General features: G+C 61.8%; 49 protein-coding genes, 2 tRNA genes and 1 riboswitch (2 of these 52 cut by a window edge). Of the genes, 28 read left to right on the forward strand and 23 right to left on the reverse strand.

Annotated elements, in window-relative coordinates; all coding sequences use genetic code 11:
- The 5 genes in view from HNO79_RS03260 to HNO79_RS03280 are tightly spaced (at most 30 nt apart) and all read left to right on the forward strand, a layout consistent with a single transcriptional unit that may run on beyond the window.
- Nucleotides 1–81, forward strand: the 3' portion of a protein-coding gene (locus tag HNO79_RS03260) for an ATP synthase subunit C family protein (protein ID WP_003616715.1). 144 nt of this gene lie to the left of the window's left edge; only the last 81 of its 225 coding nucleotides appear in the window; its start codon lies beyond the left edge, outside the window; the stop codon is at nt 79–81.
- A gap of 16 nt (nt 82–97) precedes the next feature.
- A complete protein-coding gene (locus tag HNO79_RS03265) occupies nt 98–712 on the forward strand; it encodes a F0F1 ATP synthase subunit B family protein (RefSeq protein WP_048856062.1) in 615 nt (204 codons plus the stop codon).
- 30 nt (nt 713–742) lie between these two features.
- Nucleotides 743–1,237, forward strand: coding sequence for a F0F1 ATP synthase subunit B family protein (locus HNO79_RS03270; protein WP_010513680.1), 495 nt, complete (start codon nt 743–745; stop codon nt 1,235–1,237).
- A gap of 21 nt (nt 1,238–1,258) precedes the next feature.
- Nucleotides 1,259–2,008: a glycosyltransferase family 2 protein gene (locus HNO79_RS03275; RefSeq protein ID WP_010513681.1), complete on the forward strand. Its 750-nt coding sequence runs from the start codon at nt 1,259–1,261 to the stop codon at nt 2,006–2,008.
- Between the two features lie 13 nt (nt 2,009–2,021).
- Entirely contained in the window at nt 2,022–3,689 is a 1,668-nt protein-coding gene (locus HNO79_RS03280; RefSeq protein ID WP_214164694.1) for an ArnT family glycosyltransferase, read from the forward strand.
- Between the two features lie 131 nt (nt 3,690–3,820).
- Here HNO79_RS03280 and HNO79_RS03285 read toward each other — a convergent pair whose 3' ends face one another.
- From HNO79_RS03285 to HNO79_RS03295, 3 genes are all read right to left on the reverse strand, one after another.
- Nucleotides 3,821–4,909, reverse strand: a complete 1,089-nt coding sequence (locus tag HNO79_RS03285; protein WP_214164695.1) for an oxidoreductase — start codon at nt 4,907–4,909, stop codon at nt 3,821–3,823.
- A gap of 209 nt (nt 4,910–5,118) precedes the next feature.
- Nucleotides 5,119–6,885, reverse strand: coding sequence for a porin family protein (locus HNO79_RS03290; RefSeq protein WP_029329348.1), 1,767 nt, complete (start codon nt 6,883–6,885; stop codon nt 5,119–5,121).
- Between the two features lie 445 nt (nt 6,886–7,330).
- Nucleotides 7,331–7,603, reverse strand: coding sequence for a hypothetical protein (locus HNO79_RS03295; RefSeq protein WP_214164696.1), 273 nt, complete (start codon nt 7,601–7,603; stop codon nt 7,331–7,333).
- Between the two features lie 94 nt (nt 7,604–7,697).
- Here HNO79_RS03295 and HNO79_RS03300 point away from each other — a divergent pair, with 94 nt between their 5' ends.
- Nucleotides 7,698–8,213, forward strand: coding sequence for a DUF2721 domain-containing protein (locus HNO79_RS03300; RefSeq protein WP_029329349.1), 516 nt, complete (start codon nt 7,698–7,700; stop codon nt 8,211–8,213).
- Between the two features lie 101 nt (nt 8,214–8,314).
- Here the strand turns inward: HNO79_RS03300 and HNO79_RS03305 are convergent, their stop codons facing one another.
- From HNO79_RS03305 to HNO79_RS03320, 4 genes are all read right to left on the reverse strand, one after another.
- Complete coding sequence (locus tag HNO79_RS03305; RefSeq protein ID WP_048856056.1) at nt 8,315–9,529, reverse strand: cytochrome b; 1,215 nt, start codon at nt 9,527–9,529, stop codon at nt 8,315–8,317.
- A gap of 192 nt (nt 9,530–9,721) precedes the next feature.
- Nucleotides 9,722–9,798, reverse strand: a tRNA-Arg gene (locus tag HNO79_RS03310).
- A 70-nt stretch (nt 9,799–9,868) separates the two neighbouring features.
- Nucleotides 9,869–13,162, reverse strand: coding sequence for an efflux RND transporter permease subunit (locus HNO79_RS03315; protein ID WP_214164697.1), 3,294 nt, complete (start codon nt 13,160–13,162; stop codon nt 9,869–9,871).
- A gap of 63 nt (nt 13,163–13,225) precedes the next feature.
- Nucleotides 13,226–14,059 (reverse strand): SDR family NAD(P)-dependent oxidoreductase, encoded by an 834-nt coding sequence (locus tag HNO79_RS03320; protein ID WP_214164698.1) that lies wholly within the window; start codon nt 14,057–14,059, stop codon nt 13,226–13,228.
- Nucleotides 14,060–14,149: 90 nt separating this feature from the next.
- Between HNO79_RS03320 and gmk the strand changes: the two genes are divergently transcribed.
- From gmk to HNO79_RS03355, 7 genes are all read left to right on the forward strand, one after another.
- A complete protein-coding gene (gene gmk / locus HNO79_RS03325) occupies nt 14,150–14,812 on the forward strand; it encodes a guanylate kinase (protein WP_042658798.1) in 663 nt (220 codons plus the stop codon).
- Nucleotides 14,813–14,954: 142 nt separating this feature from the next.
- On the forward strand, nt 14,955–16,193 hold the full coding sequence (locus tag HNO79_RS03330) for a multidrug effflux MFS transporter (protein ID WP_214164699.1): 1,239 nt from the start codon (nt 14,955–14,957) through the stop codon (nt 16,191–16,193).
- Nucleotides 16,194–16,323: 130 nt separating this feature from the next.
- Nucleotides 16,324–17,109: an MlaE family ABC transporter permease gene (locus HNO79_RS03335; RefSeq protein ID WP_010513695.1), complete on the forward strand. Its 786-nt coding sequence runs from the start codon at nt 16,324–16,326 to the stop codon at nt 17,107–17,109.
- Nucleotides 17,106–17,903: an ABC transporter ATP-binding protein gene (locus HNO79_RS03340; RefSeq protein WP_214164700.1), complete on the forward strand. Its 798-nt coding sequence runs from the start codon at nt 17,106–17,108 to the stop codon at nt 17,901–17,903. The genes HNO79_RS03335 and HNO79_RS03340 overlap by 4 nt, the downstream gene beginning before the upstream one ends.
- Before the next feature lie 188 nt (nt 17,904–18,091).
- Entirely contained in the window at nt 18,092–19,498 is a 1,407-nt protein-coding gene (radA, locus tag HNO79_RS03345) for a DNA repair protein RadA (protein ID WP_010513698.1), read from the forward strand.
- Nucleotides 19,495–20,121, forward strand: coding sequence for an IMPACT family protein (locus HNO79_RS03350; RefSeq protein ID WP_010513700.1), 627 nt, complete (start codon nt 19,495–19,497; stop codon nt 20,119–20,121). Before radA ends, HNO79_RS03350 begins: the two co-directional genes overlap by 4 nt.
- Before the next feature lie 58 nt (nt 20,122–20,179).
- Nucleotides 20,180–20,416: a DUF3297 family protein gene (locus tag HNO79_RS03355; RefSeq protein ID WP_010513701.1), complete on the forward strand. Its 237-nt coding sequence runs from the start codon at nt 20,180–20,182 to the stop codon at nt 20,414–20,416.
- A gap of 157 nt (nt 20,417–20,573) precedes the next feature.
- Here HNO79_RS03355 and HNO79_RS03360 read toward each other — a convergent pair whose 3' ends face one another.
- The 7 genes from HNO79_RS03360 to HNO79_RS03390 all read right to left on the reverse strand — a co-directional run bounded on the left by HNO79_RS03360 (nt 20,574) and on the right by HNO79_RS03390 (nt 29,115).
- Entirely contained in the window at nt 20,574–23,168 is a 2,595-nt protein-coding gene (locus HNO79_RS03360; protein WP_214164701.1) for an MMPL family transporter, read from the reverse strand.
- Nucleotides 23,169–23,309: 141 nt separating this feature from the next.
- Nucleotides 23,310–24,320, reverse strand: a complete 1,011-nt coding sequence (locus tag HNO79_RS03365) for a lysylphosphatidylglycerol synthase domain-containing protein (RefSeq protein ID WP_048856052.1) — start codon at nt 24,318–24,320, stop codon at nt 23,310–23,312.
- Nucleotides 24,321–24,399: 79 nt separating this feature from the next.
- Nucleotides 24,400–24,885, reverse strand: a complete 486-nt coding sequence (ribH, locus tag HNO79_RS03370) for a 6,7-dimethyl-8-ribityllumazine synthase (RefSeq protein WP_048856051.1) — start codon at nt 24,883–24,885, stop codon at nt 24,400–24,402.
- 66 nt (nt 24,886–24,951) lie between these two features.
- Nucleotides 24,952–26,202 carry a 3,4-dihydroxy-2-butanone-4-phosphate synthase gene (ribB, locus tag HNO79_RS03375; RefSeq protein ID WP_214164721.1) on the reverse strand — a complete coding sequence of 417 codons (1,251 nt, stop codon included), beginning with the start codon at nt 26,200–26,202 and terminating at the stop codon, nt 24,952–24,954.
- The gene (locus tag HNO79_RS03380) at nt 26,202–26,819 is read right to left on the reverse strand and encodes a riboflavin synthase (protein WP_214164702.1); all 618 of its coding nucleotides are present in this window, start codon (nt 26,817–26,819) and stop codon (nt 26,202–26,204) included. The genes ribB and HNO79_RS03380 overlap by 1 nt, the downstream gene beginning before the upstream one ends.
- A gap of 2 nt (nt 26,820–26,821) precedes the next feature.
- Nucleotides 26,822–27,826: a bifunctional diaminohydroxyphosphoribosylaminopyrimidine deaminase/5-amino-6-(5-phosphoribosylamino)uracil reductase RibD gene (gene ribD, locus HNO79_RS03385; protein WP_214164703.1), complete on the reverse strand. Its 1,005-nt coding sequence runs from the start codon at nt 27,824–27,826 to the stop codon at nt 26,822–26,824.
- A 129-nt stretch (nt 27,827–27,955) separates the two neighbouring features.
- Nucleotides 27,956–28,118, reverse strand: a riboswitch (FMN riboswitch).
- A gap of 106 nt (nt 28,119–28,224) precedes the next feature.
- Entirely contained in the window at nt 28,225–29,115 is an 891-nt protein-coding gene (locus HNO79_RS03390; RefSeq protein WP_200410182.1) for an MIP/aquaporin family protein, read from the reverse strand.
- Nucleotides 29,116–29,413: 298 nt separating this feature from the next.
- Between HNO79_RS03390 and HNO79_RS03395 the strand changes: the two genes are divergently transcribed.
- Nucleotides 29,414–31,294: a hypothetical protein gene (locus HNO79_RS03395; protein ID WP_010513709.1), complete on the forward strand. Its 1,881-nt coding sequence runs from the start codon at nt 29,414–29,416 to the stop codon at nt 31,292–31,294.
- Here HNO79_RS03395 and HNO79_RS03400 read toward each other — a convergent pair.
- On the reverse strand, nt 31,266–31,793 hold the full coding sequence (locus HNO79_RS03400) for a hypothetical protein (protein ID WP_042658790.1): 528 nt from the start codon (nt 31,791–31,793) through the stop codon (nt 31,266–31,268). The two genes, HNO79_RS03395 and HNO79_RS03400, sit on opposite strands and share 29 nt — an antisense overlap.
- A 291-nt stretch (nt 31,794–32,084) precedes the next feature.
- Here HNO79_RS03400 and HNO79_RS03405 point away from each other — a divergent pair, with 291 nt between their 5' ends.
- Entirely contained in the window at nt 32,085–32,312 is a 228-nt protein-coding gene (locus HNO79_RS03405; protein WP_010513711.1) for a DUF3126 family protein, read from the forward strand.
- Between the two features lie 48 nt (nt 32,313–32,360).
- On the opposite strand, the gene HNO79_RS03410 is transcribed toward HNO79_RS03405, so the two are convergent.
- Nucleotides 32,361–32,984, reverse strand: a complete 624-nt coding sequence (locus HNO79_RS03410; RefSeq protein ID WP_010513713.1) for a DUF2939 domain-containing protein — start codon at nt 32,982–32,984, stop codon at nt 32,361–32,363.
- Nucleotides 32,985–33,182: 198 nt separating this feature from the next.
- Here HNO79_RS03410 and HNO79_RS03415 point away from each other — a divergent pair, with 198 nt between their 5' ends.
- The 4 genes from HNO79_RS03415 to pyk are packed head-to-tail and all read left to right on the forward strand — an operon-like array spanning nt 33,183 to nt 36,867.
- Nucleotides 33,183–34,007: a HesA/MoeB/ThiF family protein gene (locus tag HNO79_RS03415; RefSeq protein WP_048856045.1), complete on the forward strand. Its 825-nt coding sequence runs from the start codon at nt 33,183–33,185 to the stop codon at nt 34,005–34,007.
- Nucleotides 34,004–34,390 carry a DsrE family protein gene (locus tag HNO79_RS03420; RefSeq protein ID WP_200410180.1) on the forward strand — a complete coding sequence of 129 codons (387 nt, stop codon included), beginning with the start codon at nt 34,004–34,006 and terminating at the stop codon, nt 34,388–34,390. Before HNO79_RS03415 ends, HNO79_RS03420 begins: the two co-directional genes overlap by 4 nt.
- 15 nt (nt 34,391–34,405) lie before the next feature.
- Entirely contained in the window at nt 34,406–35,398 is a 993-nt protein-coding gene (locus HNO79_RS03425) for an SH3 domain-containing protein (RefSeq protein ID WP_214164704.1), read from the forward strand.
- A 29-nt stretch (nt 35,399–35,427) separates the two neighbouring features.
- On the forward strand, nt 35,428–36,867 hold the full coding sequence (gene pyk / locus HNO79_RS03430) for a pyruvate kinase (RefSeq protein WP_244987407.1): 1,440 nt from the start codon (nt 35,428–35,430) through the stop codon (nt 36,865–36,867).
- An 85-nt stretch (nt 36,868–36,952) separates the two neighbouring features.
- Here the strand turns inward: pyk and HNO79_RS03435 are convergent, their stop codons facing one another.
- Nucleotides 36,953–37,855 carry a prephenate dehydrogenase/arogenate dehydrogenase family protein gene (locus HNO79_RS03435; protein WP_214164706.1) on the reverse strand — a complete coding sequence of 301 codons (903 nt, stop codon included), beginning with the start codon at nt 37,853–37,855 and terminating at the stop codon, nt 36,953–36,955.
- 46 nt (nt 37,856–37,901) lie between these two features.
- A complete protein-coding gene (locus HNO79_RS03440) occupies nt 37,902–38,978 on the reverse strand; it encodes a lysylphosphatidylglycerol synthase domain-containing protein (RefSeq protein ID WP_010513720.1) in 1,077 nt (358 codons plus the stop codon).
- A 194-nt stretch (nt 38,979–39,172) separates the two neighbouring features.
- Between HNO79_RS03440 and hpnA the strand changes: the two genes are divergently transcribed.
- From hpnA to HNO79_RS03485, 9 genes are all read left to right on the forward strand, one after another.
- The gene (hpnA, locus tag HNO79_RS03445) at nt 39,173–40,168 is read left to right on the forward strand and encodes a hopanoid-associated sugar epimerase (protein WP_010513721.1); all 996 of its coding nucleotides are present in this window, start codon (nt 39,173–39,175) and stop codon (nt 40,166–40,168) included.
- 10 nt (nt 40,169–40,178) lie between these two features.
- A complete protein-coding gene (locus tag HNO79_RS03450; RefSeq protein ID WP_048856041.1) occupies nt 40,179–41,411 on the forward strand; it encodes a glycosyltransferase in 1,233 nt (410 codons plus the stop codon).
- The gene (gene hpnC / locus HNO79_RS03455; RefSeq protein ID WP_010513723.1) at nt 41,408–42,271 is read left to right on the forward strand and encodes a squalene synthase HpnC; all 864 of its coding nucleotides are present in this window, start codon (nt 41,408–41,410) and stop codon (nt 42,269–42,271) included. Before HNO79_RS03450 ends, hpnC begins: the two co-directional genes overlap by 4 nt.
- A gap of 82 nt (nt 42,272–42,353) precedes the next feature.
- The gene (hpnD, locus tag HNO79_RS03460) at nt 42,354–43,235 is read left to right on the forward strand and encodes a presqualene diphosphate synthase HpnD (protein ID WP_214164707.1); all 882 of its coding nucleotides are present in this window, start codon (nt 42,354–42,356) and stop codon (nt 43,233–43,235) included.
- 3 nt (nt 43,236–43,238) lie between these two features.
- On the forward strand, nt 43,239–44,555 hold the full coding sequence (gene hpnE / locus HNO79_RS03465; protein WP_214164708.1) for a hydroxysqualene dehydroxylase HpnE: 1,317 nt from the start codon (nt 43,239–43,241) through the stop codon (nt 44,553–44,555).
- A 49-nt stretch (nt 44,556–44,604) separates the two neighbouring features.
- Nucleotides 44,605–46,638: a squalene--hopene cyclase gene (shc, locus tag HNO79_RS03470; protein ID WP_242405382.1), complete on the forward strand. Its 2,034-nt coding sequence runs from the start codon at nt 44,605–44,607 to the stop codon at nt 46,636–46,638.
- Nucleotides 46,639–46,653: 15 nt separating this feature from the next.
- Nucleotides 46,654–47,334 carry a phosphorylase family protein gene (locus HNO79_RS03475; RefSeq protein ID WP_029329355.1) on the forward strand — a complete coding sequence of 227 codons (681 nt, stop codon included), beginning with the start codon at nt 46,654–46,656 and terminating at the stop codon, nt 47,332–47,334.
- 322 nt (nt 47,335–47,656) lie between these two features.
- Complete coding sequence (locus HNO79_RS03480) at nt 47,657–48,868, forward strand: acetate/propionate family kinase (protein WP_214164709.1); 1,212 nt, start codon at nt 47,657–47,659, stop codon at nt 48,866–48,868.
- A 42-nt stretch (nt 48,869–48,910) separates the two neighbouring features.
- Nucleotides 48,911–51,280, forward strand: coding sequence for a phosphoketolase family protein (locus tag HNO79_RS03485; protein WP_214164710.1), 2,370 nt, complete (start codon nt 48,911–48,913; stop codon nt 51,278–51,280).
- A 246-nt stretch (nt 51,281–51,526) separates the two neighbouring features.
- On the opposite strand, the gene HNO79_RS03490 is transcribed toward HNO79_RS03485, so the two are convergent.
- The 5 genes from HNO79_RS03490 to HNO79_RS03510 form a co-directional block, all read right to left on the reverse strand.
- Nucleotides 51,527–52,690 carry a L,D-transpeptidase gene (locus HNO79_RS03490; protein WP_214176802.1) on the reverse strand — a complete coding sequence of 388 codons (1,164 nt, stop codon included), beginning with the start codon at nt 52,688–52,690 and terminating at the stop codon, nt 51,527–51,529.
- A gap of 254 nt (nt 52,691–52,944) precedes the next feature.
- Nucleotides 52,945–53,946 carry a glycosyltransferase family 2 protein gene (locus HNO79_RS03495; protein ID WP_214165798.1) on the reverse strand — a complete coding sequence of 334 codons (1,002 nt, stop codon included), beginning with the start codon at nt 53,944–53,946 and terminating at the stop codon, nt 52,945–52,947.
- Between the two features lie 283 nt (nt 53,947–54,229).
- Nucleotides 54,230–55,945, reverse strand: coding sequence for a hypothetical protein (locus tag HNO79_RS03500; RefSeq protein WP_214165799.1), 1,716 nt, complete (start codon nt 55,943–55,945; stop codon nt 54,230–54,232).
- A gap of 857 nt (nt 55,946–56,802) precedes the next feature.
- Nucleotides 56,803–56,890, reverse strand: a tRNA-Leu gene (locus HNO79_RS03505).
- 379 nt (nt 56,891–57,269) lie between these two features.
- Nucleotides 57,270–57,671, reverse strand: the end of a protein-coding gene (locus HNO79_RS03510) for an efflux transporter outer membrane subunit (protein ID WP_048856848.1). 1,119 nt of this gene lie beyond the right edge of the window; 402 of the gene's 1,521 nt are visible here — the last part of the coding sequence; its start codon lies beyond the right edge, outside the window; its stop codon occupies nt 57,270–57,272.

Below are 57,671 nucleotides of genomic sequence, written 5' to 3' on the forward strand. Positions count from 1 at the left end.
CTCGGCATGCTGGGCTTCGCCCTGACGGAAGCCGTCGCCCTGTATGCGCTTCTGATCGCGTTCCTGATCCTGTTCGTCTGATACGCTGGAGGCGAACATGGCGCGCGCCGTGATGTATGACAACATCCGAAGGGCGGGGACTCTCTTGGCCTCGTCCGCGCTGGCTCTGCCGCTGATGGCCATGGTTGCCCCTGGCGCGCGCGCCGAGGGCATGCCCCAGCTTGATTTCGGTAATCCCTATGTCATCGGACAGGTGATATGGGGCGCTGGCATTTTCCTGGTCCTGTACTTTCTGCTGAGCCGTTCGGCCCTGCCGAAGGTGGAAAAGGTCCTGTCGCTGCGTCGTCAGACGATTGAGACGGATCTCGGGATTGCGCACAAGGCCAAGACCCGCGCTGATGAAGCAGTGGCCGACCTGCATGAAGCCCGCCGCAAGGCGCTGGCGGATGCACAGGCCAATGTGGACAAGGTTGTCGAGGAGGCACGTCTTGCCGCCGCCCGGCAGACCGAGGAAATGAACGCGCGTCTGGCGACGGAAATCCAGGATGCCGAAACCCGCATTGCACAGGCACGCGGGCAGGCACTGGCATCCGTGCGCGAGATTTCGACAACGACGGCGGAAACGCTGATCCATCAGTTATCCGGCATTGCCGCCCCGGCCGATTTCGTGACGGCAAAGGTCGGTTCTGCTGCGGCAGCACGTGGTCTCTGACGCGCTGCCCAAGACAGACAGGTCATAATCATGTTTCATGATCCCCGTTTCTGGTCGGCTGTTGCCTTTGTCCTGTTCTTTGTCCTGTTCGGGCGTTCGCTGTGGAAACCCCTGGTGAGCGCACTGGACGGACGGGCAGAGCGCATCCGCGCGGAGCTTGATGAAGCGGCGCGTCTGCGCCGTGAGGCCGAACAGATGCTTGAGGATGCGACGCGGGACCGGGAAGCGGCTCTGGCCGAGGCCAAGGAACTGGTCGAACATTCCCTGCGTGAAGCTGCCAATATTGCAGTCAAGGCCCGTCAGGACGCCGAGGACATCGCAGCCCGCCGTGAACAGATGGCCAAGGACCGGATTGCATCGGCGGAACGTTCCGCCCTGCGTGAAGTCCGCGAAACGGCTATTGATATCGCCATTCAGGCCACGCGGGAAACGCTGGCCGCAAGCCTGCCCGCTGATACGGACGGCAAGATTATCGACAAGTCCATCGGTGACCTGCCGGCGGCCCTGTCACAGCGTGCTGCCTGATCACCGTTGGTGACAACCGGCATGACAGGGAATGGGGTGGAAGATCGCCCCGTTGTCTCCATAATCGCGGCTGTTCTGAACGAGGGGCCGAATATCCGTCCCCTGTGTCAGGAAATTGCCGCTGTCCTGGGTCAGTTGCCCCGTGCTGAAGTCATCTTTGTCGATGACGGTAGTACGGATGATACCGTGGCGGAACTTGAGGCCGTAAGGCGCGACGGTATCCTGCCCGATCTGCGTATCCTTGGCCATGATACGGTTTACGGAAAGTCGGCCGGCCTGCGTACCGGCGTTGAAGCCGCACGGGGTGAGTGGGTTATCCTGCTGGATGGCGATGGGCAGGACAATCCTGCCGATTTCATACCCATGCTGGATATATGCCGCACGACAGAGGGGCGTGCTCCACTGGTCGTGGGTGTGAGGACCAAGCGGCGTGATACCATGTCACGCAGGCTGGCATCGCGTTTTGCAAATGCCCTGCGCAGCCGTCTGCTGAATGATGGCTGCCCCGATACGGGGGCATCGCTGAAAGCGTTCCGGCGTGAGGATTTCCTTGCGCTGCCGCAGTTTGAGGGACTGCACCGTTTCCTGCCCTCCCTTATGGGCAGGCGGGGGGTGCCGCTGGCCTGTTATTCGGTTCATCATCGCAACCGGCTGCATGGAACGTCCAAATATACCAACCTTAATCGGGCTATTGTCGGCATTCGGGACATACTGGGTGTCATGTGGCTGAACAACCGCGCCAGGATACCGAAACGCGTTACTGAACGCTGAAGGGACCGTGCCCATGACGCGCCTGACATTGCGCCACTATATCCTTGTGGCGCTGTCCGTGTTTGTCCTGTTCCTGCCGGGGCGTGCATCGCTTCCTCCGCTCGATCGTGATGAGCCGCGTTATATGGAAGCCACGGCCCAGATGCTGTACAGCGGCAATTATGTCGATGTCCGGTTTCTGGATCAGCCCCGCTATCTCCAGCCTGCTGGCATATACTGGCTTGAAGCCACTGCCGTGCGCCTGACGGGCATGGACGACAGGCATGCGGTCTGGCCCTACCGTATTCCCTCCCTTCTGGCGGTAACCGGTTCCGCCGTTCTGACGGCGTGGATCGGGGCTGCCCTGTTCGGGCCGATGTGCGGCCTGCTGGCTGCGGGGCTGCTGGCTGTCTCGGTGCTGATGACGGCCGAAGGGCGCATGGCCACCATTGATACGACCCTGCTGCTGTTTGTGCTGCTGGCGCAATGCGGTTTGCTGCGCGCATATCTGGATCGGGAACGTGACCTGGCCACTCCGCTTGCCGCAGCCCTGCTGTACTGGATCGCGCTGGGCTGCGGGCTGATGCTGAAGGGGCCGGTCATCCTGATCCCCGGATTTGGCACGCCACTTGCGCTGGCGTTGGTGGAACGACGCATTGACTGGTGGAAACGGCTGCGTCCGGCATGGGGCTGGCTGGTCATGCTGGCCATCGTACTGCCGTGGTGCATCGCCATCGGGGTCATCAGTCACGGGGACTTCTTTTCGCGGGCAGTCGGGCGCAATTTCCTTGGCAAGGTCGCCAGCGGACAAGAAACGCATGGCCTGCCGCCGGGCTATCATCTGGTGGTGTTCGCCATTGCGTTCTGGCCGGGGGCGATTTTTGCTGCCATGGGGCTGCCTTTTGTATGGGAACGCCGGTTTCAGCCGCACGTGCGCTACCTGCTGTGCTGGATCGTGCCGCACTGGCTGGTGTTTGAGGCCATTGCGACCAAGCTGCCGCATTACGTGCTGCCTACCTATCCGGCCATTGCCATACTGACGGCGGCGGCGATTGTGTCTTTTCCCACCGATTGGGAATGGCCACGGGCAATATGGGCGCGCAGCCTTCTTGCGGCCTATGGGCTGATCTGGTTTACGGTCGGGTCGGTTCTGGCGTTTGCGGGACCGGTGCTGCTGTGGCGTATGGAAGGAATGGTGTCCCCTGCCGCCATGCTGGTACCTGCGGGCGCGCTGCCGCTGCTGGTCCTGTCCGGTTACCTGATCCTGCACCGGCAGGCATTGCATGCGGCCATGGCGGCGATAGCTGCGGCCGTCATCATCCATGTCGGTCTTTTTACAACCGTCATTCCCCGGTTGCAGACCATATGGCTCAGCCCCCGCCTTGCGGCGATGGTGGACGCGCATCGTCCCTGTGCCCGGACCATCGTGGCCTCGACTTCGGATTCGGAACCCAGCCTTGTCTTCCTGCTGGGGCAGGATACGCGGCTGGTCAATGCTACGGCTGCGGCGGACTTCCTGCAGCAGAACCAGAAATGCGGCATGGCGCTGGTGGGTGCACAGGATCTGGCGGCATTTAGCGCCCGCATCATGGAAAACGGTCTGGACGTGCACGAACTGGGGCAGCAGACGGGACTGAATTATTCAACCGGCAAGCATCTGGAAATCGGGTTATATGCTGTCGTTCCACCGGCAGCGCCTTAAGCACCGTTTCGGAATGACCCGGTGATAAAAGTTTCTGGGTGCCCCCTTTTTTCAAAAGGGCGGCATTCTCTGAACCTTTTTGAAAAAAGCTTCACCAAAGACTTCTTTGTATTTTATGGATAGTTATTGAGTCAGTTCTGCCATGACTGGTGCCAGTCGTCTTTTTCCTGTTCCGTCAGGGGGAGAGGAAGCGCCATCCGGCGCTGGCTGGAATCCACGCAGGTTTCCATTACCGCCATCAGGGCCACGGCCTGTATGGGGGGCACGGGATTAAGCCCCCGGCCCATGATTGCATCGCGTAGCATGGCGTAATAGATCCGGTAATCACCCGGCGGGGTGGGAAATGCGCGCGGTGTTTCGCTGCCGTCGAAGACGAGCAGGTCATCAGGGTCTTCCCCCCAACCCTGATCACCGGGGCGCATGCCGGACCGAAGCTGATTTTCCTGCTGATCGGTCCTGCGTTTGAGCACCGTGCCGCGTGTACCATGCACGACAAAGCGTGGACCGCTCCATGCCGAGAGCAGGCTGCAATGCAGGCTGACCCGCCTTTCCCCATATGTCAGCAGCACCTGCGCCCAGTCATTGCCGCGTGCATCATCGCGCTGGCGGGCCAGACTGGCCTGTACATGATCCGGCAGGCCAAACAGTTGCAGGGCCTGATCAGCCATGTGCGGGCCCAGGTCGAACCACAGGCCGCACCCGGCTTCATCCGTCTCGCGCCAGCGTTCACGCACCTGCGGACGGAAACGGTCCATGCGCGATTCCAGTTCGGTCATCCGCCCGATCTGCCCGTTGGAGATCAGGGTACGGATGCCCAGAAAATCGCTGTCCCATCGTCGGTTCTGGAAAACGGACAGGAACCGGCCCTGTTCACGCGCAACCTGCGCCACCATACGCGCCTGCGCCAGTGTGGTGGTAAACGGCTTGTCCACCACCACATGCAGTCCGGCGCGTAACGCTGTGATGGCAAGGTCGGCGTGGGTGGTGTTTGGGCTGGCGATCACCACCATGTCCAGATCCGGCAGGGCAAACAGGGCATCGGGTGTCGCCGTGACCGTGACCTCCGGCCAGTCGCGCAGCACCGTCTCCGGTTGTCCTGAACTGATGGCGACAAGCCTGAGTCCCGGTATTGCGGCGATCAGGGGGGCGTGAAAGGTGCGGCCGGCAAAACCGTAGCCGATGAGGCCTACCCGTAATGGCCAGTGTGATGGTGTGGACATCCGCTTCCCTTTCGCTGGTGTGCGCAGGGGCCAGTATCAGGCACGTGCGGTATCCCGGCAATCGGGGCGGGACGCTGTAGAATAAAAGTTTCCGGGGGTCACCTTTTTTCAAAAATGCGGCGCATCCTGAAGCGTTTGGAAAAAAGCTTCACCAGAAACGTTAAAGGACAGGGACCATGGCGAGGGCCATCACGCGGTCCCCACCAGTGTCAGAACAGCAGGATCATACCGCCGGATGCGCTGTTGTCGCTTTCCTTGTACGGCCCATGGGCGGCCGAACTGGTATGGGCATATTCCGCCACGAGGTTCAGCCAGTCGGTCATCTTGTAATAGGCCGCGCCTACTTCGGATTCATTGCGGCGGACCAGATCGGGATCGTTCTCGCCCGGGGCCTGGTACAGGTTACTGACACCATAGCTTCCGACCAGTTTGAACTTCTTGGTGAAGTTATACATCATCTGGACATAGTAGCCTTCCGATGCACGCTTGCGCCCGTTGCTGGCAACACCGTCAAAGAACAGGCCGGTCGTGCCCAGGCCGCTGCCGCGATAGTAGTAGCCCACGAACTGTGCCGGTCCGTAGGTCAGCTTCGTGCCGATTTCGCCCGCTTCCGCCGTGACCCCGTGTTTTTCACCCGGTACAACCGGCACGGCCGTGCTAGTTAGCGTAGAAAGCGTATGGGGAGCCCCATCGATCAGAACAGAGGAACTCGCCATCGTCATCTCGTTGCGGCTCAGGTCCTGCTGGTGCTGGGTCAGGAAGCTGGCCCAGATGCGGGCACTCAATCCACCGATCTTGAAGTCATAGGTCACCTTGCCCTGGATCATGGGCGAACTGTGCTGGGTGGAACTGGCCGAATAGGCATTGCCATTGGCATCATCACCCGAGAAATCGAACTCATCCAGCGGCTGCAGGATGCCGATCGTGCCCTGGAAACCCTTGATCGTGGGCGACTGGTAGGAAATCTGCGGAATCCAGTCGGCATACACATAACCGACGCCGATACGGCCAAGCGACGTATTGCCCGGGGCCGAGTTGCTGCCAGTGGAGCCGACACTCAGCAGGGTCGCATCATCAAGGATCGCGTCACCGCCAAAGATGCCAAGATCACGACCAATCTTGAACGTGCCCCATTTCTTGTTGCCCGCCGTCACGTACACCTGACGAAAATCGATGCCGGCGGTGCCAAGGCCCACCGGACTGCCGCCGGTATTGGCGTTGAAGGCGCCGTTCTTGGCATTGTCGATGCCCGGATACATGCCCATGACGGCAGCAAGGTCAATGCCGTTCTGCGTGGTCTTGAGCTTGAGGATCAGGCCTGCCGGCAGCAGGCCGTTGCGCAGCGCCGAGGAATCGAATCCGCTCGATCCGGTCGAGACGCCGCCTGCGACCGGCATGCCGCCAGCCGGGCTGTTATAGGTATAGAACCCGTTGATGAAGCCCGACAGGTTGATGTCGATCGGGCCTGCCTTGAAGGTCAGGCCTTTCCCGGCCTCGTATTTTTCCATGCGCACGAATGACAGGCCGCCGCCAAGGCCCATGGAATGCTGGGCGGCCAGCCATGTGGATTCAGCCGACGCGGCGCTGGCCTGCGCACTGGCTGCCGCCTGCTGCGCCTGCGCCAGAACATAGTCGGGGTCCATGCCACCGCCGCCAATGCCGATCTGGCCGGGGGGCTCGACCTGCTGGCCCAGCGCGGTCCGCATCTGGGTATGGGTGGATGTTGAAGCCGCCGTATGACGTGTGGGCATGTATTGCGGCGCGCGGCTGGAGGCAGCTGCCGCCTCGTGCACGTGCTGCATGTGATGGGCCAGCAGCCCCCTGTACTCGCCCTGTGTCAGGCTGCCCTTGGCCTTCAGGATATCGAGGAGTTCGCTATAATCGTCAGCCCGCGCATCTTCGGGAAAGGCGAGGGATGCGCTTCCGCTTGCCATTACAACTACCGCGCCAATACGCGCCAATTTTCCTGCCGACATAGTATTAAACTCCCTGTCCGCATTCCTGTTGTATAAAACCCCGCGGGTCAATGGCCCCCATCAGGTCCGGCAGGCCCGGTCCGGGGACATGACAGTCCTGTAATGACATAGGGATTTTTCCCCGCATACGGGGCGGTGGCGCAGGGGAGTGGCATCTATCCAGATGGATTCGTTGCCCAATCTTCCTTTTTTTTCATACAATGTTCAAAATATGGTCAGTCGGGAACACATGTGCGTTTTCTGACCGGATGCGTACGATATCGCAGTACGGAAGGGCAGGGAAACGGAAGAACGAAGCGGTTTCGTAACATTCTCCACGATCCATCAAACAATCGTGTGCGCATGTTTTTTCTGCCCTGTGACCAGTAAAAAAATACACAGGTACGTTACGGGCAGTCAGGAATACAGAATATCCAATCACGAAGCTGTGTTTGTATTCTATTGGTTAATTATTGACTGTATCCTGTTTGCCCATCGCCGCATTCACGACCGTGCGGGCCTGCCGCCATGCGGCTTCCAGCGCATCGACCATCATTTCGTGGGGGGCGGTCCAGTCCTGCGCTTCGTGTCCGGGCATGGTCAGGCGCGCGCGCCACTGTCCCGTTCCCGCCGAGGAGGGCTGGCGGTCAATGTTCACCACCCAGTCCGTCGGTATGCGTGTCAGTACCCGTGCCAGCCGTTTTTCCGGTGTCAGCGGTGTGGCGTAATTATGTGACATGGGATCCTCCTTAACTGTGGATAAGATGGGCTGTGCCCCTTGACGCAGGCGGGGATAACCTCAAAAAACGCAGGCTTTGCGCGTAACCAAGGATATGCCTGCCGTGTCTGCCTTCCCCGGCCTTGTTCCCGATGCATCCGTCGATGGCGTGGCCCATCTGATCCAGACCGCCCTGACACCCGTTTTCATGCTGTCGGGTATCGGAACGCTGCTGAACATGTTCAACACGCGACTGGCCCGTGTCAGTGATCATATCGAGACGGTACGTGACAAGCTGGAAAATGCGGATGACAAGGGCGGCGAAAGTGCGGGGCTGCTGTTACGCCGACTGACGCATCTGCATTACCGTACCCTGCTGCTGGATGCCTCCATCCTGTTTGCGGGTGTGGGTGGGGCGTCGGCCTGTGGTTCGGCCTTTGCCCTGTTCATGGGCAGCGTCCGGGATTCGGCCATTGCGTGGTGGCTGGTGCTTATGTTTGGCAATGCGCTGGTGTGCACCGTCATTGCGCTGGCCATGTTCCTTGGGGATAGCCTTGTCGCGTGGCACGGCCTGCGGGTTACGACCTTCCTGCCGCACAAGAAGGACATGATGAACAACATCGTGGACTGACGCGATGTCCGGATGCTGTTCCAAAGTCATTTATCGGTAAATGGCAGAAGTGTCCGGATGTCGTTTTTTTTAAAAGCATCACCAGACTCGGCTTTGGTTTTTCAGCCTTCGGCCTGCTGCCCTTCGCGCCGCGCGCATAGCGGCAGCAGCACAAGGAAGTAGCCGAAATAGTACAGTGCCGCGATCCGGCCTGCGATCATCCAGCCCCCTTCGGCATGATGTCGCCCCACCAGCCCCATCAGCACGAATGATATGACCAGCCCCACCATGCCGATCCGGCAGGCCGGGCGGAAACGTGCCGAGCGGATGGGCGAACGGTCCAGCCAGGGCACCGCGAACAGGACCAGGATCGACCCCGCCGCTGCCAGCAGGCCACCGAACTTGGACGGCACGGATTGCAGCAGGCCGTAGAACGGCAGGAAATACCATTCCGGTTCAATATCGGCAGGTGTGTGCATGGGGTTGGCGGGACGGTAATTTTCCGGTTCCGACAGCAGGTCCGGCCACAGGAAGGCCAGCGCCACGAAAACCAGCGCGAACAGCACGAGACCCGTCAGGTCCTTGGTGGTGTAATAAGGGTGGAAGGGCACGGTCTGGCGTTCGGGCACCGGCCTGCCATCGGGGTTGTTTGGCCCGCTGACATGCAGCGCCGCCACATGAATGGCGACGACAGCCACGATGGCAAACGCCATGAGGAAATGCAGCACGAAAAAGCGGTGGATGAAAATATCCCCCAGATGGTCACTGCCTTCCATGACGTGTTCCAGCGTGCCGCCAATGACCGGCACGGCACCAACCGCCTTGCCCGCGACATCCGCCCCCCAGTACGACATCTGTCCCCATGGCAGCACATAACCCGCGAACGCCGTGACCATGACCATAAGCAGCAGGCCCAGCCCGCTCAGCCACAGGATTTCGCGCGGCTGCTTGTATGACCCGTAATATAGCCCGCGGAACAGGTGGATATACAGGGCGGCCATGAACAGGCTGGCCCCCGTCATGTGCATCGCGCGCAGCATCCACCCACCCGGCAACTGGCGTTCGATCATTTCCACCGACATGAACGCCCCGGCGGAGGTCGGGGTATAGTTCATGGCCAGAAAAATGCCCGTCGCCAGCATCAGCACCAGCACGGCGGTCAGGATTGCCCCGAAATTCCACAGCGCATTCAGGTTTTTCGGCATGCGGAAATCAATATATTCCTGCCGAAAGCCGCTAATGACCGGAAGCCTGCGGTCAATCCAGCCCACGATACCGCCAGGACCTGCGGATGGCGCATGGGGGGGAATGTTTTCGGGAAGGCTGGGCCCGCTCATTCTTGTTTCCTGAATTCAGCGAATGGAAAAATCAGGAAACGGTGTAGCAGCCACAGGGGCGGCAGGCACCTCATCTTTTGAACCGGACATGATTTCATGGCGCCATAGTCCTGCACCATGCAGCAGGACATGCAGACAGGCACAGACCAAACAGGCAGCGCCACAACAGACATATACTGATTGTAAGGAAAGTGGCGCACCCGAAAGGACTCGAACCTCTAACCCCCAGATTCGTAGTCTGGTGCTCTATCCAGTTGAGCTACGGGTGCGCTGTGAGGCGGCTTTTAACTGACCCCGTCGCACCCCGCAACCCCTTTTTTCGATTATCGAAAGATTTTTTTATTTCGTCCTGCGCGCAAGCAGCCGGGCGGCGGTGCGCCGGGTCCATATGCGGATGTGTTCCATGTACAGGTAGATGACCGGCGTGGTGTAGAGGGTCAGCAGCTGGCTCATCATCAGCCCCCCCACCACCGTAATGCCCAGCGGGCGACGCATTTCTACCCCGTAGCCGCCATTTGTAATCAGTGGCACGGCGCCCAGTGCCGCCGCCAGGGTGGTCATCAGGATCGGGCGGAAGCGCTGGATGCAGGCGTCCCGTATGGCCTGCTGCGGAGGCAGCCCGCGGTCGCGTTCCGCATGCAGCGCGAAATCCACGATCAGGATGGCATTCTTCTTGACGATCCCCACCAGCAGGATCATCCCGATCATGGTGATCAGGGAAAACTCCTGCCCCAGCGCCCATAGCGCCAGCACCGCCCCGACCCCGGCAGATGGCAGGGTGGACATGATGGTCAGCGGGTGAATGTAGCTTTCATACAGGATGCCCAGCGTCACATAGATCGTGACAAGGGCGGCGATGAAGATCAGCACCTCGTTTATGATGGCGGACTGGAACTGTGCCGCCTGCCCGGTAAACCCGCCATGAATGGATGGGGGAACATGCAGCCGGATCATGGTGTCGGCAATGGTGGCCGTCGCGTCGCTCAACGCCTTGCCGGGGGCGAGGTTGAAGGAAATGGCGGCGGAGACGAACCCGCCCTGGTGTGACACCGTAATCGCGGTGGGGCGCGGCACAAGCCGCGTCACATCCGAAAGCGGGATCATGGTTTCCATGCTGGACGACACGGCCGACCCGTTTGACGCTGCCGCCCCGCCCGCCAGTTTGTTGGCGATTTCGTTGCGGAAGGACTGCTGGCTCAGCTGCGTGCTGGTGCTGGCCTGCGTGGAGGAGGCCATGCGCGCGCGCACCGTATTGGACACCGTGCCGCCGCCGGGACTGCCGCCAGCGGTGGAAATGCGGAATGACTGCAGGATATCGGGGGACGTGCGGTACTGGTCCGCCACTTCCATCACTACATGGTATGTTGCAAGCGACGTGGAGATGTTGGACGCAATGCGCTGGCCGAATGCGTCATACAGCGTGTTGCTGACCAGCTGTGGCGTGACCAGATACCGTGCCGCAAGGTCGCGGATGATGTCGGCATGGATTGCAGCGCCATTGTTCATGATATCCGTCGTGACATCCCGCAAGGCCGGGTCCGTGCGCAGCGCCGCCGTCAGGGCGGGAACCCATGTGTACAGGGCATCCGCGTCATCGCTGGTCAGCAGGTAGCGATATGCCCCTTCCTTCTGCCGCCCGCCACCACCGCTTATGTCACCCGCCGAGAACAGGGAGACATCAAGGCCGGGAATATTGGCCAGCCGTTTATGAATGCGTTCGATCATCTGGTCGGGACCGTCGCGGCGCTGGCTGCGGTCGATCATCTGGGCGAAGGCCTGTCCCTCGATATTGGTGTCGCCGGAAAAGGCGACGACTTCCTCCGTATCCGGGTCAGCGGTCATGGCGTCGCTTATGGCGCGGATTTTCTGTGTCATGGCAGGGAAGGACGTGGTCTGGTCGGCGCGGAAGAAGCTCATGACCATGGCCACGTCTTCCTTGGGCAGGATCCCCTTGGGCATGAGCACGATCACCCCGACCATGATCGCCAGGCTCAGCGGCAGGGTCACGGCGGTCAGCACGTGGTGGCGCAGCGCCACATCCAGCGTGCGTTCATAAAACCGCAGCAGGTGCAGGTAGCCCGCTTCCAGCCAGTCACCCACCGCGCGCGGCCAGCGCCGCCACCACGGCGTGCCGGCGGGCAGGGGGGCATCATGGCTGACTTCCAGCAGCAGGCTGCACATCATGGGCGTCAGGCTGAGGGCAAGCACCAGCGAGACGGTGACGGTAATGGCCAGCGTCATGGAAAATTCGAAAAAGACCTTGCCCGGCGTGCCCCCCAGCAGCAGCAGCGGCAGGAACACCGCCACCAGCGATATGGTGATCGACATGACGGTGAACCCGATTTCACGCGATCCCTGAAGGGCGGCCTGCATTCGTCCCATGCCCGCCTCCATGTGGCGGGCGATGTTTTCCAGCACCACGATGGCGTCATCCACCACGAAGCCGGTCGCGATCGTCAGCGCCATGAGGGAGAGGATATCAAGCGAGAAATGGAACAGCGACATGACCGCCAGCGTTCCCGCCAGCGAAATGGGCACCGTAATGGCCGGGATCAGGGTGGACCGTGGCGTGCGCAGGAACACCAGCACCACGGCGACCACCAGCAGTACCGACGCCAGCAGCGTCCACTGCGTATCGGCCAGCGACGCGCGGATGGTGATGGACCGGTCCATGGCAGGGGTCAGCGTCACCCCCGCCGGCAGGGCCGCGCGCAGGACGGGGATACGGGACTTGATCTCGTCCGTCACGTGAATGACGTTGGCCCCGGCGCGGGGGCGGATGATGGCCATGACGGCCTTGTGCCCGTTCAGGAAGCCGACCTGGCGTTCGTTTTCAACGCCGTTGCGCACGCTCGCCACATCCTGCAGGCGCACGGGGTGGCTGTCGCGGTAGCCGATGACAAGGTCACGGTACTGCGCGGCCACGCGCGCCTGATCATTGGTCGCCAGCGTGTAGCGCGTGGTGTCGTTTTCGATCACGCCCTTGGGCGTATTGGCGTTGGCTGATGCCAGGGCAGAGCGGATGTCCTCGAACCCCAGCCCGTATTTGAACAGGGGCCACGGGTTGATTTCTACCCGGACGGCGGGGGCGGAACTGCCCGCGATTTCAACCCAGCCCACGCCCTGCACCTGCGCCAGCAGTGGCTGCAGGCGGGTCTTGGCGATGTCATACAGCTCTGACATCGGCTGCGTGTCCGATGTCAGGGCCAGAATCATGATCGGGTTGTCGGATGGATTGGCCTTCCAGTATTCCGGCTGTGATTCCAGTGTCGCGGGCATGTCGGCGCGGGCCGCGCGCAGGGCGGCCTCCACGTCATTGGCGGCGGCGTCGATATTGGTCGATTCATTGAATGTCAGCAGGATGAAGGCGTTATCCTGACTGGAATCGGATTCAATCTCGCTTATGCCTGCGACCTGTCCCAGCCTGCGTTCCAGCGGGGTCGTGACGGAACTGGCCATCTGCTGGGGGGACGCACCGGGCTGCGTCGCCATGACATAAATGACCGGCACGGCGATATCCGGCAGGTCGCCCACCGGCAACAGCCGGTAGGCGAACAGGCCTGACAGGACAATGGCGGCCGCCAGCAGGGTGGTCGCGACCGGACGCAGGATAAAAATACGGCACAGGTTCACTGCCTGTTTCCGGGTGTTCGGGTCATGTTGTCCTTGATTCAGATGGAATGCATGCGCACGGATTTACGTGGATGACGTGGCATGGTCCGCGCTCAGCCCGGTTTCCGCCATGGTGCCTGCCTGTCCTGCGGGCTGGCGGTAATAATAGTATTCGGCAACCCGGATCGGCAGCAGGTCCATGAAGCGTGATCCCGCCGCCAGCCACCACGGGAACGCGATGCGTCGCCTGCCGCGCGCCACACCCGACAGGATGGCGCGCACCGCGTCGCCCGTCTGGGTCAGGCCGGGCATGTGGAAATCGTTCTGCGCGGTCATGGGGGTGGCGACAAAGCCGCAGCATACGCTGGACATGACAATGCCCGCCCGTTTCATGTTGGCCCCTGTCGCCACCATGAAGCGGTCCACCGCCGCCTTGGATGCGCAATAGGACGGCGTGCCGGGAAAGGACACAAGTCCCGCCACCGATGACATGGCGCAGATGCGTCCACGCACCCCGTCGCTTCCGCGTGGCTGCGCGCGCATGACATGTAGTGCGGGCAGCACCGTGTTCAGCACGCCATCCACGTTGGTCGCGAACATGCGGCGGACCTGCGCATCAGGTTCATGAGGCGCGTCATCCCCTCCACGGGTGGAGGCGGTTATGCCCGCGCACGCAAAGACCAGGTCCAGCGGGCCCGCGGTGCCAATCCATTGTTCCATGCCGGCCTGATCACGCACGTCACGCACCTGCATGCGGGCGTCGGCGCCGCGTGCAATGCAGCGTGTCGCCACGTCGCGCAGGGCGTCGGCATTACGGCCACCCAGATGCAGCGTGCGTCCCGGCCGGGCAAGGGCCAGGGCAAGTCCGCGTCCGATCCCCGAGGACGCGCCGGTAATGAGTATCGAATCCTGTTTCATATTCGCAGACTACATACTCCCTGTTAGAACTGCGCTACCCCGTTTATGCATCCGGCGCGCATTTGCACCGCCACCGCCAAGGAGACCGGCATGACCCAAGCACCCATTTCCCCCCGCACGCCCCCTGCGGCCCCGGTCCGGCGCCGTGGGGTCTGTCTGGTTATTTCAGCGCCATCCGGTGCGGGCAAGTCAACCATTGCCAATGCGTTACGGGCGTCGGAGCCGCAGCTACTGCATTCCGTATCCGTGACCACCCGACAGCCGCGACCGGGGGAAACGGACGGGATCCATTACCATTTCCGCAGCATGGACGAATTCACCCGCATGGCGGATGCGGGCGAGATGCTGGAATGGGCGACCGTGTTCGGCCGGGGATACGGCACCCCCCGGGCCCCGGTGGAACAGGCCCTGTCGGAGGGGCGCGACATGGTGTTCGACATCGACTGGCAGGGGCACCGCCAGATCCGCGCCGCCCTGCCGGGGGATGTGATCAGCCTGTTCGTGCTGCCGCCTTCGATCGAGGAGCTCGAACGCCGCCTGCATGGCCGCGCATCGGATGAGGCGGATGAGATCGCGCGCCGCATGCAGGCCGCGCGGGACGAGATCTCGCACTGGAATGAATTCGACCACGTCATCATCAATTCCGATCTCGATACGGCCATCGCGGAAGCCCGTGCCGTGCTGGTGGCGGCCAGGCTGGAACGCCACCGGCAGGTGGGGCTGATGGACCTGGTGGCCAGCTTCGGTATCTGACCTGCACAAGCGGGCTGCATGGCCAGCCCGGCCGCGCATGTGTTTCATGCACCATGGATGATGGACAAGGTGCCGGGAATTCGTGGATATGCCGATAGCGCGGCGTCCGCCGTCGTCCTGATCCCCTGTCTTTCGGATTCCCATGCCCCCGCGTAGTCTTCCTGCCCCTGCCATGCCGTTCTGGATGATTGCCCTGCTGGGGCTGCTGACGGCCATCGGCCCACTGGCGACCGATATGTACCTGCCTGCCTTTCCCATCATGGATGCGGAACTGGCCGGTGGCCATGCGGGCGCCAGCCAGGTCACGCTGGCGGCGTGGTTCGCGGGGCTGGCGGTGGGGCAGTTCAGCCTTGGCCCCATTTCCGACCGGCTGGGCCGCAGGCTGCCGCTGCTGGGCGGGCTGGTGCTGTTTACGGTGGGATCGGTCGGGTGCGCCATGGCCGCCAGCTTCGACCTGTTCTGCCTGTGCCGGTTTGTCTCGGCGCTGGGCGGGGCGGCATGCGCGGTTCTGCCACGCGCCATCGTGCGTGACGTGGCGACGGGGGCCGCCGGCGCGCGCATGATGTCACAGCTCATGCTGGTGTTCGGGGTCATGCCCATCCTTGCACCATCACTGGGCAGTCTGGTGCTGATGATGGGGCACTGGCGGTGGATTTTCATCATTGCGGTCATCTATGGTGCGGCAGGTCTGATGACGGTACTGGCTACCATGCCCGACACCATGCCGGTGGACAGGCGCATAGCCTTTTCCCTGACCGGCACGATCGCCCGTTATGGCGGGCTGGTGCGTGAACCGGTGTTCATGTCCAGCGCGTTGATCAACAGTTTCTCCTCGTTCGTCATGTTTGCCTACATCACCTCCGCGCCCATGGTGTTCGAACATCTGCTGGGGTTCACGCCTACGCAGTTCGGGGTGTTTTTCGGGCTGAATGCGGGGATATTCATTGCCTGCGCGCAGATGAACGGCAGCCTTGTGCACCGGATCGACCTGTCGCGGCTGCTTGATGGCGGCATTGCGTGCTGCCTGCTGGCGGCGACCGCATGCCTGACGCTGTCGCTTGCGGGCGTTGCGGGGCCTGCCCATCCCGTGCTGGTCTGTGTGCTGATCAGCAGCATTACCGGCTGCCTCGGGTTTATCGGGCCGAACGCCACGGTGCTGGCGTTGACCCATCATGGCCATCAGGCGGGAAGTGCTTCGGCACTGATGGGCACCATCCAGTTTTCCCTTGCGGCGGCCAGTGGCTTCATTCTGGGGCATGTTGCCTTCCGCACGCCCGCGCCGCTGGCGGTGGTGGTCATGGCGGGCGTGGGCTGCATGGTGGCGTGCAATATGTGGCGCCATGCCTGCAACCGGCGCCTGGGTGGCTCCGGCGCGCCGTAGGCCCGTGGGCGTGGTCGTGATCCATCATGCGCTTTCGCTTTGACGTGGGTGGCCTGCCGCGCTACGGCAGGGATATGTCTGCTGAACCTGTCATCCGGTCTGGCGATCACCCTCATGCGTGGGAGGCGTCGTGAACGGCGTACTCGATTTTATTGCCGGATTGGGCAGGGCCGTTCTGGATATCGTCCGTATGGCGGGGCGGGTGGCGCTGTTTGCCGCCGTTGCCCTGTCGCATGTGGTCCGCCCCCCGTTCTACTGGCGCACGCTGTGGGGTACGCTGGTTGAAATCGGCTATTTCTCGCTGCCGGTTGTAGCCCTGACGGCGCTGTTTTCGGGCGGGGTGATCGCGCTCCAGTCCTATACCGGTTTTGCCCAGTACCATGCCCAGAACGCCATTGCGGGGATTGTCATCCTTGCGGTCACGCGTGAACTGGGGCCGGTGCTGGCGGGGTTGATGGTGGCGGGCCGGGTGGGGGCCGCCATGTCGGCTGAAATCGGCACCATGCGGGTGACTGACCAGATCGACGCGCTGACCACCCTGTCCACCAATCCCATCAAGTATCTTGTCACGCCACGGCTGGTGGCGGGCACGCTGGCGCTGCCGTTCCTTGTGCTGGTGGCCGACATACTGGGTGTGCTGGGCGGGTTTACCGTGTGCGTGATGAAGCTGGATTTCTCGGCTTCCGCCTATATCACGGCCACGATTGCCTCGCTCAAGGTCATGGACGTGACGGTGGGGCTGGTGAAGGCGGCCATCTTCGGGTTCCTGATCGCGCTTATGGGCTGCTATCACGGCTATCACAGTCGGGGCGGGGCCGAAGGCGTGGGGGCGGCGACGACGGCGGCCGTGGTTGCGGCCTCGATCCTGTTGCTGACATTCGACTATCTTCTGACGGACGTGTTCTTTTCCCAATGACAGACACACAGACACCCAAGATCCGCATCCGCGGCCTGAAAAAGGCGTTTGGCCCCAAGGTGGTGCTGGATGGGGTGGACCTTGATGTCATGGGCGGCACGTCGTTCGTGGTCATTGGCGGGTCGGGTACGGGCAAGTCTGTGCTGCTGCGGTGCATACTGGGGCTGATCACGCCCGATGCAGGCTCCATCGAGATTGATGGCGTTGATGTCACGACACTTTCGCCTCGCCAGCGTGAACCCTACATGGCCCGGATTGGCATGCTGTTCCAGAATGGCGCGCTGTTTGACAGCCTGAGTGTCTGGGAAAACGTGACGTTCGGCCTTGTCGCCGCCGCACGTGCGGGCCATGGCCCGCGCATTACCCGTGCGCAGGCCCGCGAACGCGCGGGTACCCTGCTGGAACAGGTGGGCATGGACCCCGCCGTGGGCGCGCTGTCGCCATCCGAACTGTCGGGGGGCATGCAGAAGCGCGTGGGGCTGGCGCGTGCGATTGCGGCACGTCCTGAAATCCTGTTCTTCGATGAACCGACAACCGGACTGGACCCCATCATGGGGGCTGTAATCGACGGGCTGATTGCCGACTGCGTGCGCAAGCTGGGATCGACCGCCATCGCCATTACGCATGACATGGCCTCCGCCCAGCGGATCGGGGACCGGGTCGGCATGCTGTATGAGGGCAGGCTGATCTGGCAGGGGCTGCCATCAAGGCTGTTCGACAGTGGCAACCCGGTGGTGGACCAGTTTACCCATGGTCGCCGCGAAGGACCGATCAAGATTGATGTGCGGAACTGATTGATAGGGAAACAGAAGTTTTCGGGTGCCGCCTTTTTTAAAGGGCGGTGTTCTTCTGAAGCTTTTTGAAAAAAGCGTCACCAAAAACTTTTTCCGTTTGGCCAGGGGCTTTTCACGCGCCCTCTGACTTTTGCGGCCGGTCGTTCCATATATGATATACACGATCTGTTCTTGTCCAAGGAGCCATCATGGCGCGTCGGCCCGCTAACCGTTTTGTCTGTCAGTCCTGCGGGGCGGTCTTCCCCAAGTGGTCGGGCCGGTGCGATGCCTGCGGCGCATGGAACAGCATAGTCGAGGAAACGGTCGAACCCACCGCAACCGGCGGCACCAATGCCCGCAGGCGTACCGGCGCGCGCATCAATCTGGTCGGCCTTGCGGGCGACACGCCGCCGCCGCCACGTATCGAGACCCGTATCGGGGAACTGGACCGCGTGCTGGGCGGCGGGCTGGTTCCGGCATCCGTCGTGCTGGTGGGTGGCGACCCGGGTATCGGCAAGTCGACGCTGCTGCTGCAGGGCGCATGCGCGCTGGCCCGTGCAGGGCGCAAGGTCATGTACATATCGGGCGAGGAAGCGGTGGACCAGATCCGCCTGCGTGCGCGCAGGCTGGGGCTGGAAGCGCCGACGCTGGAACTGGCCGCCGCCATCAACGTGGCTGATATTGTCGCAACGCTGGATGCGGAAAAGGATCTGGCGCTGGTCGTGATCGATTCCATCCAGACCATGTGGATGGAAACGGTGGAAAGCGCGCCGGGTACCGTAAGCCAGGTCCGTGCCTGCGCATTTGAACTGATCCGCCTGGCCAAGCAGCGTGGCTTCAGCCTGATCCTGGTGGGGCATGTCACCAAGGAAGGGGCGCTGGCCGGTCCCCGCGTGCTGGAACACATGGTCGATGCGGTCATGTATTTTGAAGGCGACCGTGGGCACCAGTTCCGCATCCTGCGCGCGGCCAAGAACCGTTTTGGCGCGACTGACGAAATCGGCGTGTTCGCCATGACCGATCAGGGACTGGAGGAAGTACCCAACCCTTCAGCCCTGTTTCTGGCTGAACGGCGCGGGCATATCGCGGGCTCCGCCGTGTTTGCGGGCATGGAGGGCACGCGCCCCGTGCTGCTGGAGGTACAGGCCCTGCTGTCTCCCAAGGCTGGGGATGGTGGCGCGCGGCGCGCGGTCGTGGGGTGGGATACGGGGCGGCTGAACATGCTGCTGGCCGTGCTGGAAGCGCGGTGTGGCATCAAGCTCAACACCATGGATGTCCACCTTAATATCGCAGGCGGCCTGCGGGTGGGGGAACCTGCGGCCGACATGGCGGTGGCCGCTGCCCTTGTTTCTGCCGCGACCGGGCAGCCTACCAGCGCGGGCTCGGTCTATTTTGGCGAGGTCGGCCTGTCAGGCGAGATCCGTCAGGTCTCGCAGCCCGATACACGCCTGAAGGAAGCCCACAAGCTGGGATTCGAGCAGGCCTTCCTGCCGCGCCGTATTGCACGTGGTAACCGCAAGCCCTCCGCCCCGGATGGGCTGGGCATACAGGAAATCGGTCATCTGGGTGATCTGGTCAGCCTGTTTACGGGCGCCATGGAGGAGACGGCCGGGTGAGTACCCCCGAACGCTTCATGCTGCGCGAACCCGTCATGCTGGAGCGGGAGGTAAAGAAAAGCATCTTCCTGGCGCAGGCGGCCCCCGCCTCCACCCCTGCGGACGCCATGGAATTCATTGCATCCGTTAGCGATCCCGACGCCACCCACAACTGCTGGGCCTACCTGATCGGCCAGACCTATCGCAGCGATGACGCGGGTGAACCCGGCGGCACGGCGGGCCGCCCCATCCTGCAGGTGATCGAAGGGCAGGGCTTTGACCGCACCGTGGTTGTGGTCACGCGGTGGTTTGGCGGCACCAAGCTGGGTGCAGGCGGTCTGGTGCGGGCCTATGGCGGGACGGCTGCGGAATGCCTGCGCACGGCTGACCGCATTCCGATCGTGGAAATGGTGTCCCTGACTTTCACCTGCGGTTTTTCCGACCATGCCCTGCTGCGCGCGCGGCTGGAAAGCATGGACTGCCAGATCGTGGGCGAGGATTTCGGCGCGCAGGGGGTCGGCATGCAGATCACCCTGCCCGCGGCACGGGAGGCGGAGGTCCGCACCCGCATAACCGACATTACCCGAGGGCAGGCATTGATCCGCGCGGTGGAGGAAGACGACATGCAGGGTGTTGGAGACTAACGGCATTACCGCTATGTCAGACAGCGTTTCACCTTCACCATACGGAAAAAGACCAGATATGACCGATACCCCGCCAGACCGTCTGTCCGTCAATCCCGCCAGCCCCTTTTACAACGAGGCCCTGCTTGATCGCGGCATTGGCGTGCGTTTCAAGGGCATCGAGAAAAACAACGTCGAGGAATACTGCATAAGCGAAGGCTGGGTGCGTCTGGCCGTGGGCCGTGGCACCGATCGTTTCGGTAACCCGATGGCCATGAAGGTCAAGGGCCCGGTCGAGGTCTGGTTCAAGTCCTGAACCCTGTCTGATAGGAAAACAGAAGTTTTTGGGTGCAGCCTTTTTTAAAGGCTGCGTTCTTTCGAGGCTTTCTGAAAAAAGCTTTGCCAGAGACTTTTTCATGAAAAAGGCCGCATCCTTTCGGATGCGGCCTTTTGTATATCCCGCAGCGGCGGGATCATTCCTCGTCGATCGGACGCTTGGGGAGCAGGGCCGGCACGAAAACCAGCGTCGCCACCAACGTGCAGGCCAGCGACAGCAGCAGCAGCCGGCCCATGCTGGCGGTGCCCGGATGGTGGGACGCCGCAAGCGACCCAAAGGCCGTGCCCGTCGTCAGCGCGGAAAACAGCACCGCGCGCGCCGTCGGGCTGGACAGGGGCAGCTTGATCCCCGCCCGCCAGTTCATGACGAAATAGATGTTGAACGACACGCCCACCCCCAGCAGCAGGGGAAGTGCGATGATATTGGCGAAGTTCAGCTGCTCCGGCACTACAATGATCAGGATGACCGTCATCAGCGCCGACAGCAGCAGCGGCGCCAGCACCAGCGCCGTATCCAGCAGCTTGCGCAGGGCCACCGCCAGGATGATGGCGATCATCACGATGGCGGCGGCCGCTGCCGTGACAAAGGCATGCACCATGGTCGCCGCACTCTGCACGATGTCGATGGCGGATCCCGCCGCCATGGGAGCGACCTTCTGGATTTCCTCCACATAGGTGTGCAGCGCCCGGTTGCCCTTCATGTCCTTCGTCGGATGGACCTCGACCAGCGCACGCCCGTCAGGCAGCAGGTAGTCATGCGCCAACTGCGCGGGCACGTCGGAAATCGCAACCGGTTTCACCTGCAGCATGTCACGCAGCATGTTCAGCTGCATGGGCAGGAAGCGTACCAGTGCCTCGTTCGTGGCCAGCACGCGTTGGTCATCCGCCTGCGACAGGTGGGCCAGCGCCGACTGGATGCGGCGCAGCGGGTCATCGGCGGGAAGCTTGTCCATTACACCACCAAGTGCCGCCGCCGTCTTTGCCGCTGCCGTGCGCAGGGCATCCGCATCCGGTGCGGGTGCGGGGTTGGGAACCAGCAGCGTCGGGAGCATGATGTTCGCGGCGTCCTGAATCAGGGGCAGCTTGTCCTTCTGCTCCGCAGGCACCAGCGATCCCAGCCACAGCGCGTCATGCACCATTGGCAGGCTGGAAAGTTTATCGGACATGGCGGCGGCCTGATCCAGGTTCGGCATCAGTACATCCACCGTATAGGGTGAGTACTGCGGCTCCGACATCAGCATGCCCAGCGTGACCATTCCCTCCGACTTGGGGTTCTTGGTATGCAGCGGGTCCGCGTCGAAGGTCAGGCGGGGCACAAGGGCCACGCCCACCAGCGCGATCACCACGAAAACCCCAAGGATCGGCTTGCGATGATGGCGGATCGCCACGTCGACCGGGCGGGCGAAGGCAAACCCGATCTTGCCATGCCCGGATGTGGGCCGGAACAGCCGCAGCAGGGCGGGCAGCAGCGTCAGCGTGCAGATGAAGGCGAACAGCATGCCGAACCCGGCAATCAGCCCAAGCTGCGCCACACCGACGAAGGCGGTGGGGGTAAAGGCAAGGAATCCCGCCGAGGTCGCCATGGCGGCGACAAGGATCTGGTGGCCGGTTTCATTACCGGTCTGCTCAAGCGCGTCCAGCAGCCCCGGTGAGGAACCGTCCGGCAGGGCCTGCGCGCGGAACCGGACCGAGAACTGGATGGCGAAGTCCACCGCGATGCCCACGAACAGGATGGCGAACGCGACCGAGATCAGGTTCAGCTTGCCCACCACGATTGCCGCAAAACCGGTGGTCAGCAGCAGGCCGGAGACCAGCGTGATGATGATGGGGATGATGATGCGCCACGTATGCACCGCCAGGATCAGCCACAGCGAAACCAGCACCAGCGACCCCAGCAGGCCCGCCACCATGCCTTCGGCCACGGTTGCGAATTCCTCGTCCGCGATCTGGGTATCACCGGTGATGTGGACATGCGCCCGCCCGCTCTGGACAAACGGCAGGCTGTTGGCAGCGTTGCGGATGGCGTCCGACGCGGCCCCGCCGGGCTGGAAGGAATCATAATCCAGCTTGGGCTGTGTCACGACAAACTGGTACTTGCCGCCAAGGTCCGCCAGATCGCCCGCCAGCAGGCGTTCCCACGACAGGGGTTCGGGCGTGCCCGAGACCGAGTGCTGCAGGGTCGTGGCGAACCCGTCCAGTGCGGCATGGAAGGGGCCCAGGTCGGCCTGTCCCTGGCTTATGCCCAGTGCGATCAGGTTCAGCGCGTTGAACAGCCCGCGTCCCGACGGGTCGGCGGCCAGTTCACTCAGGAACGGCTGCGCGGTTATGGTGGTGTTCAGCACCCGCTCCAGCGCCTTGGCGTCAAGGAACATGAGGCCGTTGCGCACCAGATAGGGGTCGGTCTGGGGCGTGGTGACGTAATTGAAATGGGCATGGTCGTCACGCAGCTTCGCCGCCAGCGCTAGCGCGGTCTGCTGCGCCTCTTCCGGCAGGGCCGCGTCAATCACGGCGACAAGCTGGTCCTGTTTCTGGGGAAACAGCCGCCCCATCTCGTCCGACCGCTTTTTCCAGTCCAGCGAGGCCGAGAACATCGTCCCCGTATCCGTGGTCACGCCCAGCAGCGCGTAACTGGCATAGGTTGCCCCTACGATCAGAAACGCAAAGACCAGCACCACCGCAATGGCACGACGGGAACAGAAAGCGACAAGGCGCCCAAGCGGTACCGATAGCATGACGAGTATTCAGCCCTTCAGAAACCTACGTCGTGCCGCATGAGGCGCGGCAGTCGGTGAAGAGGCCCGGTTTGGCCCATGATGCGGTCCCGATGCAAGGTGGTTCTTTGTCACACGACGTGACCGCGCATGGCGCGGGCATCATGACTGACCGGGCAGGTGCGCTTCCCCTGCGGTGGACGGGGCGGGACGGATCCAGCGTATTTCCATGACCTGCCATGCCACGAGCGACGGCAGGCCCCATGCAATCTCCCGCAGGCGCTTGATGAGCGACAGCGCGATCCCCATCTGCGGCGACAGGCCGAACAGCCCCCCGATGATGATATATCCCCCCTCCGACACGCCCAGCGCGCCGGGTACGGCGAAGCCTGCCGACTTTGCCGCCTGTCCCACGCTTTCGATCACAAAACTGTCAGCAAGCGAAAGCGGATGCCCCATGGCCTTGAGCACAAGGAAAACCTCGAACGTGCCGAGCGACCAGCCCAGCAGCTGCAACGCGCCCGCGCGCAGCGAATTTTCATGCGTGCGGTAAAGGGCGATGATTTCGGCATGCAGGCCGCGGATGTCATCCACCCCGTCCCATCCCAGATGGGACGCGATGCGCACCAGCAGTTTTTCCACAAGGGAAATGGCGCCCAGATACTGGCTGCCAAAGAACACGGCGCCCAGCAGGACGGCGGCCCCGGCGCTTTCCATCAATTCATCCGTCACATGCGACCGGTTGACCAGACAGAATAGCACCCCAAGCCCGATCAGCGTGAAGGTGACCTGGCTGAGCAGTTCGATCGTCAGGTCGCAGATCGTCGCGGCAGCGGCGCGCTTTATGCCCATGTTCTCGCGCCGGGCCATGAGGCGGGTGGTAATGACTTCACCGCCCACCTGGGCCACCGGCAGCAGGTTGTTGATCCCTTCGCGCGCGCAGCGCAGGGCGAAAAAATCCATGAAGGCCAGCGGCGCGCGCCCGGTCTGGGCCAGCGTTCGCCATGCCTGCGCCGAGACACAGACCTGGCTTGCATGGAAAATGATGATGGCAGGGATGCTCCACCCGCCGGCCGCAATCAGCCGCAGGATGTCATGCAGACCAAAACGCCCCAGCATCCATATCGTCAGGCCGATACCGAATGCCCCGGCGATGAAGGTAAGCTGCCGCATTCGCCATCCCTGTCCGCAGTCCCTGAAACAGGACCATTAAAAGGCTGTTTTCAGCCACTTAACCGGTCCTCTGTCTATCTTAACAGCCTCTGATTTTCTGAAGCAATGCGATACTTTCAACACAGGCGGCGACCGCTTCGCGGCCCTTGTTGTGCACGTCGTCGCGCGAACGGACCACGGCCTGTTCGTCGGTATAGGTGGTCAGCACGCCAAAGGCGATCGGCACTTCGGTGTTCAGAGTCGCCTGCTGCAGGCCCACGGCGGTGCCCAGGCTTATGAATTCGAAATGCGCGGTATCGCCCTTGATCACGCAGCCAAGGCATACCACCCCGTCATACCGCCCGGTGCGTGCCAGTGTCTGTGCCAGCAGCGGCAGTTCATATGCCCCGGGCGCATACATGACATCGTCCGGTCGCATGGAAATGGCGTGTTCCTCCAGCCATGCCAGCGCGCCATCACGCAGCCCGTGGGTCACGTTTTCATTGAAACGGCTGACCACGATGGCGATGCGCGGCGCGTGGGCGAACTCAAGCTGTGCGGGGGTGGAGGGGATGTTGGTGCTCATATCCGGCGTTTTCCGTTTTAAGGTGTAGAGAGTGTATGAAAATAACCTGTTGATAAAAAACTTTTCTCAGTGCGCGTCGGCTGTTGCGGGTTCGCACAGGGCATGCCCCATCCGGGTGCGCTTGGCTTCCAGATAGGCCCGGTTGAAGGGGTTGGGTTCCACCGCAAGGGTGATGCGTTCACGTACGTCAAAGCCATGGCGTTCCAGCGCACGCACCTTGTCAGGGTTGTTGGTCAGCAGGTCGAGCCGCTTTACCCCCAGCGCGCGCAGGATGTCGGATGCCGCCTGCCAGTCACGCGCATCGGTCTGGAAACCCAGCCGGTGGTTGGCATCCACCGTGTCCAGCCCCTCATCCTGCAGGGCATAGGCGCGGATCTTGTTGGCAAGGCCGATGCCACGCCCTTCATGCCCGCGCACATAGACCAGAACGCCGGATTCCGCCTGTCCGATCTGTTCCAGCGCGCCCTGAAGCTGCGCGCCGCAGTCGCATCGCAGCGACCCCAGCGCATCGCCCGTCACGCATTCCGAATGTAGCCGCACCAGCGGGACAGCGCCCGCGCGGTCGGGCTGCCCCTTGACCATGGCGACATGTTCCGTCCCGTCGGGCGCGCGGAAGGCATGGATCATCATGTCCGGGCCGCCAAAGCGGCTGGGCAGGTGGGCGCGGGCAACCTGTTCGATGGCGGGTGGCGCGTCGGGCACGGTGTTCAGCGGGTTGGCCTCCAGCCATTTCGCCAGTTCCGCAATCGACAGGATCTGCAGCCCGTGGCGCGTGGCGTAGGGACGCAGGTCGTCCATGCGGGCCATGGTACCGTCCTCGTTCATGATCTCGCAGATCACGGCGGCCGGGATCAGGCCCGCCATGCGGGCAAGGTCCACCGATGCCTCGGTATGGCCGGGGCGCGCCACCGTCCCGCCCGGCACCGCGCGCAGCGGGAAGATATGCCCGGGGGAAACCAGGTCCGCAGGCTTCGCGTCGGGTGCTGCGGCCACCAGCACGGTTTCGGCGCGGTCGGCAGCCGAAATGCCGGTGGTGACACCCTCACGCGCTTCGATCGATACGGTAAAGGCCGTGCCGCGCGGGCAGGTGTTCACCTGTGTCATCATGGGCAGGTTGAGCTGCGCAACGCGTTCGGGCGACATGGGCATGCACACCAGTCCACGCGCATGCGTGACCATGAAATTCATGGCATCCGGCGTCATGAGTTCGGCGGCCATGACCAGGTCGCCTTCGTTCTCGCGGTCCTCGTCATCCACAAGGATGATCATCCCGCCCCGGCGGATGGTGGCAACGGCCTGTGCCAGTGCCGGGGGCATCAACGATACTGACATACGCTCTCCACATATTTTGCGATGACATCGACTTCGATATTCACGGGGTCCCCTGCCTGCAGGGTGCCAAGGGTCGTATGGTCCCAGGTGTGGGGGATGATCATCAGGGCGATGCGGAATTCATCCGCGTCACAGCCCCCTTCGCCCGGCGCACCGACATCGTTCAGCGTCAGGCTGATGCCGTCGATCGTGATCGACCCCTTTTCCACCAGATAGCGGCGCAGGCGGGCCGGTATGGTGAAGGTGATGTGACGGGCCTCCCCTTCCTGTCGCACCGCCGCAAGCCGTCCCGTTCCATCCACATGCCCCTGCACGATATGGCCCGACAGGCGGGTGGTGGGAGTGACCGCGCGTTCAAGGTTGACGGTGTGGCCTGACGCAAGCCGGCCCAGCGCCGTGCGGTCCAGCGTTTCCGAACTGATGAAGAACGTGGCCGTGCCCGCCGCATCGAACGACGTGACCGTCAGGCACACGCCATTGACGGCGATGCTTTCGCCCATGGTCAGGTCGGGAATGCCGGTGGCCACGGTTATGTCCAGGTCCCGGTCCAGCCGGCGTGCGGCGGTAATGCGGCCCTGATGTTCGATAATGCCGGAAAACATGCTTACTCCTTCACTGCGGCCAGTTCGGGAAACAGGTGCAGTGGCGTCACGTCCCCCTCCCGCACGCGTATGCTGTAATGATCGGTGCCACCATGGCCTGCAGTAATGGCCAGCCAGTCGTGCCACAGGTTCCGCGCCGTGATTTCCGCCAGAAGCTGCGGCCCGGCTTCCACCATGGCCCACGTAACCCCGGCCTGACCCAGCATGTCGGGCAGGGCCGCGATGTCGGTACAGACCTGCACCGCAAAGCCACGGTCCTGCGCGGCCTGCAGGTAGGCGGCGTCGACTTCCCCCGTCCGGGTGCAAACAGCCAGCACACGCGGCGCGCGCTCCGGGTGGTCGGTCACCCGGCGCACGTTCAGGCCCGGATTGTCGGCGCGGATGGTGCTGCCGGTAGTAATCACCGCATCCGTCGCGCGACGCAGGCGGTGCGCAAGGTCCAGCGACGCGGCGGAGGTAAAGGTGGTGCGGCCCGCCGGTGGCACCATGGATCCCGTGGCGTCGAGTGCCTGCTTGACCGTGATCCATGGCTGGCCCGTACGCATGAAGTGGGCGAAAGGGGCCAGAAGGCTGCGGCACATGGCCTGTATTTCGCCCTGCGGACCCGTGGGGTGCAGGACGTGCACATCGCAGCCATGCTGGCGCAGGTGGTCCGCCCCGCCCCCTTCGACATGGGGGTTGGGGTCGCGCACGCCGATCCAGACATCGCGGACCGGTGTCGCCAGCAGCGCCTGCGAACACGGGCCGGTGCGACCGGTATGGTTGCACGGTTCCAGTGTGACGACCGCCGTATGGGCGCGATCCAGCAGGCCGCGCTCACGGCACTGGTTTATGGCCTGTATTTCGGCATGGGGGGTTCCGGCGCGGTGATGGCCACCCACCGCCAGGATGGCGCCATCACGGTCCAGCAGGGTACAGCCCACCGGCGGATTGGGGGCGGTCGCGCCCACATGGCGGGCGGCCTCGTTCACCGCCGCGCGAAAGGCCTGCGCGATGGCAGGGGGCATGTCTGGGCCTGAAGGGGGTATGACACCCTGTGGCAACGCGTCCAAAACACAGTACTCCATCCATCCGGACGGACCCAGGGCGCGTAAAACCATTAGCCTGCCTTCACGCACGGAAGGCAGGAGCATAGTTTCCGTTCTCTTTCATCCGGACTGTAACCGTCGGTTCCGGAATTGCACCGGATCTGCTTGACCCCGCCCGCATGTACTGCAGCCGGGCGCTCGCGGACTTATGCCCCTGTTACAGGGAACAAACACCGCCGGTGGGGAATTTCGCCCCGCCCTGAGAACGCCTGCGAACCGGGCGGCTGGCCCGATTCGTATTCAGTAAGATGATCTTGGGAATGATTTTAACGAATTGCAAGTGCGGCGATGGATAACCACGGTAAGTTAGCGTGATTTCAGATGTTGTCTTCCCTGTGGCGTCCCGGATGCAGCAGGGAAGGAATGCGGCCATGATGGCCGAAATTGACCAGCCGTGCCTCTTCCACCTCGATCCGGCCCAGAAGCCGGGAGCGGATCAGCCATATCGCCAGCGCAGCCCCCGTGAACGGCCCCAGCGCGTAAATCCAGAACGACTCCCACTGTCCCGCCACGACGGCGGGGCCGAAGCTGCGCGCAAGGTTGGAACTGTTGCCCGACAGCCATGCGGAAACCGGGTTGCAGAACAGGAAGAACAGGCCACCCGCCCATGGCGTCAGCCATTTCAGGACCGGATGCCCCGCCAGATAGCACAGCATCAGCACCAGCAGGGCCGTCAGCACCACTTCGGTCACCAGCGGCCAGACGATGGCAACCCCGGAGAAGGGAACGGTCGCGGCATAGGCGGATGCCTGCACCATCCGTCCCCATCCGGGCAGGACATGCCCGAGTGCCGCCAGCAGCACGGTGGCAAGACACGCCCCCGCCATCTGGGCCGCCACATACCCGCACAGGTCCACGATCCCCAGCCGTCCCGCCAGGCTGAACGCCAGCGAGACGGAGGGACTGACATGCGCCCCGCTGACGCGCCCGAACGGGGTGAAAGCCGCGACCGTGCCCGACAGCCCGAAAAACAGCCCGCACAGCGCCGTCTGCACGATGGGGTGGGGACCAAGGACCCGGCCAATAGCGGTATAGGGCGTGGTCAGGACCGTGACGGACACGATTCCGCAGATCATGAGCGCCACCGTGGCCACCAGTTCGCAGCCATACAGCTTCCAGTGGAAGGGATGGTCGGGGTGGGGCGACCCGGCGAGTGGCCGGTCCTCAATGGGGCGGGAACCGGGCTGCCGGGGTGCGGTCATGTCCATTACTCCTTCATTCAGCCATGTCGAGGTCTTGAGTTAAGGGAAGGAATGGTGTGGAATAAACGCAATCATGCGAATATATGCCGTGCATGAGAATAGTTAATGCATAGCAGTTGAACGTTTTTTCTATATAGGGTGCAGGCCATTCCTCTATTCCATCCGGCGTATGCCGGATAAGGAAAGGGAGTGGTTTTTTATCTGCCGCGTCCGTTTGTTACTGTATTCATCATCAGTACATGCGTCGGGCGCGGACAGGTGGTTTTTTATTAACCGTATGTTCAGGGGCAGACACGCCAGACTGATGGATTACTGTTGGAAAGTGGATCGTGGTTCCTGTCATCCCGACGGGGTGCGTCGGCCGCGCCTGCTGCTGGGCGGGCTGGTGGTCATGCTGGGTGGCATGGTCGTATCCGAGGGTGCCCGTGCGGATGACATGGCGGAAATCCGCGCCCTGCACGCTGAAATGCGGCGGCTGGAAGCCAAGGTCGAACAACTGGAAGCCCATCACGGCATGACGCATGGCAGCCAGCATGTCGTGGCCGGGCGCACGCTGCGGTCTGGCGGCCACCCGTCGGGCGGGGGGGCATCCGGCACCAGTACGATGGGTCAGATCACGGCCATGCCCGACCTGTCGCGCCTGACCATTGGCGGCCCGACCCTGTCGGATGACGCGCAGGCGGCCGCCGCGGCCGAAAACACCATGACGGAATCCATCGTCCCCACCCAGCCCCGGCTCGACCTTGATTCCTCCAGCCCGCTGGCCATTACCCAGACGGGCGTGGACAGCCTGCCGCCCATTTTCCGCATTGGCGGGGTATCGGTGCGGCTGGGTGGATTTATTGATTTCTCGAACATCTACCGCAGCAAGAACCTGACCAGCGGACCTGCCACAAGCTGGGGCAGCTTCCCCTATGCCAACAGTCCCAACGCCCATACGGGCGAATATCGCCCGTCCGCGCAGCTGACGCGCCTGAGCGTGCTGCTGCAGGGATCGCCCACCAAGGACGAGACCCTGTCGGGCTATATCGAAACCGATTTCGGTGGGGCCGCGGGCACTGCCAACAGTTACCAGACCAATAGCTACACGCCGCGAATCCGGCAGGCGTACATGACCTACAGCAACACGAAATGGGGGTTCCACGTGCTGGCGGGGCAGGCATGGAGCCTGACCACGGGTTATACGCAGGGCCTGCTGTCACGTCATGAACAGCTGCCGCCGGTGGTCGATAACAATCAGATACCGGGTATCGTGTTTACCCGCGTGCCGCAGATCCGCTTCATCAAGGATTTCGGTCGCAAATGGTGGCTGGGGCTGTCGCTGGAGGCACCGCAGGTGGCTTACGCCGCGTCGGGAAGCTGCTCGGATGTTGATTCCACGAATGACACGTGTGCAGGCGGTGGCGACCATCCCATGCTGATCAATAATACCCTCCAGTCCGGTACGCACCTGCTCTATAGCAATGCAGGTGCCGGCATGCTCAACCCCAATGCCAAATACAGCATGGATGTCGCGCCGGACATCGTGCTGAAGGGCGCGCTGGACACCAAGCCCGCGCATTACGAAATTTACGGCCTCGCGCGCTGGTTCAAGGCCATGTCGCAATCAGCCAATGGCGGTCCGATCCGTGAACGGGTGTCGTTTGCGGGGGGCGTCGGCGGTGACGTGACGGTGCATGTCATTCCACGTTTCCTGCAGTTTACCGGCAATGTGCTGGCGGGTGAGGGCATTGGCCGCTATGGCCCCGGCATGCTGCCCGACGCCACGTTCAAGGCCAATGGCACGCCCGCGCCCATTCCTGAAATCATCGGCAGCATGGGGCTGATCGGGCATCCGACACCCGACCTGCTGGTTTATCTGTATGGCGGCGTGGAGCATGCCGGGCGGCGCACCTATACCGGTACGGATGGCAACCAGTATGGCTATGGTGTGAATGACCTGGCCCTGAGCAGCTGTAATGTGGAAATGATCACCGGCGGCAGCTGTGATGCCCAGACCCATACCCTGGCCGACCTGACGGTGGGCGGCTGGTGGCATGTGCTGCAGGGCGGCTATGGTGCGGTGATGACGGGCGTGCAGTACACCTACCTGCGCAAATTCGCCTATAAGGGCGGAGACGGGGCGTCCCCCACCACCGGGGGGAACACCATTTACGTCACGTTCCGCTATTTGCCGTTCCAGTAGCCGCACTGGCTGACAGTGCAGCCAGGCAGTCATTGACCTGATGGGTCAGGTGAATGTCATGTTCGGCGCTGATGGCGTGAATGCTGTCACGGGTCCAGCGGGCGGGCATGCCATGCGGGGTGCACAGTGCCCCCGCCCCCAGCAGCGGCCCGTTGCCGGGGTCCAGAACCGACAGGACGGCATGCGGATTACGTGGCAACGCCTGACGCAGGGCAGTGCGCAGCTGGCGCGTGGTCGCGTCATCCGTATGGGCGATCAGGTCGGGCACCAGTTCGATCCACCCTCCCCATCCCGCCGCCACGGCACGGCGCAGGCGCGGCCATGCCCGATGCGTGTCCAGTGTCCTGACCGTGGCCTCCGCGCCATCTTCATGGATCTGGCGTGACAGGCTGCGCGCGTTCAGATCCAGGCTGGTTTCGGTGATCGTGCCGGGCTGTGGCAGGCTGGCGGCAAGAGCTGTCAGCCCGATGGGGGGAGCAAGCAGGGCCACAAGCAGCATCAGCCGGGGAAAAGATCGTAGGCGCATGGTCTTTGTTCTCCCTTCTTACTGGTGTTGCGGTATGGTCATGGAACCGGGGAAACGTGGCAGGGGCGCGGCGGCGTTGGGGAAAATCATGGGCACGCGGTTGCAGGGGCGCACACATGTGCCTATAGCCTGCGGCGATGCCCGCGCTGTAGCGGGGCAGCCGCGCGATCCTGACCGGACCTGCCACGCGCGTTGACCACCGGGCCATATCCGGCCCTGATCCTATTTCTGGCGGGTCCTGCCATTTTGGAGAACATACGTTTCATGGCTGCCATGTCCTCTTCCGAAATTTCGCGTCTTCAGGTCTGCCTGCGCCGTCTGCTGGGTTCGCCGGGGCTGACGGTCAATGCACCGCCGCGTGCCGGTCTGTCCGTTGAACTGGCGGTCAATGGTGAAGTGGTGGGTACGGTCCACCGTGACGAGGACGAAGGCGAAGTGTCCTACGCCGTCCACATGACCGTTCTGGAAGAAGATCTCCCCGCGCCGAAGTAATTTCCTCACGGTCCATGGCGGAAGCAGCCTTCCGCCCGGGCCTGCGTGTCAGGGCTGGGTAAGTGGCTGGGGCACGGGCCCTGCCGATGCCTCGACCAGCGGGTCGTGCCTGGGGGCGGGCAGGTCCACGCGATGGATCTTCCACTGGAAGGCATGGATGCGCATCTGCAGGCGCAGCGGTGTTTCGTTTTCATGCCCTGGCATGATCACGCTTGCCTCGAACACGCCCGGATGGGTGAAATGCATGTGCACATGCCGCATCAGGCCAAACAGGGTCTGCGGCGCGCCTGGCTGTTCATGTGGCAGAAGATGATCCACCAGCATGCCCAGCTTGTCTGGGCGCACTTCCTCGTCAATGGCGTTCGACATGGCGGATGACGCGAAGGATGAGCCGAATTCCGGCAGTTCGTCATCCGCGTGCTGGGGACCAAGCAGGGTATCGACCGCCTGCGTCTTCAGCCCGTTGCGCACCGATTCCCATTTGAGACAGGTATTCAGGCTGCCCATGTCATGCGTGCGGATGGCCGACGTGATGGACCACAGCGTGAAGAACGGTGACGTGGCGTACAGCGTTGTGGCCGCCGCCAGCGTGCCCGCGCAGACCCAGCGCGCCTGCTGGCGGCGCAGGGTGGCGATGCTGTCGGGAATTTCCATGCGGGAAAGATAAGACATTGATTTATACTCCCCCCAGATGGTTTCACGGCTGTTATTGGACTATACTGGAAACATATCCGGCATGCATTGGTTTCATGATTGGTTGAAGAAATTATCACGTAATCGTGATCTGATGTCCGGCGCATCCGGCTGCATCCCGCATCGGGCGCGGTGTATCCGCCATGGATGCGCGACCGGTCGGGGCAGGAGGCAGAGATGAATTTTTCCGAAGACGAAATTCAGCGCTACGCGCGCCACATTCTCCTGCCCGAAGTTGGTGGAACGGGGCAGGACGCCTTGAAAAAGGCCAGTGTTCTGATTGTCGGCGCGGGGGGGCTGGGTTCTCCCGTCGCACTCTATCTTGCCGCCGCGGGTGTCGGGCGGATCGGGCTGGTGGATGACGATGTGGTCGAACTGTCCAACCTGCAGCGCCAGATCGCCCACGTGACCGACCGGATCGGTCAGCCGAAAGTCGAGTCGGCCGCCCGCGCCATGCATGCGATCAATCCGGGAACACGGGTCGATTGTCATAACGCCCGGATGACAGCCGACAACGCCCGCGCGCTGGTGCGTGACTATGACATTGTATGTGATGGCTGCGATAATTTCGCCACCCGCTACCTTGTGGCGGATGCCTGCGCGCTGGAACGACGGACCCTGATCTCCGCCGCCGTGCTGCGGTTCGAGGGACAGCTGTCCACGTTCCGCCCGGGCGGTCCATGCTATCGCTGCCTGTATCCCGAAGCCCCGCCCGCGGGCACGGTGCCGTCCTGCGCCGAAGCGGGCGTGTTCGGCGCGGTGACAGGGGTGATGGGTACGTTGCAGGCGACCGAGGCGCTGAAGGAAATCCTGCAGATCGGCGAAAGCCTTGCCGGACGGCTGCTGGTGTGGGACGCGCTGGCCATGCGTTTCCATACCATTACCCTGCCGGCTGATCCTGACTGCGCGCTGTGTGGTGCGCATCCGGCCATTCACGACCTGTCCGCCCACCGTGACGCAGCCCCCGTGGCCTGCGGGGTGCCGGAAGGGACGGCATCATGATGCGTGACGACGGGGCGCTGGCTATCCTGTTATATGATGGCGCATATGCCCGTGCGCATTATGCGTTCGTAATGGCGGCAGGCGCGCTGGCCATTGGCCGTCCCGTCATCATGTTCGCGGCGGGACGCGGGGTGCATGCGCTGGCGCGTGACTGGAGCGGGCTGCATGATGCGGGTGATGATGCATTGGTGCGCGCGCGTGGGGTCGCGGGCATGGATACGTTGCGCGATGCGGTAATTGAACTGGATGCGACACTTATGGCCTGTGAAGCAGCGCTGAAACTGTGCGATCTTCCGGCGGACCGCCTGCTGCCTGGCGTGCAGGTGGCGGGTGTGCCCGCTTTTCTTGAAGCCGCCCGGGGGCGGCAGATCATAACCCTGTAAGGATCAGAGAACACGATGGCGCAGTGCGTGCGGCATGAATTCCTTGCGCGACCGGCCCGTGTGCCGTCCCGCGCCCCCGTGCGGTGGGGGTATCTGACAGCCTGTGCGGCGGTTCTGCTTATGGGTGGGGGGCATATGGATCGTGCCGTGGCGCAGGCCACGACGCACCATCACGCCCACCATGGCAAGACAGCGGCCGGCACGACATCCCTGGGCACGGCGTCCTCCCATGCCCATGCGGGTAAAGAGAAGAAAGCCCACGCGGCAGGGGGGCACCGCCACCACCATGCCGCTGCCGTGGCCGGTGCGGCGGCAGGGGCCGCGACCGGCGCGGGGGCGGCTGCCGTTGCCGGTAGTGCACAGCAGCCTGCGCCGCCTGCGCATGCGACGGCGGCTTCCGCGCCTGATACACCACCTGCGACGCTTGCGCCGGTGGATAACACCAAGGGCAGCGTGACCGGCCTGCCGCTGCCGCGCTTTGCCGCATTTCGTGCGGATGAGGTCAACCTGCGCACCGGGCCGGGCCAGCGCTATCCCATTGACTGGGTGTACCACCGTCGCGGCCTGCCGGTGAAAATCGAGCGTGAGTTCGATGTCTGGCGCCTGGTGGAGGATTCGGATGGCCAGAAGGGCTGGGTCCATCAGGCAACCCTGGTGGGAACCCGCACGTTTGTCATTCCGGGACTGCCCCCACAGGGCGATGCCCAGCAGGCAGGCCAGCCCACCGCCAAGGAAACCGATGTGATCGGCCGGGCGGATACGCGCATTGTCGGCCACGTGGCGGATGTGGCTGATGCGGCGGACATAAAGGGTGCGGTCATGCTGCGTTCGGATGCCAGCCCGACATCATCCGTCGTGGCCGTGCTGCGCCCCGGCGTGGTGGGCACCGTGCGCCAGTGTCAGGCGGGAACGTCGTGGTGTAAGGTATCTGTCAAGCAGTACAGCGGCTGGCTGGAACGCAGCACGATGTGGGGGCTGTTGCCGCAGGAGGTCATATCCCCCTCCTGATGACTGATGGAAACAGGCTGGAGAAGAAAATGCCGGATACCCCCTATCGCGCCCTGCGCCGGACCAAGATCGTGTCAACCCTGGGTCCGGCCACGTCAGATCACGCGACCATCCGTGCGCTGGCTGTGGCGGGGGTGGATGTATTCCGGCTCAATTTTTCCCACGGCACCCATGCCGACCATGCGGCCCGCCATGCCGTGATCCGTGATGTCGAGGCCGAACTGGGCCGCCCCATTGGCATTCTGGCCGACGTGCAGGGGCCAAAACTGCGCGTAGGCCATTTTTCCAATGGGAAGGTGCAGCTGAGTGCTGGTGCACGGTTCCGGCTGGACCTTGATCCCACACCGGGGAACGAGACCCGGGTCTGCCTGCCGCATCCCGAAATCATTGCCGCCGCCGCCGAGGGCAGCACCCTGCTGCTTGACGACGGGCGGCTGGCGTTGCGGGTGTGCGGGCGTGGCGATGATTTCCTTTTGACGGAGGTCGTGCTGGGTGGTCCGCTGTCGGATCACAAGGGGGTCAACGTGCCCGATGTGGTTCTGCCCATTCCCGCGCTGACGGACAAGGACCGGGTGGATATGGCCTTTGCGCTGGACCTTGGCATCGAATATGTCGGCCTGTCCTTTGTGCAGCGCCCCGCAGACGTGCGCGAAGCCCGGAAACTGGCTGCTGGCCGGGCATGGATCATGACCAAGCTGGAAAAGCCGCAGGCCATGGACAACCTGCACGAAATCGTCGCCCTGTCGGACGCGGTGATGGTGGCGCGTGGCGACCTGGGTGTCGAATTGCCTCCTGAACGTGTGCCGCTGGCGCAGAAGCGCATCATCCGTGTTGCCCGGCAGCTTGGTCGCCCCGTCGTGGTGGCGACCCAGATGCTGGAAAGCATGGTGTCCGCCCCCACTCCTACCCGCGCGGAGGCGTCCGACGTGGCGACGGCCGTGTTTGACGGGGCGGATGCCGTCATGCTGTCGGCCGAAACGGCGGTGGGGTCATATCCGCGTGAAGCCGTCGCCATCATGGACCGGATCGTGCGCAGGGTAGAGGAAGACGAGGTCTGGCGTCGCCAGATGGAAACCTCCAGCCCCGACCCCGACCATGATGTGCCCGGCGCGATTGCCGCCGCCGCCCGGCAGATTTCCGCCACCCTTGATGCCGCCGCCGTGGTGGCCTTCACGCTGTCGGGCCGCACGGCGCTGCGCATTGCGCGGGAACGGCCGGGCTGTCCCATCCTTGGCCTGACGCCGACCGATGACATCGCCCGCAGGCTGGCGGTGGCGTGGGGTGTGCAGGCGGTCTCGGTCGGGCAGGAAGCCCCCGTCCATAATATCGAAAGCGTGGTGGATCAGGCGCTGGCGGTGACCAAGGGCGATGGCTATGGCGTGGTGGGAGACGCGGTGGTGATCGTGGCCGGACTGCCATTCGGGGTGGCGGGCAGCACCAATACGCTGCGGATTGCCACCGTTAGCTGAAGCTTTTTTCAGAAAGCGTCCTGAAACGCCGCCTTGTCTGAAAAAAGGCGGCAGCCGGAAACCTCCATCTTTTGAAAAACCGTTTTCAGGCCTGTCGGTTTTCAATCAGGCTGCGCCGGATGGCTCGGCCGCGCTTGATGCGGCTGACGATCACGTCTTCATCGCCGGTGCGGATGGCGTCACCCATGGCCTGCGCATCCGCGATGAAACGGTCGAGCATGTCCAGCAGCGCCTCGCGGTTGTTCAGGAAGATGTCGCGCCACATGGTCGGGTCGGACGCCGCGATGCGAGTGAAATCCCGAAAGCCTGATGCCGCGAAATCCAGCACTTCCGATCGCGTTTCATCGGCCAGGTCATCCGCCGTGCCGCATATGGTGAAGGCCAGCAGGTGTGGCAGGTGGCTGACAATGGCGCAGACGCGGTCATGGTGGTCAACGGTCATGCTGCGCACGCGTGCGCCCATCATTTCCCATAATTCCGTAACGCGCCTGATGGCGTCGGTCGGGGTATGTCCGGGCGGGGTCAGCAGGCACCACCGGTCCTCGAACAGGGTGGCGAACCCGGCATCAGGGCCGGAAAACTCGGTGCCCGCCATGGGGTGCGCGGGAATGAAGGCAATATCGGGATACTGCGCCAGCAGTGGCGTCATGGCTTCCATGACTGTGGTCTTGACCGATCCGACCTCGCTCAGGATCGCCCCCTTTTTCATGACCGGCATGACCTGGGCTGCAACCATGGCGATCGCGCCCACCGGCACGCATATGATCACGCAGTCCGCATCCCGTGCGGCGGTGGCGGGGTCGGATTCGACCCGGTCGGCAATGCCCAGTTCGGTCACGCGGGCGCGGACCTCGGGGCTTATGTCACAGGCCACCAGCCGACGTGCGATGCGCCGGTCTTCCATGCCGCGCCGCAGGATGGAAGACCCGATCAGGCCGGGGCCGATAATGACCAGCGTATCGAACAGGGGCACGGGTTGGTCCGTCATGGTGGGGCTGTCTGTCTGGCTCTGGGTTTCACAGGGGCGCGGGAGATCAATCCCGCGTGATGTCCGTGGGCGGCGCGGGGTCGTGGATGGACACGGGGGCAACCGCCGGCGCGGTGTCCGCCTGTGTGGAGCGGCGGCGCAGGGCGCGCATTTCCATTCCCTGCCACAGCAGCAGCATGGGAATGCCGATCACCAGTTCACGCCCGCGGCGCAGCAGCGACAGCCCCAGCGAGACGGACGGCGCGATGCCGAAGGCCGAGCCAAGGGCGATATAGGCGGCTTCCTGCACCCCCAGTCCGGCTGGCACCAGGAATGACACGGACATGATGCCGCAGGCTACGCCCTCGATCGCGATGGCGCCGCTGAAGCCCAGATGCGCGCCAAGGAAGTAGTAGGCCACCCAGATCGTGGCCGCACTGCCCAGCCAGCCCACGTAATGCAGCAGTGCGCCCTGCACGATGCGGCTGGGGTGGGACCAGATGGCGTCGAAGCGTTCCTGTATGCTGTCGGCGCTGCTCAGCATCGCGTCCTGCCACTGGGCGGCCATGTTGTTCCCCAGCATCTTGCCCGCGCGCTTGAGCAGGTCGCCGCCACGGCGCTGGGTATAGACAAAGCCCGCGATGCCCATGCTCAGCAGCACAAGGCCGATCATGACCGGCCGGGCGAACGGGCTGGACTGCTGATGGGCCACCAGGCACACCACGGCGGTCAGGATGAACAGGATCTGGCCCATCACCTCCGTAGTGATGTCCACCAGATTGGCGCAGGCGGCTTCGCTGCCATCGATATGGCGGCCCTTCGTCCCGGCGAACAGATCGCTCGAACACGTGGCGCGGATGCCCAGCACCATGCCGCCCAGCTGCGAAAACGGCAGGCAGGAGGCGGCGGCGTCACGGATCATGCGCGAAACCAGCAACTGCACGAACGGAATGTCCCGACAAGCTGCGTGCCATGCAAGACCCAGTATTGCATCAACTGCAAGCTGGGCCATGACGGTCGCCATGAAGCCGGCAAACCCGATGGAGACGATGGCCTTCATGACCGAACCCGCGCCAAGCCACGCGGTGCAGCCAGTCAGCAGGGCCAGGCCAAGGATGGCCAGCAGGATGGTGAGCTTTCTCAAAAAAGATCCGTCTTGGTCTGTTGGCGTCGGGACACCGGGTAAAATTCATGCCTCAGTGGCCGGTTGTGCCTGACTTACACTACAGCAGGGTCTGGCGCCACCGGGAGGTGTCGGGATAAATGGAACGCCCGCTGGTTGCGAGTCCGTAATCGCAATCGTGAATTCTGTCCCCTGACGGAGCGATCGTTCAGACCATGACTGCCCCAACCCTTGTAACCGGTGCGACCGGTTTTGTCGGCTCCGCCGTTGCCCGTAATCTGGTGGAGCGTGGCCATACCCTCCGGCTCATGGTACGCAAGGGAAGCGACCTGACCAACCTGCGTGACCTGCCCGCCGAACTGGTGGAAGGGGATCTGTCCAGCCCCGACAGTTTCGACGCGGCGGTGAAAGGCTGCCGCTACGTATTCCATGTGGCGGCGGATTACCGGCTGTGGGTTCCCGACCCGGTGCCCATGATGATCGCCAATGTGGAAGGCACGCGCGCGCTGATGCTGGCGGCGCAGAAGGCGGGGGTGGAGCGGATTGTCTACTGTTCGTCCGTCGCGGCCCTTGGCCTGATTGGTGACGGCACGATTTCGGATGAGGAAACGCCGGTTCATGAACATGGCGTGATCGGCATCTACAAACGTTCCAAATACCGTGCCGAGCAGGAAGTCCTGCGCCTGGTGCATGAACGCGCGCTGCCTGCCGTGATCGTGAACCCGTCCACGCCCGTGGGCCCGCGCGACATCAAGCCCACGCCCACGGGGCAGATGATCCTGGACTGCGCGGCGGGCCGCATGCCGGCCTATGTCGATACCGGTGTCAACATCGTGCACGTGGATGACGTGGCCGAGGGGCATGCGCTGGCGCTGGAGCGCGGGCGGATCGGGGAAAAATACATTCTGGGTGGCCAGAATTACCTGCTGCGCGACCTGTTCGCCATGACGGCCGAACTCGCCGGTGTCGCCCCGCCGCGGATAAGCCTGCCGCAGGCCGTGATCTGGCCCGTGGCCGTGGCCAGCGAATGGCTGTCCCGTGCATTTGGCATCGCGCCACGGGTGACGACCGAAATGCTGGCCATGTCGCACAAGAAGATGTTCTTTTCCTCTGACAAGGCAATCCGGGAACTGGGCTATGCCCCCCGTCCCGCGCGGGACGCGGTGAAGGATGCGATCGACTGGTTCCGTCAGCACGGAATGCTGGATTGAGGACCCTGTCATGCTGCTGCTTGCGCTTTCCATTCTGGTGTTCGTCATCTGGCTTGGACTGATTTTCTGCCACGGCTGGTTCTGGCAGGCGGGACCGATCCTCTCCCCCGTGCGTGGCGCGCAGCTTCGGGCCGCGGACTGTCCGGAAGTCTGCATCGTGGTACCCGCGCGGGATGAAGCGGCATCGGTTGTGCCGTGCATAAGTTCCCTGCTGGCGCAGGATTATCCGGGTGAGATGCATGTCATCCTGGTGGATGACAACAGCACCGATGGCACGGGCCGGCTGGCGCGCACCATTCCCGACCCGCGCAGGCGGCTGACGGTGGTCAATGGAAAGGCGCGGCCCGCAGGCTGGAGCGGCAAGCTGTGGGCGGTGGCGCAGGGCGTTGCACGGGCGCGGGAGATGATGCCCGATTCCACGGGGTTCGTGCTGATGACCGATGCGGACATTACCCATGACCCGCGCCATGTCTCGACCCTGGTGGCCAGGGCCCAGGCCGGGAAGCTGGATCAGGTATCGGAAATGGTGGAGCTGAACTGCGCCAGTCCCGCCGAGCGCATGCTGGTCCCGGCGTTCGTCTTCTTTTTCGCGCTGTTGTATCCCTTCGCCAGCGTGAACAACCCGCGCAGCAGGGTGGCCGGGGCGGCAGGGGGCACGGTGCTGGTGCGCTGGAGCGCGCTTGCGCGGATCGGTGGAATCGAAAGCCTGCGCGGCGCGCTGATCGATGACTGCACGCTGGCTGCCCACATCAAGCATAGCGGCGGCCGGATATATCTGGGGCACAGCTGCCTTGCCCGCTCGATCCGGCCCTATCCCCATCCGGCGGATATCTGGCGCATGGTGGCGCGCACGGCCTATGTGCAGCTTGGCTATTCGCCGCTCATGCTGGTGGGAACCGTCATCGGCATGGTGCTGGTGTGGATCGTGCCGCTGCAGCTTGCGCTGTTCAGCCACGGCCTGCCGTGCCTGCTGGGGGCGGGGGCGTGGGTCATGTCCATGGCGTCGTACACCCCCACCTTGCGGCGTTTTAACCAGTCACCGGCATGGGCGCTGTTGCTGCCGGTCATTGCCGGGTTCTATACGCTGGCAACGATCGGTTCGGCGCTGGATCACCATCGGGGCCGGGGCGTGGTGTGGAAAAGCCGCGCCTATACCGAACCCGATGGCGCAATTTCGACACATATGCGCGGTGAGGGCACCGCAGCCGTAATGAACCGCAGCATGGGGGATGACGTAGGGTGAACAGTGAGGAGCGGAACGTGTGGGGCAGCGAGGATGTCTCGTCGGGCAAGGATGCCGGGGATGAGAACTTTCCCGTAGGCTCCCTGCTGATCAGCCGCAGGCTGCGTCCGCATGTCCATGCCTATTATGATTTTGCCCGCGTGATCGATGACATAGTCGATACCGACCGGCTGGATGCGGATGCCAAGATCACGCGCCTCAATGCCATGGAGGACGTGGTACTGGGCAAGCGCATGGCGCCGCAGCGGCCGGATGCGCAGACGGCGGTGCGCGTGGGCCGCACGCTGACACAGACCGGGGTATCCACTGACACCGCCACCGACCTGATCGTGGCCTTTCGGCAGGATGCGGTGAAAAACCGTTATGATACGTGGGAAGAACTGGAGGAATACTGCCGTTATTCCGCCAATCCCGTCGGTCGCTTCCTGCTGCAGCTGCACGGCGAGGACGCGGGCACGTTCGGTCCGTCCGATGCGCTGTGCACCGCGCTGCAGATCATCAACCACCTGCAGGACTGTGCCGATGACCTGCGCAACCTGGACCGCTGCTACCTGCCGCGTCCGTGGCTGGAGCGCGAGGGTGTCAGCGTGGATGACCTGCGCCGTGGCCATACGCTGCCGGGAATGCGGCGGGTGTTCAATGCGCTGCTGGACCGGGTGGATGAACTCAACCGGCATGCGGCGCTGCTGCCCGGACTGATCCGTGACCGGCGCATGCGCATGGAGGCGGCGGTTATCGTGGGTCTGTCAAGGCGTCTGGCGCAGCGGCTGCGGGTGGAAGACCCCATTGCGCGTCGCGTCAAGCTATCGCGCATGGATGTGGCGCGCGCGCTTGCGGGAGCCATGCGCACGCTGGTCTGATGGGCGCGATTTTGTCCTTGGTCGTGATTGCCGCTAAGAACAGGCGGAACTGAAATTCGTAAAGTGAACGGAACACGCGGGAATGGGTTTTTTGCGCGCGCGGCATGATGAGGCCCCGGTACTGGGCTGCGATCCCGCCGATCTGGCCGAGGTGGAGCAGATCGTGGTGCGGTCGGGCACGTCCTTTGGCAAGGGAATGCGTATCCTGCCGCCCGAACGGCGGTATGGCATGTATGCGGTCTATGCCTTCTGCCGTCTTGTCGATGATGTGGCCGATGATGAAGGCGAGCCGGACGACAAGTGCCGCAGGCTGGAAGACTGGCGCGCCCGCATTGCCCGCCTGTATGCGGGCGAGGCGTGTGACGGAATTGACCGCGTGCTGATGGCGACAATCCGTCGTTTCGACCTGCGCCAGCAGGACTTCAATGACGTGATCGACGGGATGGAAATGGACGCCCGTGGTCCCGTCGTCGCGCCGGATGAGGCGACATTCGACCTGTACTGCGACCGCGTGGCTTCCGCCGTGGGGCGGCTGTCGGTGCGGGTGTTTGGCGATGCCTCGACCCATGCCGATCTGGTCGCCTACCATCTGGGGCGCGCGCTGCAGATCACCAACATCCTGCGCGACGTGGCGGAGGATGCGCGTCTGGGCCGGCTGTACCTGCCGCGTGAACTGCTGGAACGTTTCGGCATAACGCCCGAGCCCGCCGCCGTGGTGCATGCGCCCCGCCTGGAACAGGTGGGGCGTATCCTTGCCGGTCGCGCGCACGACCATTTCCGTGCAGCCGGCCGCGCCATGCGGCTGTGTGACCGCACGGCCATGCGGCCCGCACGCGTCATGGGTGCGACCTATGCCGCCATTCTTGCCGCACAGGAACGGCAGGGGTGGGGGACGCCGGAAAAGCGTGTCTCCCTGTCCCGCCCGCGCAAGGTGCTTGTGGCGCTGCGCGCGCTGGTGGCCTGACCCATGCCGGGACATGTCCATATTGTAGGTGGCGGGCTGGCCGGGCTGTCGGCGGCGGTTGAGCTGGCGGGTGGCAGCGAGCGTGTCAGTGTGTACGAGGCCGGTCCCGCCTGTGGCGGCCGGGCACGATCCTATCTTGACCGCCAGCTTGGCTGCCGGATCGACAATGGCAATCACCTGCTGCTGTCGGGTAACCCGGCGGTGTACCGCTATCTTGGCCTGATCGGCGCGCAGGATACGCTGGTGGGGCCGAAGCGCCCGGTTTTCCCGTTTGTGGACCTTGCCGACCGGCTGCGCTGGACGCTGGACCTGTCACGCGGGCGGGTGCCGTTATGGGTGCTGTCAAAACGCAGGCGCGTGCCCGGCATGCGGCTGGCGGAACTGCGCGGCCTGATGGCGCTGATGGAGGCGACGCCCGACATGGTGGTGTCGGACTGCCTGCAGCCCGGCAGCCTTGCCCGCAGGCTGCTTGAACCCTTTGCCATATCCGTCCTCAACACCATGCCCGATACCGGCAGCGCCGCCCTGCTGGGCGCCGTGGTGAAGGAAAGCCTTGCGCGGGGGGGACGTAACTGCCTTCCCCGTTTTCCGGCGGTCGGACTGTCGGAAAGCTTCGTGGACCCGGCACTTGACCACCTGTCGGTGCTGAAGGCCGAGGTGCGGACCGGCAGCCGTGTCAGCGCGGTCGAGATGGTCGATGGCAGCGTTGCCGCCCTGCATGTGGGGGATGAACGGATTGCGATGGGGCCGAATGATACGGTGATCATGGCGGTGCCGGCACCCGTGGCGGCCAGCCTGCTGGCGGCCGACCTGCCGGGGTTCAGCGCCCCGGATGAGTTCGAGTCGATCCTGAACGTGCATTTCCTGCTGCCCGATGCCCCGGTGCTGACCGGCGGGCTGGCCCAGGCCCGTTTTATCGGGGTTGTGGGCGGTATCAGTGAATGGGTGTTCGTCAAGGATCGGATCCTGTCGGTTACGGTCAGTGCCGCCAACCGCTATGCCACGCGCGACCTTGATGAGCTGGCAGCCATTATCTGGAACGAAGTCCGCGCCGCGATCGACCCGGCCGCCACGGCGCCCCTGCCGGTTGCCATGCCACCGCTGCGTATCGTGCGTGAAAAACGCGCGACCTTTGCCGCGACCGTGCAGCAGGACCGCCTGCGGCCCGGCACGCGGACCATGGCGCCCAACCTGCTGCTGGCGGGTGACTGGACGGCAACCGGATTGCCCGCCACAATCGAGGGCGCAATCAGGTCAGGTGCCGCGGCGGCGCAGGCTGTCCATGCCCGCAGGAATACGCCGGGCCGACCGGAACAATGATGTACGGATCTGCAACAGGCCCCCGTCATGACACGGGGAACATGGAATAATGGCAAAGACACCCGAGACGACGACCACAGCATCCCGCGCCCGCAAGACGACAGCAACACCCCGCCGGGCGACCAGACCCCGTGTCGCACCGGATGCCCCGCTGGACCCGGCCGATCTGGACCAGGCGGTCACGCGCGCGCATGCGGCACTGGGCAAGCGGCAGGCGGATGACGGGCACTGGGTCTTTGATCTGGAGGCCGATGCCACCATCCCGGCGGAATACGTGCTGCTGGAACATTATCTGGACCGCATTGACCCCGCGCTGGAACAGCGGATCGGGATATACCTGCGCCGGATACAGGGCGCGCATGGCGGCTGGCCGCTGTATCAGGACGGAACGTTCGACCTGTCGGCGTCGGTCAAGGCGTATTTTGCCCTCAAGGCGATTGGCGACAGCGTGCATGCGCCGCACATGGTGCGCGCACGGCAGGCCATCCTTGACCATGGCGGGGCGGAGCGGACCAATGTGTTCACCCGTATCCAGCTTGCCCTGTTTGGTGACGTGCCATGGGACGCGGCCCCCGTCATGCCGGTCGAGATCATGCTGCTGCCGCGCAGGGCGCTGTTCTCGGTATGGAACATGTCCTACTGGTCGCGCACGGTGATCGCGCCGCTGCTGGTGCTGGCGGCACTCCGCCCCACTGCGGTCAATCCGCGCCGGGTGCATGTGCACGAACTGTTCGTGACGCCGCCCGGAAAGGTACGGGACTGGATTCGCGGGCCATACCGCTCCGTCTGGGGGCATGTGTTCCGCTATGCGGATGCGGTGCTGCGGCCTGCTGAACGCCTGATCCCCGAAAAGACGCGGCGCAGGGCCATAAAGGCGGCAGTCGATTTCATCGAGCCACGGCTGAACGGGCTGGATGGGCTTGGGGCCATTTACCCCGCCATGGCCAATACGGTCATGATGTTCCGCGCGCTGGGCATATCCGATGACGACCCGCGCGCGAAAGCCGCGTGGGAGGCGGTGCAGCGCCTGCTGGTCAATCAGGGCAAGGAAACGTACTGCCAGCCCTGTGTCTCCCCCATCTGGGATACCGGTCTGGCCGGTCATGCCATGATCGAGGCCGCATCCGGTCCCGGCGGCATCGCGCCGGAGGAGACGAAACGCAAACTGGCGACTGCCGCAAGGTGGCTGCGTGAACGCCAGATCCTGAACGTCAGGGGGGACTGGTCCATCAACCGTCCCGATGTCCGGCCCGGTGGGTGGGCGTTCCAGTACGCCAATGATTATTACCCTGATGTGGATGACACCGCCGTTGTCGGCATGCTGCTGCACCGCGACGGTGACCCGGCCAATGCGGAGGCGATTGCCCGCGCGCGGGAATGGATCATCGGCATGCAGGGCAGCAATGGCGGCTGGGGCGCATTCGATGTTGATAACAGCCGCGACGTGCTCAACCACATTCCCTTTGCCGACCATGGCGCACTGCTTGACCCGCCCACGGCGGACGTGACGGCGCGCTGCATTTCCTTCCTCGCGCAGCTGCGTCAGGTCGAGGACCACGGCGCGATCGAACGCGGTATCGCCTATCTGCGCAGGGAGCAGGAAAAGGACGGATCGTGGTTCGGGCGCTGGGGCACCAATTACATCTATGGCACGTGGTCCGTGCTGTGCGCGCTCAATGCCGCCGGGATGCCGCATGGCGATCCCATGATTATCCGTGCGGTCGACTGGCTTCGTCGCCACCAGCGTGCCGATGGCGGCTGGGGCGAAGGCTGCGAGAGTTATGAAGGCGGTGCGCATGGCGACTATAAGCAGAGCCTGCCCTCACAGACCGCATGGGCCGTACTGGGCATGATGGCGGTCGGCCTGCGGGATGACCCGGCCGTGGCGCGGGGCATTGCCTGGCTGGGCCGCACGCAGGGCAGGAATGGCGAATGGAAGGAAGAACCCTATAACGCCGTCGGTTTTCCCAGGGTGTTCTACCTGCGCTACCATGGTTACCGGCAGTTCTTCCCGCTTCTGGCCCTGGCGCGGTACCGGAACATGCAGCTGAGCAATTCCGGCCGTGTTGGCTATGGTTTCTGACTGGGGGCGGTAACAATGTCTGATAGTGTATCTGTGTCCCCATTCTCCCGGCTGGGTATCGTAGTGGGGATGGAGGCGGAAGCATCCCTGATCCGTCCCTTCCTGCCCACGGCCCGTTTCGGGTTGAGTGGGGCCACCCTGTCCGGTGCGCGACAGGCTGTGCTGGATCTGGTGGAAGGCGGGGTGGATGCGCTGCTGTCCTTCGGGCTTGCGGCGGGGCTGGATCCCGCGCTCCGGCCCGGGGCGGTGGTCATGCCACGTCATGTCATGGTCAATGGTGAACGTCTGGCTGCTGCTCCCGCCCTGCTGGACTGGTTGGGGGCGGACCGGGCGGATGTCATCAATGGCGATCTGCTGCATAGCGACGTGATTGTTACCGCAGCCACGCGCAAGACGGCCCTGTTCCACCAGACAGGGTGCGTGGCGCTGGATATGGAAAGTGGCGTGGTGGCGGAAATGGCTGCGGCCCGGCAGGTGCCCTTTGCCGTCATGCGTGTCGTGTGTGACCCGGCGGACCGGACCCTGCCGCCTGCCGCGGTTGTGGCGCTGCGGCCGGATGGCAGTCTGGCGGTCGGGGCGCTTGTGCGCAGCATTGTCTGCAACCCGTTCCAGATTCCGGCGCTGATCCGTGTGGGACGGGATGCGGGGCAGGCGCGTGCGGCGGCAAAGGCGGCGCTGGAACGGCGTTTTTCCTGATCCGGGCAGGGGCCGCCATAAGTGCGGGCAGGAATGACCGGACGTGTGGCACGCGGATGTGATATGCGTTGCCATGGCAGGGCAGCCGTGCGCGGGGGCGCGCCTGTTACGGCGCGATTGAATTAACCGTTTGATTTACATTTGTTTTTGGCGTGATTCGGGTCAATGTACCCATGCCTGATGGATGCAGCATGCGGGATGCAGCCCATTATTTCGCTTCCTTGAAGCCTGCTGCGATGTAGGCAATTGATTCGCATCAATGTCACGAATGGCAGATCAGCGTGACATATTGCCGGTTGTAAAAAACAGGGGGGAGACAGGCATGACACGCGCTGTGCTGGCACTGAATGCAGGATCATCCAGCCTGAAGTTCGCCCTGTTTGCCATTGAGCCGGGGGAAACGGCGGCCTCCCCCAGCCATCGTATTGCATCGGGGGAACTTGAGGGAATCGGCATCCATCCCCATTTCGTCGCCCATGATGCAGCAGGCCGCGTGCTGGTGGATGAAAAATGGGCCCCCGTCGCCGAGGGGGCTAAAGATGCGGCGCATCATGGCCCCATGGCAACCCTGATGGAATGGGTGGGCAGGCAACTGGGTACCGTGGACCTCATGGCGGTTGGCCATCGCGTGGTGCATGGCGGTCCCGAATTCATTGCCCCCGTGCGGGTCACCCCGGATATTCTGGCCCGGCTTGCGGCCCTGACCCCCTTCGCCCCGCTGCACCAGCCCGGCAGCCTTGCGCCCATCCGCGCGCTGCTGGACCAGCATCCCGACCTGCCACAGGTCGCGTGTTTCGATACCGGTTTCCACCATACCCTGCCCGCGGTTGCGCAGGCGCAGGCCCTGCCGCGGGATTACGCCGACCGGGGCGTGCGACGGTACGGGTTCCATGGGCTGTCATACGAATACATTGCGTCCGTTCTGCGCGCACGGGCGCCACATCTGGCGCAGGGGCGGACAATTGTCGCGCATATCGGCAGCGGGGGCAGCCTGTGTGCCCTGCAGGCCGGGCGCAGCATTGATACCACCATGGGCTTTTCAGTGCTGGATGGCCTGGTCATGGGGACACGGTGCGGGCATCTGGACCCCGGCGTCATCCTGTACATGCTCAAGGAAGAAGGGCTGGGTGCGGCGGAAATCGAAAATATCCTCTACCATCGCTCCGGGCTGCTGGGGGTGTCGGGCCTGTCGGCGGATATGCGCGACCTGCACGCCCATGCCGGGGTCAGCCCGGAGGTGACGCAGGCGCTTGACCTGTTCGTCTATCGTTTTGCCCAGCAGGCCGGCGGCATGATGGCGGCGCTGCAGGGGCTGGACGGGCTGGTGTTTACCGCGGGCATCGGGGAACATGACGCCTTGATCCGCGCGGCGATCTGCGAACGGCTGGAATGGGCGGGTGTCCGCCTTGATGCGCAGGCCAATGCCGCACACCATGAAATCATAAGCATGCCGGATAGTGCCGTGGAAGTGCGGGTCATCCCCACCGATGAGGAAACGACAATCCGTCGGCATGTGCTGATGTGTCTGTCCTGAACGCAGGCCGGACAGGGATAGAATGTCTCGGAAGGAACGGAAATGAGTGAAACTGCATCCGCAACACCGCTGTCCGCAGCGGATGTCGCGCTGTTCAACAAGTGGTGGCATGCAGCAAACTATCTGTCGATTGCCCAGATCTACCTGCTGACGAACCCGCTGCTGCGTGAACCGCTGAAGCTGGAACATACCAAGCCCCGGCTGCTGGGCCACTGGGGCACCACGCCGGGCCTGAACTTTCTGTACCTGCACCTCAACCGCATCATCCGTGAACAGGATCGCAGCATCCTGTTCGTGGCGGGGCCGGGCCACGGGGCGCCGGGGGTGGTGGCGAGCACCTATCTGGAAGGCACGTACAGCGAGTATTTCCCCGAAGTATCGCAGGATGCGGACGGTCTGGCGAAGCTGGTCAAGCAGTTCTCCTTCCCCGGTGGCATTCCCAGCCATGCGGCACCCACCACGCCGGGTTCCATCAATGAAGGTGGGGAACTGGGGTATTCGCTGTCTCATGCCTATGGCGCGGCGTTCGATAATCCTGACCTGGTCGTAGCCTGTGTCGTGGGCGATGGCGAAGCCGAAACCGGCCCGATGGCGACATCCTGGCACAGCAACAAGTTCCTGGACCCCAAGACTGATGGCGCGGTCCTGCCGATCCTGCACCTGAACGGCTACAAGATCGCCAATCCGACCGTGCTTGCCCGTATCCCCACCGAGGAACTGCTCAGCCTGTTCCGGGGCTACGGCTATGACCCGATCGAGGTGGCGGGCGATGATCCCGACACCATGCACCAGAAAATGGCCGTGGCGATGGACACGGCCTTTGCGAAGATTGCGGACATCCAGAAAGCCGCGCGCGAGAAGAACGAAACCGCGCGTCCGGCATGGCCCATGATCATCATGCGCACGCCCAAGGGCTGGACCTGCCCCAAGACGGTGGATGGCCTGCGCACGGAAGGGTACTGGCGCGCCCATCAGGTGCCCATTACCGACATGACCAACCCGACCCACCTGAAGCTGCTGGACGAATGGCTGCATAGCTACAGGCCGGAAGAACTGTTTGACGAAAACGGTACCCTGATGCCGGAAATCGCGGCGCTGGCGCCCAAGGGTGACCGCCGCATGAGCGCCAACCCGCATGCCAATGGTGGCCTGCTGCGCCGTGACCTGCGCCTGCCGGATGTGACGGATTATGCCGTGACCGTCTCCTCGCCGGGGCATGAACTTGGCGAAGGTACCCGCGTACTGGGCACGTGGCTGCGTGATGTGATGAAGGCCAACCTGTCTGCCCGCAACTTCCGCGTGCTGGCGCCTGATGAAAACAACTCCAACCGCCTGAACGCGGTGCTGGACGTGACCAACCGCGCATGGAACGCCGAGACCTTCGATTACGACGACCATCTGGCGGTTGATGGTCATGTGATGGAAATCCTGAGCGAGCACACCTGCCAGGGCTGGCTGGAAGGGTACCTGCTGACCGGTCGCCATGGCTTCATGTCATGCTATGAGGCGTTCATCCACATCGTGGATTCGATGGTCAACCAGCATGCCAAGTGGATCAAGCAGGCTGATGAGGTCTCATGGCGCGCGCCGATCGCATCGCTGAACTACCTGCTGACGTCACATGTGTGGCGGCAGGATCATAACGGGTTCAGCCATCAGGACCCCGGTTTCATCGACCATGTGCTGAACAAGAAGGCGAAGACGGTGCGGGTGTTCCTGCCGCCTGATGCCAACACCCTGCTGTGCGTGGCCAAATCATGCCTTGAAAGCCGTGACCGTGTGAACGTGATCGTGGCCGGCAAGCAGCCCGAGCCGCAGTGGCTGGACATGGATTCCGCCATTGCGCATTGCGCCAAGGGCATCGGGATCTGGGAATGGGCCAGCAATGACAAGGGCGGTGAACCCGACGTGGTCATGGCCTGTGCCGGTGACGTGCCGACAATCGAAACGCTGGCAGCCGTACAGTTGCTGAATAAACACCTGCCGGACCTGAAGATCCGTGTGATCAATGTGGTTGATCTGCTGACCCTTGAATCGAAGTCCCAGCACCCGGATGGTCTGGATGATTTCGTGTTCGACAGCCTGTTCACCACCGACAAGCCGGTGATCTTTGCGTTCCATGGCTATCCTGCGCTGATTCACAAGCTGATCTACAAGCGGACCAACTGCCGCAACTTCCATGTGCATGGTTATCGGGAAGAAGGGTCCACCACCACGCCGTTCGATATGACGGTGCGGAACAACCTGGACCGTTTCCATCTGGTGCAGAACGTTATACGGCATGTGCCGGGGCTGGCGGCCAAGGCGGCGTATGCCAACCAGGCCATCAGTGACAAGCTGGTTGAGCACAAGCGTTACGTGGCTGAATATGGTCAGGATCTGCCGGAAATCCGTAACTGGCGCTGGTCATAAGGCGTCAGGTTCCTCAGGGTTCCGGAAAGGGGAGGGCAGTAGTGCCCTCCCTTTTTTTTATACTGGCGTCGGGATAACCCGGCATGCCGTCTTTTTTCCGGAAGGAGGCGATTTCCGAAGTTTTTTGAGAAAAGATTCACCAAAAACGTCTTCATGATTTGATGTATATTTCATGCGCAGGTGCATGAGGCAGTATTCATGAATAAAAACGGCATGAAGGAGACGTTTTCATCTGTACGAACGTAATCAGTTGGGCCAGTCGTCAGGAGCAGGAGCAGGAGCAGGAGCAGGAGCAGGAGCAGGAGCAGGAGCAGGAGCAGGAGCAGGAGCAGGAGCAGGAGCAGGAGCAGGAGCAGGAGCAGGAGCAGGAGCAGGAGCAGGAGCAGGAGCAGGAGCAGGAGCAGGAGCAGGAGCAGGAGCAGGGCTCGGCTGCTGCCCCTCTGGAGCTGCTGGCGGTTGTGTCGCTGCGGAGGTTGGGGTGTGTGCAGGAGCCGAGGTTGAAGATGATGTGATGCCCGCAGGTGGGGATGCGGTCGCGGCAAGGAACTGGGCGAAGCTGTCCTGAATCCTTTGCGCTGCTGCCGGATCGGACAGCAGGGCATTGGGATCGGACGAGTCCACGACAATGACCCGGTCGCCTTCCAGCGGAGAAGGGATGTGGTTCGCCCCCAGCAATGCCCGCACGGCGCGGGCTTTCTGCGGATCATCCTGTTGCGTGATCAGGTCCAGCTGACGGTCCAGCAGGCCGTGACGGTCAATGAAGCTGTTGACGCGCGCGGGAATGCGGATGCACCCCTCGGAATCCGCCTGTCCCAGTCGTGCTTCAAGGAAGGTGGGATCGGTTGCATGCATTTCCAGCCGCACGACCGCCACGGCTCCCTTACGGCGCCAGTCCTCTGTCGTCTGCCAGCCGAAATCCCATACACGCATGCCTTTTTCGCCGTTGCCGCGAATGCCATGCTCGTTTTTCGTTCCCTGGGCGCGATAACCGTAAATCTGCCCGTCATTGAAGAATATGCCGGCGGGCGTGCGGAAATGCTCTTTCCGGCCCGGCCTGCCCGTGCTGACGGATACCATGCCAAGCGGTACAAGCCGGTGCGCGGCCGGGTCCGTCAGTACGATCCACATCAGCTGAACGGCGGGCGCGCGGTCCACAATCAGGACGATTTCCTCATCCTGCGGCCATTCGGCGGTATGATCGAGTATATCCGTCGCCAGCGTCATGGCGCGCTGGGTCTGGCGTGGGCGGGGATGGATCGCCTGCGTGCCCAGTTCCTGCTGTATGTCATGCTGTAGCATGATTGCGGCATCAGGCAGGGCGGTGGCATGGGCCTGCATGGCTGCATCTGTCATGAATACGGTGATCAGGGGCAGGGCACGGAACCAGATCAGGCGTAGTGGAAGCGTCATGCAGGCGGCGTACCTTGGGCAAGAAAAGACAAGCGCATTCTTATACCGTATTTAGGTCTGCCTGCGCAGGGTGGCGGCAGGCCGCCCACGGCATGGCCTCCCTGCATGAACCGCCCCGGGTGCGGTGAAGGATAAACCGTCTGGAGGAATGGAACCGGGGGTTCGCTAAGTATAAACCGAAATCCCCCTTTCCTCTTTGTGGCATATCGGGTTTCCCGTCATGGTCCATATGCGCGGGATAAGGGCCGTAATGGTCAGTTGCTGGCAACAAGTTCCACGGCAGCCAGGGAACAGGTTGCGTCATATGACGTAGGGGAAGGCTGGGCGAGATAGGCCAGCCGTTTTGCTTCCGTGCGGGCCAGATAGACCACGTCCAGGATCAGCCCGCAGGTAAACGACAGGGCTGACAGGATGATAAAACCTGTTGCCAGGAGTGCAGTGGGAAGACGTGGAACAAGCCCCGTATGAAGCCAGCCGATAATGACCGGCATGCCGGCCATAAGGGAAAGACATAACAGGACCACCGCGACAGTGGAAAAAAACACCAGAGGCCGTTCGAGCTTTATGAGGTTGAAGATCAGGGCCATGATCCTGAACCCGTCTTTCCATGTGTTTAGCTTGGATTGTGATCCTGTCGGCCGTTCGAAATAGCGTGTCCGGATTTCCCCGATCGGCATGCGGAGATCGAGGGCGTGAATGGAAAATTCCGTCTCGGTTTCAAACCCGCTTGAGAGAGCGGGAAAGGATTTGACGAAACGGCGTGAGAATACCCTGTAGCCGGACAGGATATCCGATATCCTTTTTCCGAATACGGATCTTACAAGCAGGGTAAAGATCTTGTTGCCCAGAACATGTCCGGGCCGGTAGGCCGTCGTGGCGGTACTGACGCGTGCGCCATTGACCATATCGAGGCCGTTGCTGGATGCCAGCGCAAGCATTTCCGGTGCTGCAGCGGCATCATAAGTCGCATCCCCATCCACCAGAATATAGAAATCAGCGTCAATATCCGCAAACATGCGACGGACGACATTTCCTTTGCCCGGCATGCTTTCCCGGCGCACGATGGCGCCGGCATCCAGTGCCCTTCGGACGGTATTATCGGTTGAATTGTTGTCATATACATAGACAACGGCATCCGGCAGATATTTCCTGAAATCGGATACAACCCGAAATACGGTTGTTTCTTCATTGTAGCAGGGGATAAGAACCACGACAGACAGGGTATTCTTATTTTTTCTTGAAATAAAATCCGTCATGACAATCCAGACATTAACAGGGAAATGCTTCAGTAAAGGAGCGTAAGGCCCACTATCGTGAAATAAACATGGTAAGATCAACTATGGACCTGATATAGCCGAACAGATTGATAAAAAAAATACCATGAATTTAATTCATGTTAAATTTTGATTACGCAAAGATAAAATAAAATAATAAACATATTAATTATATACCAAACGTAATTTCATAAGTTAAAAATTTTATTGTTGGATATATCAACGTGTGCAGTCTGGATATTTTACTATGTGGAAATATAAACCATTACGGTATGGAGCGCAGGTTTCGCCATGAAACTGTGTTTTTTGTGATGGATAATTCACACAGACCAGGTAAAAAATTGTGGGCAGAGGCATAGTGAACTGCTCTCACTGCAATATCGGTAACGCCGGGAACTCCATCGTAAGGTGAACTGAAGTCCCAATCCGGGGGATTGAAGGTGGAAAATCCCATAGGGGTCGGGATCTGTGCCAGCTCTGAATACAGCATGGCAAAACTATTGCCATGATAAAGGTCGTATCCACTATCCGGGACGGCAGGCGGTGTGTCTGCTACCACGAATGTCTTACATTCGGCGGGTTTATCTGGAACGCTGTCATAAAGCGCCTGCTCCCTGTTCAGGGAGAGACCCAGAACAGGAGAGAAATTCACCTGTTCACAGACAACAATGAGCAGAAGGACGGTTGTCAGCACATATTGTCTGCGTTGCAGAAGGAAATCGCAGGCAAGTGAAAGTGCAATACATAATGGGAGGGTTTCATACAGGAAAAACCGACTGACGACCCGCAATCCTTTTGCGCCAGGCACAAGATGGAAGACCAGTTGCCACAGTGAAAGTGGCCCGAGCTTGAAACAGAGCAGCAGGATGATAATATTCGTAACCGAAAATATCAGCCATATTGTTCTACTGTAACGTGCTGTTCCATATCGTGTGCCTGCCCAGGCACCCCAGAAAGCCAAGGCAAGGGTAACAGGCGGAAATCCGACCAGAAGTTCACTGAAATGATAAGGCGTGCGCAGTACAAGGTCTCTGCCCACTCCCCATTGCCCAAGCTGGTTGAGAACGGAAATGGCCAATATGACCCCTCCGTTCCAATGTCCTATGTGAAGTAAATCATAAGGATGTGGCAGATAGGCATAGGTTTCTTCCCATGAGTGCATGCCGGTTTCGCGGGCTTTGCTTAGGTATACGTAAAGGAACGGAACCATGAATATAATAAAAGAAGATAGTAGAATGAAATAATATGGGTACAACTTGATTTTTTCATTGAATGCAGATTTTATGTTTCCTCGAATGCATGAAATCGTGTAAATTGTCACCAAAAGTATGCAAATGGAAAACACAAAGAACCACAGGATATAATAACCTGTCATGAAACATGCAGCACATAATGCACTACAGCACAACGCATAGAGATAAGAACGTTTTCGATTTCCAGAAATATAATTTTCACGTGATATGTAGAAAAGAATGATCAATGCTGGCACGAAGTATATCATTAATATCTGGATATGATGAGCAGAATTTATCCATATATTATTTGATGTTAAAAATATAAATGAACCAAATATTGATGAAATAAATTGAAAACTAAATACGGTGCGACACATGATATAAAAAAGACAGAATCCGATAACATGAAGAAAAATACCGGTCACATCATTGGAAATGAATGGATTTTTTGTGAAAAATTGACTTATGCTATATAAAATACCAAATAAAAAGTACCCATCATTATATCCAAGAGTTTTCAGATATGGGAAAAAGTATTGGGTGGAACTCCATGTTTCACCATTGAAGAAAACATTTTTCCAATGGTGTAATATGGAAATTTCTATAACCGTATCGTAATCATCTCCAAACAGAACAGAGAACTGGTTTATGATTTGATACCGGTAGCAGATGACCAGTGACGTGAGTATGGCGACGACCAGAAAGGTTAGTTTCTGGAGTGCATGCCTCTGGATAAACCTACTCACGTTTCTCTCCATATTGATTTTTATCTTTCGATGTGCATCGCAAAATTACAGACTCTTGGCAATCAAATATCTGAATTGAGAGTAAAAGGATTTCTTGATTAATTTATTATATTTTCGATAAAATATTATACTATTTATTCATTATAAATAACAAAATAATGTTCTGGGTGGTGATATTTATTGCGGTTTCTGGCTGTATATTTTTTGGAAATCCATTGATTTTTGCACAGAATTCGTAATTGGAAGGTGAATATCATAGCAGGATGGATAAGTGACCAGAATGACGTGGAAGATGAAACGCTACTGACCTGATTGATGAAAAACAGAAGTGTAGAGCAGCACCTTTTGTCCTGATACACCGCCATAATCGGAAATGGACAGCTGTTTTTGTAAGATGATCAATACCCGCAGTATCCTGTTTGCTTAGGCGGTGGTTGGAAGATACTACTGGTTCATTCTGAGCGATGAGAGGCAACCGGCTACTGTGTCCGCAGTCTGATATATTGTTTCCGGTCCCAGATCAGTTATGAAACTGCAGGACGTGAAACTAACATGTCTGATGGTGCCAGTGACAGGTTGGGATCAGGGCATCCCACGCAAAAAACCCGAAGATCACTAATCATACGTGCCAGATTGTGCTTGATCTGTTCACTTTGCCCCTTGGCTTTTGCCGCGGATGCCAGATGTCTGCTTCTCTTGAGACGAGCAGGAACGCGATAACGAAAATAGTAATCAGATTGTTTTTGAATAAGCTCCCCTCTACTCCTCATACGAGGGCTCCGGTGGAGCAGGGTGTGTAGCAAATCCAGACCTGATTGCAGGAATCTATAAATTATAAATTAAATCAATGTGTTGCGTGGTGCGAGCTGCGGGACTCGAACCCGCACGCCCTGTTGCGGGCGCAAGATTTTAAGTCTCGTGCGTCTACCATTCCGCCAAGCTCGCATGTGCTGACCTGTTTAGCATATGCGTGACACAGGACAATCATCCGGCATGATTTTATTGAATTAAGTGAACATATCCCTTTCTGCGGATCGCAACGGTCTGCTGCTCCCTATAAAGGGCTGAAGCCTGTCATTCTGGCAGTGCACGACAAAAGTCATGCCAGCAGGTCACATTGCGCCTGTCCGGGATGCTATGGGCATCTGTTCTTTCCCGTATCTCTGCGTTACTTCGCAAAGACATCTGACGTTTTACATAAAACTGAAGTTAACAGGTTTGAGACCCTTTTCCCTGCCCCTGTCGCGGATAAAACAGACAGACGCAGGGCTGGGGGGCATGCCCTGCCGGCCACACGTTATATGGGCCAGCTGGCAGAAAGGTTTTACTGCTGGAAGGCGCGTGCCAGAATATTCTGTTTTTCCAGCGAGACAGGCAGGGTGGTGTTGGTCAGGGCAATACCCTGCCAGCCCGCGCCAAGTGCCGTATAAAGGTTGATGGCGTCCTGCAGGCGTTCCAGCCGTGCCATGGCCTCCGCATTCTGGGCGTTCAGGGTCGTGCGTTCGGTTGTCAGTACTTCCAGGAAGCCGACCAGACCGGCAGCATACAGCTTGCGTGCACGCTCGCTGGCCAATGCGCTGTCTTCCGCAGCCTTGGCCAGCAGTTCGGTGTGTTCTTCATCATCATGCCATGCGGCCATCGCGTCCTCGACTTCCTTGAAGCCGTTCAGGACGGACTGACGATAGGCCAGTCGGCTGGCTTCGGCCGCAGCCTGTGCCATGCGGAT

Origin of the sequence: Komagataeibacter oboediens (assembly GCF_018491655.1) — a bacterium.
Taxonomy (GTDB): Bacteria; Pseudomonadota; Alphaproteobacteria; order Acetobacterales; family Acetobacteraceae; genus Komagataeibacter; species Komagataeibacter oboediens.

Coding starts and splice junctions, on each gene's coding strand:
- HNO79_RS03495 (WP_214165798.1), bottom strand. CDS start 53,946: ATGACGGATTTTATTTCAAGAAAAAATAAGAATACCCTGTCTGTCGTG.
- HNO79_RS03280 (WP_214164694.1), top strand. CDS start 2,022: ATGACGCGCCTGACATTGCGCCACTATATCCTTGTGGCGCTGTCCGTG.
- HNO79_RS03340 (WP_214164700.1), top strand. CDS start 17,106: ATGACAGACACACAGACACCCAAGATCCGCATCCGCGGCCTGAAAAAG.
- HNO79_RS03290 (WP_029329348.1), bottom strand. CDS start 6,885: ATGTCGGCAGGAAAATTGGCGCGTATTGGCGCGGTAGTTGTAATGGCA.
- HNO79_RS03295 (WP_214164696.1), bottom strand. CDS start 7,603: ATGTCACATAATTACGCCACACCGCTGACACCGGAAAAACGGCTGGCA.
- ribD (WP_214164703.1), bottom strand. CDS start 27,826: ATGCCCCCTGCCATCGCGCAGGCCTTTCGCGCGGCGGTGAACGAGGCC.
- HNO79_RS03275 (WP_010513681.1), top strand. CDS start 1,259: ATGACAGGGAATGGGGTGGAAGATCGCCCCGTTGTCTCCATAATCGCG.
- HNO79_RS03365 (WP_048856052.1), bottom strand. CDS start 24,320: ATGCGGCAGCTTACCTTCATCGCCGGGGCATTCGGTATCGGCCTGACG.
- ribB (WP_214164721.1), bottom strand. CDS start 26,202: ATGCCCCCGGCACTGGCACAGGCCGTTGCCACCATCCGCCGGGGCGGG.
- HNO79_RS03490 (WP_214176802.1), bottom strand. CDS start 52,690: ATGACGCTTCCACTACGCCTGATCTGGTTCCGTGCCCTGCCCCTGATC.
- HNO79_RS03450 (WP_048856041.1), top strand. CDS start 40,179: ATGCTGCTGCTTGCGCTTTCCATTCTGGTGTTCGTCATCTGGCTTGGA.
- hpnE (WP_214164708.1), top strand. CDS start 43,239: ATGCCGGGACATGTCCATATTGTAGGTGGCGGGCTGGCCGGGCTGTCG.
- HNO79_RS03395 (WP_010513709.1), top strand. CDS start 29,414: ATGGATTACTGTTGGAAAGTGGATCGTGGTTCCTGTCATCCCGACGGG.
- HNO79_RS03480 (WP_214164709.1), top strand. CDS start 47,657: ATGACACGCGCTGTGCTGGCACTGAATGCAGGATCATCCAGCCTGAAG.
- HNO79_RS03285 (WP_214164695.1), bottom strand. CDS start 4,909: ATGTCCACACCATCACACTGGCCATTACGGGTAGGCCTCATCGGCTAC.
- HNO79_RS03425 (WP_214164704.1), top strand. CDS start 34,406: ATGGCGCAGTGCGTGCGGCATGAATTCCTTGCGCGACCGGCCCGTGTG.
- ribH (WP_048856051.1), bottom strand. CDS start 24,885: ATGAGCACCAACATCCCCTCCACCCCCGCACAGCTTGAGTTCGCCCAC.
- HNO79_RS03305 (WP_048856056.1), bottom strand. CDS start 9,529: ATGAGCGGGCCCAGCCTTCCCGAAAACATTCCCCCCCATGCGCCATCC.
- HNO79_RS03390 (WP_200410182.1), bottom strand. CDS start 29,115: ATGGACATGACCGCACCCCGGCAGCCCGGTTCCCGCCCCATTGAGGAC.
- hpnD (WP_214164707.1), top strand. CDS start 42,354: ATGGGTTTTTTGCGCGCGCGGCATGATGAGGCCCCGGTACTGGGCTGC.
- HNO79_RS03410 (WP_010513713.1), bottom strand. CDS start 32,984: ATGTCTTATCTTTCCCGCATGGAAATTCCCGACAGCATCGCCACCCTG.
- HNO79_RS03355 (WP_010513701.1), top strand. CDS start 20,180: ATGACCGATACCCCGCCAGACCGTCTGTCCGTCAATCCCGCCAGCCCC.
- hpnA (WP_010513721.1), top strand. CDS start 39,173: ATGACTGCCCCAACCCTTGTAACCGGTGCGACCGGTTTTGTCGGCTCC.
- HNO79_RS03400 (WP_042658790.1), bottom strand. CDS start 31,793: ATGCTGCTTGTGGCCCTGCTTGCTCCCCCCATCGGGCTGACAGCTCTT.
- HNO79_RS03485 (WP_214164710.1), top strand. CDS start 48,911: ATGAGTGAAACTGCATCCGCAACACCGCTGTCCGCAGCGGATGTCGCG.
- HNO79_RS03435 (WP_214164706.1), bottom strand. CDS start 37,855: ATGACGGACCAACCCGTGCCCCTGTTCGATACGCTGGTCATTATCGGC.
- pyk (WP_244987407.1), top strand. CDS start 35,428: ATGCCGGATACCCCCTATCGCGCCCTGCGCCGGACCAAGATCGTGTCA.
- HNO79_RS03380 (WP_214164702.1), bottom strand. CDS start 26,819: ATGTTTTCCGGCATTATCGAACATCAGGGCCGCATTACCGCCGCACGC.
- HNO79_RS03405 (WP_010513711.1), top strand. CDS start 32,085: ATGGCTGCCATGTCCTCTTCCGAAATTTCGCGTCTTCAGGTCTGCCTG.
- HNO79_RS03300 (WP_029329349.1), top strand. CDS start 7,698: ATGCCTGCCGTGTCTGCCTTCCCCGGCCTTGTTCCCGATGCATCCGTC.
- HNO79_RS03360 (WP_214164701.1), bottom strand. CDS start 23,168: ATGCTATCGGTACCGCTTGGGCGCCTTGTCGCTTTCTGTTCCCGTCGT.
- shc (WP_242405382.1), top strand. CDS start 44,605: ATGGCAAAGACACCCGAGACGACGACCACAGCATCCCGCGCCCGCAAG.
- radA (WP_010513698.1), top strand. CDS start 18,092: ATGGCGCGTCGGCCCGCTAACCGTTTTGTCTGTCAGTCCTGCGGGGCG.
- HNO79_RS03420 (WP_200410180.1), top strand. CDS start 34,004: ATGATGCGTGACGACGGGGCGCTGGCTATCCTGTTATATGATGGCGCA.
- HNO79_RS03415 (WP_048856045.1), top strand. CDS start 33,183: ATGAATTTTTCCGAAGACGAAATTCAGCGCTACGCGCGCCACATTCTC.
- HNO79_RS03330 (WP_214164699.1), top strand. CDS start 14,955: ATGCCCCCGCGTAGTCTTCCTGCCCCTGCCATGCCGTTCTGGATGATT.
- HNO79_RS03320 (WP_214164698.1), bottom strand. CDS start 14,059: ATGAAACAGGATTCGATACTCATTACCGGCGCGTCCTCGGGGATCGGA.
- HNO79_RS03270 (WP_010513680.1), top strand. CDS start 743: ATGTTTCATGATCCCCGTTTCTGGTCGGCTGTTGCCTTTGTCCTGTTC.
- gmk (WP_042658798.1), top strand. CDS start 14,150: ATGACCCAAGCACCCATTTCCCCCCGCACGCCCCCTGCGGCCCCGGTC.
- HNO79_RS03265 (WP_048856062.1), top strand. CDS start 98: ATGGCGCGCGCCGTGATGTATGACAACATCCGAAGGGCGGGGACTCTC.
- HNO79_RS03475 (WP_029329355.1), top strand. CDS start 46,654: ATGTCTGATAGTGTATCTGTGTCCCCATTCTCCCGGCTGGGTATCGTA.